Consider the following 57,532-nt stretch of genomic DNA (forward strand, 5'->3'; position numbering starts at 1 on the left):
TATAGAGGGAATCTTTCGACAGCGTATATGTTTGAAAATAAAGATTATCGTACACAGGAACTTACAGATATAAAAAAAGCGATTGACGTATCTACAGAAGCATTAGAACAGTATGAAAAAGGTTCTGAAATATATAATCGTATAGTTCAAGATTTAAATAATTTTAAACAAAGAGAAACTTATCATGAAATAAGAACACAGAGTTTTGAGCAAAAAAATTGGAAGAAGTATTATGAAGCAGATGCAAAACTGATAGATCTTGAGATTGAGTTTAACGAAATGTTTGAAAATACAGATTATGAATTAATTAATGTAATGAAAACAGATAAGAAATATGCTCAGTACATGGCTCAAAATCAATCATATTTTGAAACACGGTTTGATTCCATACATGGTGTATCTTTTTTAATCAACATGATAAATGCATATTTTCCATTGATTTTTGCTGTTTTGATTATATTTCTTGCATCGAATGTATACTGTTCTTCTTATATAGATCATATAAATATACATAATGTATTGCCGCTAGGTAGGCTTAAAAAGCAAGGCTCAAAGCTTTTCGCTGGAGTAGTTTTAGGATTGGGTTTATTTATATTCTTTGCAGCTTTAATAATTATCTATTGTACTGTGATAGAAGGTTTTGGAAGTATACACTCTCCAGTTTTAACTTATACAATAAAAGGCGAAAATAATTTTGTTTCTTTTATGACACTCCTTCCGCAATTAATAATATTAGGAACGTTGGCTATCCTGTTTATCATAAATTTAGTTTCTATTATCTCCTCTTTTACAAAAAGGAATATCGTATGCTTGATCATATCACTAGCAGTTGTTTTAGGTGGTATGTGGGTTTCGACAAATATCGCTCCATTTCGTAATATTGCATATCTGTTACCAACAACATATATTAGCTCGTTAAAAGTCATTACTGGAGAAATGATGTTTGACATTGGAATAACAAATGTGAATTTTTTGAATGGTGTGATCGTTCTATGTGTGAGTAATGCATTTTTGTTTGCGACTTATTATTTTTTATCAGATTTTTCTAGGAAGAGAAAAAAAGTTTTTACTTCATCTTCTTATGTTGTAGATGATACATATCGCAATGGTAAAAATTTAAATGGCACGTTTGGCTATATTAAATTCATAAGTAAGCGTGTATTTTATAGAAAGTCTAATATTATTTTGGTTTTATTGACGATTGGTATTTCATCTATATTCCTTATAATGAATTTAGGAAATCAATCACTGCTTAAAAAGAATATGGAACAACAAATCGTGACAAACAATGGATCCATAGAAACCAATGAGGTACAATTATCTAAATATCCAAAGGATAGTGAGGAATATGTAATTTATAAACAACAAATAGAAGAACTACAAAGTGAAAATGAAGAATATAAAGAGCTGCTAATAAATATTGAAAACAATGATTGGACAGAGGTCTATAATACTTATCCCAAAATATTAGAAAAATATAAAGAAGTCAGTGCTCAAAGTAATGCGGAAGATATAGCTCAAAATCAGCAAAAACAGATTACCTTTTTCAAGTATTTAAAAGAACATGATTTAAAATATGAAAATCCAGAATTCCCGATCTATGGTTTAAGTTTTATCACATCACTTGCAAAGATTATTTTACCTGTAATCATCACTGCTTGTTGTATATATCTTTTAGCTCAGTTTTATACACTGGAGTATGTTAAGGGATTGGATATTGGCATACTATACCCGTTTAATAAAAGAAAAACATTTATTACAAAAATCATTTTGGGAATCGTGTTTTCTGTAGCCATGTATTCTGTGATCTTGCTATCTATATTTTTAATAGCAACTTTATTTACGGGTAATGCAGGGCTGCAACAGCCTTTGATGATGCAAAATGCAAAAGGCGTTTGGTATGCAGTTAGCATGATTTCAATGTTTAAAGGATGGTTTATAATCGGCATTTTGTTTATTGTCAATTTAAGTATCTTTATGTACATATTATCCTACTTTATTCGTGAGGATATGTTTGTGCTTATCGTAGCATTGTTAATGGTTTTAGGACTTGCATACCTGCCAACATTTGTAGGCGGTTTAACACAGTATTCACATTTATTGCCGACAACATATATGAATAGTGCCAGTGTAGCAGATGGAAGCCTTGCTCAGCAATTTTCTAATTTAAATATTGCAGTATCTAGTGGTATGCAGATTCTATCGGTTTCTATTATTATTCAAGTTATCGGTTGTGTAATCTTAAATAATTCACATAAAATAAGATTTAAGAAATAGTTTTATCATCTCAAGTGAGATGTGTTTTATGGGAAATGACAGCTTTTGAAATAATAGAAGTAATTGCTGGGAAAAGAACATTATGTATGAAGTGAAACTTGTTGTTATTTCTCAGCTCCATTTTATATAAGGTGGAAATATTTCCACCTTGCAACCCTTGACAATATGTGCTATGATTAACATATATTGATTATAGAAAATCAACATATGATTTGGTTAAGGGAAAAATTTAGATTATAAGTGCAAGTCACTATTTAGATTTCTGGACGGGCGTCTGAAAAGGGTCACCCGCACCAAATAAAAGTGCCAGGACGGATGTTATCGTAAAAAAGCCGATAAATTAAGGCTTATTCGATGATTTGTCCGTCTTTTTTATTTACCGCATCACCGCGGATGTCATCTATATTTTCTGAAAAATGAGCTATTTTTGGATATGTATCTACAAAGAATAGTGCCAACTTGGATATCACTATGAAAAAAAGCGAAGCAGGATTTGATGACATCCATCTTTCATTGTAGATAAGCACAGAGTGTGCTATGATATTTTTATCAGGATGATGAGTGAAAAGGACGGGATATATCTGTCCTTCCTTATCTAAAAGGCTAAAAACAGCATATACATAGCTAATTTCACAAGAGATATATCATGGGTTAATTATCTATTACATACACGCATTGGTAAAGGCCTTGGAAAAGATATGCTGAAATTGCTTTAAACAGGATATTTTCTCTTTCAGACGCCTATCGAATCCTACTGATATTGATAAGGAGAATCATGCTTCTGAAAAACACTGCTATCCTGCAGCTTTACCTTACAGGACCGGTTTAAGAGCCGGTACATATTGTCGAAACAGGAATTCATTGAGACGTAGTTAGCAAACCGGTTGCGATATGGATTCTTCTCAGGCAGTGATGCTGCAGCAGTTATTGGTATACTATGCGATAAGGAGGATGCTTATGAAGCTCACAGATTTTTCTGATACATTTCACGTCCGCAGACTCTGTCCAGAGGATGTGAAAAACATATATGCGCTATGCAAGGCAAATAAAACCTATTACAAATACTTCAAAACAGCGCCAACACATGAAAATATCATGGAGGACTTATCCCGCACTCCACCGGGAAAGACTGCAGACGATAAATACTTCCTCGGCTTTTTTCAAAAGGATCAGACACTTATTGCGATTCTGGATTTGATCTTCGATTATCCGAAACCACAAGTTGCATATATCGGTCTGTTTATGTTGGATGTTTCAGAGCAGGGAAAAGGAACAGGCTCCAATATCATGAAGGGAGTTTTTAAACAGCTTGCGAATCAGGGAATCACCTGTGTGCGTCTTGGCTGTATACACGGGAATGTGGAAGCTGCTTCCTTTTGGAAACACAATGGATTTTATACATTTAAAGAACAATTACAGGCTGTTGATGATCAGGTTGATTTAATGGAAAAGGCGCTGTAAAAACAAAATATAAACCCGATAAAATCAATTCTCTAAACATCGGGTTTTCTTATGCGATTCCGGTTATACTTTGAATGAAAGGAGGATGGTGATGGAGCTGATTACAGGAATCAACAGGGTCATGGCTTATACGGAGCAACATTTGAGGGAGGATTTGGATTGCGCTAAGCTTGCCCAGCTTAGCGGGTGCTCCTATGCGGATTTTCAAAGAGTATTCTCATTACTGAATCATATGAGTTATCTGGAATATGTCAAAGCGAGAAGGCTATCGCAGGCTGCTGTGGAAATTATTCATAGCAGGAAACGCATACTGGATATTGCATTGGAATACGGCTATGAAAGCGCAGATGTATTTGCGGCAGCTTTTCGCAGAGCCTTCGGCTGTTCACCGAGCCAGGCCAGAAAACAGAATCTGCAGCTTCCGCTGTTTCTGCCGAGATCCTTTGCTATCACTGTGCACGGAAATACAGAAATGAAATATGAAATAAAAAGGAAAGCCGGTATGCATCTGTCCGGTCATTCCGTGATTTCTACACAAAATGAAAATCGTTCAATAAAATTTTGGTCGGATGTAAAGGCAGATGGCACATTGCAGCGTATGATGCAGGAAGCAGCTACGGCAGTTTCCTACGGCCTGTGCTTCGGATATGATAAGTACGGCAATAACCGCTATATGATTGCGGTGGAAGGTATGCTGTCAGAAGAGTATGAGGCCTTTGCGCTTCCCGCGGCAGATTGGATGATATTTCAGAACACCGGACCAATAGCTGAGGGCTTGCCTGCATTGTGGAAAACTATTTATGCAGAAGTGCTGCCAGCGAGCGGCTATGACCGAAATGAAAGCATGCCGACCGTGGAGCTGTATGGAGAAGGATCATGTGAGGCAAAGGATTATCACATGGAAATATGGATTCCGATTATTCGGCGGTGATGCTGTACAGGCATACTTATAAATTCATGAACCTGTTATACTTTCATGTTAGTAAAGGATTCACCAAGCTGTAAAAGAAACGCAGCCGGTGGATGTAAAAACATAAGCATACAAAAGGAGTGCTAATGATCGTTGCCGTGCAATGGTTGTGAATACCCCTTTTTTGTGTGTACAGGATAATGCGATGTGCTGGTGCGTTAAGGTAAAAAAAGAAGATTTCACCTTGTCGTTAAACACGAAAGGGATTGATCTTCTAATCTCAATGGATATTTTCCGGCTTACCTTATGCGTCCTTCAACGTATTGAAGGAAGGCAGAACATGGGCTCTTTGTTTTGCCAATACTAAAATGATTGTGGAATTCGCTGAAACACCATTATATGCTGCTGAATTTATAGGCTGTCAGCTTTCACTCAGAGCATTGATATATTTCTGGAATGCTGTCTGATACTGGCTCAGCTTGTCTGTTTTTAAATCCAGATCGGATTTCGCCTTAATTTCATTGCTTTGAACGATTTTATCGGATTCCTTGATGCCCTTATACAGCTTTTCCCATGCAAATTTCACATCATCGTACTTCTTATCCTTTAATCCGTTCACAAAGGTGTTGTATTCCTCAAGCTTTGCAACAGCTTCGTTATACTGCTTTAATGTCAGTTCGATGTCCAGCTCCTCTCCTGTCGCAGAAGTACCGCTGGAAGTGTAATACCCGATATCACATAAACCGACATTCCAGATATTTGTAACATACCAGTCATTGATTTCACGCAGCTTGGCACTCACTTCCTTTGTAGATAATTCTGTTGAGCTTTCATCATTGCTTTTTGGTGCTTCCCCGCTCTTATCATCATTTCCTCCACCGCATCCGGTAAGCATAAGCATTCCTGCAAGTAAGACAAATAACAGCTTTTTCATAGAAAACGCCTCCTTTTGTTTATCATATCATGTTTTATCCGGTTTGGTGCAGGAAATCGTATGGTTTTGTATGTAAATATTACCAGTGAAATAAAAAAATCCGACAGCTTTTTACTGTCAGATACCTAGGCAGGCCGTCATCAGATACTGATTTGTGAGAATGAAGTTAAAAGTCAGGTATTCTGATGACGGTATCGTTATTATAAACGAATTTTGCATAAAATGCAATCATTTATTTATAATGTAGTAACTAAAAAGATTCTAAAATACTGTGTAAATATTACATATAGCATAATATAAGTTTAAATTTAGATGTTATGGTAACACTTATACTATAATGAACATATAAGTGGTGATAGTATGCAAAATGACGTGATGACTGATAAATTTATAGATTATGTGAATGACAGAATTGAGGATCTGGATATGACGAAGTCTTCTCTCGCAAGAAGTGTCGGGCTGGATAAAAACTCTGTAACAAAATATCTGAAAAAGGAACGGACGATGCCTCTGCATGTCGCTTTGAAAATAGCGAATTATCTGAATATGGATATCAGCAGAATCTGCGGTATTCAGACTGAGCAGGTGCTGATGCCGATAGAGCTGAATCTGATGCGGGAGCTGCGCAGTATCCGGGATGAAACATCACAGGTGCGTCTGACGCTTGATTTCATAAGTATTACCAAATCCTTCAACTCCTCTCATCGTTAGCACCGAAAGAACAAGACACCGGTTTGATGGTGTCTTTTCTGCTGTCTTGGCTTTTTTGAAGCAATCAGCTATAATGTTCATAATCAGGAGGTAGCCTATGAGAATCAATGAGAAGCGTTTATGGAATCATATACAGACACTGGGGCAGATTGGAAAAGCAGAAGATGGAAGTGTAACACGGCTTTCGTTCACAAAAGAGGATGAGGCGGCAGCTTTTCAGCTGACGGAATGGATGCGGGAAGCCGGTCTTCATGTAACGATTGATGCCTGTGGTAATATCATAGGTACGCTGAAGGGAGCTGAACCAAACCTGCCTCCTGTTGTTTGCGGCTCCCATTTCGATACGGTAAAGGAAGGCGGAATATTCGATGGCTGTCTGGGAGTGCTGACAGGTATTGAAGTATTGCAGACCATACGGGAAGCAGGAATACAGCCGCAGCGTTCCATCATGGTCATTGGCTTTCGGGATGAAGAAGGAAACCGTTTCGGATATGGCATGATTGGCAGCCGCTCGATTTGCGGGAAAGTGGAAAAAGACGGACTGCTGTCTGTGGATCATAAGGGAATTACACTTGCACAGGCAATGACACAGGCAGGCTATCATCCTGCGTGTTATGCGACCTGCCAGCTGTCATCGCTGGAAGCATTTTATGAGGTACATATTGAGCAGGCTGATGTTCTGGCAGCACAGAATCTCTCCGTGGGAATTGTTGAGGGGATTGCCGGGCTGGTGAGATATACGGTCACAATATATGGCAGAAGTGCACATGCGGGGGCAACACCGATGCATCGTCGTCATGATCCGGTAACCGCCATGTCCCGCTGGATTCTGCACATGACGAAGCTTGCGCAGCAGCAGCCGCATACGGTGGCTACAATCGGGGAAATTCATACCTACCCCGGCGCCTGCAATATCATTTGTGATCGTGTAAGCTTTTCTCTGGATCTGCGCTCTCTGGATGATGCTGTCATACAGCAAATACTGGATGTAATGCAGGAGTTTGAAGAAATGCTCGAACAGGAACAGGGAGTACGGATTGAACGCCGCCTGGAACAGCAGCTGCCGGCGGCGATATGTGATGAAGGCCTGAAGCAGGAGCTGGAGGTCTGCTGTAAAACACTGCAGCTGCCGATTCTGCGACTTGCCAGCGGCGCCGGTCATGACTGTATGAACTTTCAGGGCATTTGTCCCACAGCGATGATCTTTGTACGCTCTCAGCATGAAGGAGCCTCCCACTGTAAAGAGGAATACAGTACACAAAAGGACTGTGCAGACGGGTGTCAGCTTTTGCTGGAGGCATTCCGGAAGTATTTGTAAGCATTCAGGAAACAATTACCTATGCATAGACGTTTACAGTTTTGCTTCCTCTTTGGTATAATGAACACTGTTGTGCTCACCATATAATGTCGGGATATGGCTGACAGTCTCTACATCTCACCGTAAATGAGATACTATGGTGCTTCTTCTTTCATGGATATCATGGAATATGGTGAGGACATGGTTAAGGAGGAAAATATGAGCAAAATCGCAGATTTTTTCAAATTTAGGGAACGCAATACCAGCTATAAAAAAGAGCTTATCGCCGGTATCACCACGTTTATGACAATGGCATATGTTCTGGTTGTACAGCCCGGGGCAATCGTCGGCTATGGGGATGCCGCATTTATCATCGATGCCAACGGCGTCATGATTACGAAGGAGGCGATTGTTGTCACCTGTGCTATTATCAGTGGGCTGATTACGCTGCTGATGGCATTGTATGCAAACCTTCCGTTTGCACTGGCAACCGGTATGGGAAGCAACTTCATGTTCGGGGCACTGATTCAGAGCCGGCAGCTGTCCTTTGGCGGTGCTATGGCAATGACTCTGATTTCAGGTGTTATTTTTCTGTTGCTGACAATCTTCGGTATCCGTGACTTGATTGTTAAGGCGATACCAAAGAACATTAAAATATCGATCGGTACCGCAATCGGCTTCTTTATCGCCTATCTGGGATTCAAAAATACAGGGATTGCAGCCTTTACGGAAAGCGGAATGGGCATGGGGAATTTTACCGATCCTGCTGTTATGTTGGCCGTTCTGGGGCTTGTTATCATCGCTATTCTGACAGCGTATAAGGTAAACGGTGCTATTCTGATCGGTATCGTTATCGCTACGCTTCTGGGTATACCGGCAGGGGTTACCACAGTGCCGTCTACCTTTGCCAAGGTTCCTGATTTCACAGGGCTGGGCAATGTCATGTTTAATCTTGATTTTAAATCCGTATTCAGCTTCTCATCCGTCATTTTGATCTTTACGGCGTTCTGCGGAGATTTCTTTTCTACGCTGGGGACAATTCTCGGTGTCAGTGCAAAAGCCGGCATGCTGGATGAAAACGGGGATTTACCGAATATCCAGCAGCCGTTTCTGGTAGATGCCATCGGTACCTGTGTCGGTGCGCTTACCGGTAATACGGTCATCACCACCTTTGTGGAATCCAGTGCTGGTGTGGAAGCAGGCGGACGTACCGGATTTACAAGTGTTGTAGTATCCGTTATCTTTATGATTATGGTATTTCTCTCCCCGCTGGTGCTGATGATTCCCAATGCGGCAACCGGACCGGCTCTGATTTTCGTGGGCTTTTTAATGATCAGCGGCTTTAAGGATATTGATTTCGCAGATTTCACAGAATCCTTCGGCCCCTTTGTCATGATTATGTTTACTGTGTTTACAGGCTCTATCGCCAGCGGTATTTCTGCCGGTATTCTGGCATTCGTACTCATCAAAACAGCAACCGGTAAATTCAGAGAAGTACATCCGATTATGTATGTTATGGCGATACCACTGATTTGTTATTTTATATACGGGTAAAGCAAAAGATGCATGAGAGTGCATCTTTTTGAGAAAGGAAGTGTTGTATATGAAGCTGCAGCCAAAGGATAAGAAACAGCTGCTCAAGGCGGCTCTTGGTGAAATTCCAAGCGATTTGCTGATCAAACATGTTCAGCTGGTCAACGTGATTACCGGAGAAATCTATCCGGCCAATGTATTTGTTTATGATGGTATGATTGCACATGTGGAATATAAGAATCTGGATGCGGATCTGGACAAGGCAGCGACCGTTGTGGATGGACAGGGACACTATCTGATTCCCGGCTTTCTGGATGCGCATGAGCATATCGAAAGCTCCATGATGACGCCGCGTAATTTCGCAAAGGCAGTTCTTCCTCACGGGACAACGACCGTGATTACCGACCCGCATGAAATTGCCAATGTATGGGGCATGGAGGGCGTGCGTTATATGCATGACAGCGGAGAAGATCTCCCCATGCGTCAGCTGATCGATATTCCAAGCTGTGTGCCTGCCGTACCCGGTCTGGAGAATGCGGGAGCGGATTTTCTGGCAGAACAGATTGAAGAGCTTTGCGGCTTAAAGCGTGTCATCGGACTTGCGGAGGTTATGGATTTCCTTGCCGTTATCCATGGTGAGGACCGTATGATGGATATTCTGAAGGTTGCGGAGGATCGCGGACTGTATATGCAGGGACATGCACCGTATGTCAGCGGGCGGATGCTGTCTGCCTATCTGTGCGGTGGTCCGAATACCTGTCATGAAACACGGGCATCGGATGAGGGCTTGGAAAAGCTGCGCAGTGCAATGTATGTGGATGCCAGAGACAGCTCCATCACAAAGAATGTAAAGGATATCTGGGAGGGTGTTAAGCAGGTGAAATTCTTCGATCACCTGTGCTTCTGTACGGATGATCGCGAAGCGGATGATATTCTGAACAACGGACATATGAATGATGTAGTCCGCAATGCCATTCGATGCGGTATGGATCCGGTAACAGCTATTAAGAGTGCTACCTATAATACGGCACGTGAAATCAAAATCGAAAACCTGGGAGCGATTGCACCTGGCTTTGTGGCAGATATGCTGCTGGTGGAAAGCCTGGAGGAATTGAAGCCGAGTCATGTATTTTACAATGGTGAGCTGGTAGCGGAAAATGGAAAGCTGCTGGCAGACATTAAGGATGAAAGCTATGCTATTGAGCATCGCAATTCCATGCATGTGAAGAAGTTAAGCGTTGAGGATTTCCGTATCCAGGCTCCTGTGGAAAACGGGACGGTTAAGGTGAATCTGATGGAGTATAAGGATCTGCTGTTGTCCAGCACACTGGTAAGCTGTGAGGAGCTTCCTGTGGAAAACGGTTATCTGAAGCTGAATGATGATGATTTGAAGTTTGTAGCTGTCGTAAACCGTCATGAGGGGCACGATACAGTTGCACTTAGTGTTGTGCGCGGCTTTGGTACGACAACCGGAGCTCTTGCTTCAACGGTTTCTCATGATTCACACAATCTGACGATTGTATACGATACTGCAGAGAACGCGTTGCTTGCCGCAAATGAGCTGATTGCCTGTGGAGGCGGCATGTGTGCGGTAAAGGACGGAGCTGTGCTTCATACCTTGCAGCTTCCGCTGGCAGGACTGATTTCGCTGAAGCCTGCAGAGGAGCTGGCAGTTGACAATGCACTGATGAAGGATGCGAATCGTGCGCTCGGTCTTGTGGATATGGAAAACCCGCTGCTGAGAATCGTAACCCTTGCTTTACCGGTTATCCCGGAGGCGAAAATGTCCGATCTTGGACTGATTGACGTTTTAAAGAAGGAGATTGTACCGCTGTTTGCATAAAAACAAGGCGAGTTAAATGCGCTTAGTTTGTAATAACAACAACAGTGACAGCTGTTCATCACTTAAGGAGCAGGCTATGGGCGCTCTGCTTCTTACTTGGAAGCAGCGAGACCAGAACACTTTGAGAGATTGGGAATCAGGCTTATCAGCTTCGTGCGATGAGTCTGATTCCTTTGTTTATAACTGATAACAGCGGATAAAGCTCTGTTTTATAAAATCTGCTTCCTGTATTAAGACACGGGTATAAAACGGTAGTTAAAAATGGTATTTAATTTCAGTAATGCAGAAATGATTTATGGTACAATGAAGCTGTAATCGTCGTGCGTATGGCATGGGGAGGAGACTGTTATGGAGATAAGCAGAGAGGATCACCGTATATTTATAGAGGAACAGGGACAGCTGCCTGCAGAGTTTACATTCCCCTTTGTGGACAAGCAGGTCGTGGATATCAATCATACATTTGCCGATGTATCCCTGCGCGGACAGGGGATAAGAGGCGCACTGATGAAGGAGGCGGCAGCTGTGATAAGGAAGAAGTGCTGGAAATGTATGGCATTTAGTCCCTATGCACTTGCCTGGATGAAAAAGCATGAGAAGGAACAGGATATTTGGATGAAGGAGGAACCACGATGAAGCTGGCCTGTATATATATCAATGCACTGCATTTTCGTGATACGGTAAGCTTCTACGAGCAGCTGCTTCAGCAAAAAGGGAAGGAAGTTACTGCACAGCGATGGGTGGAGTTTTCCTGCGGGCATACGCTTGCCGTGCTGCATGCGGAATATGATGCGCAATGCGTACAAAAAGAACAGGATGTGGACGAACACTATAATAATGCATATGTCGAAGACTGCATACAGACGGTGAACCAAGGGAATGATATAATGGTTCAGAATTATGTTTGTGAGGATTTGCAGTCAGAATATACGCGTTTGAAAAATCTGCAGATCGGTCCGCTCTCTCCCTTATATTATGTTTCAATCTCGATGCCTTACTGGTATTTCAATATCACAGACCCCGAAGGAAATGTCTTGGAAATAACCGGGCCGTATGCTTCAGGCAAAGAATCGGTATAGTCAATCCCTTCCGGACACATACTAAGAATGGAGTGTGATGAACATGGAACAGAAGAAAAAATCCTGCTGTGACAGCGAAGATCTGCTGCATGGTGAGGAAGCAAAGAAAACAGCCGGCAACAATCAATGGACGAACAATAACCTGAAGTATTATCCGGATGAAAGAGATCGTCAGGACGGTCCCGGCGGAAATTGAGAAAAAGGAAAGACTGAGCCTTCTATATCGGAAGATTCAGTCTTTTTCTTATCACGTTAGGACATCGTGTAAAGGAAAAAAGAAAAGCAGCTTAACAATCAAAGAAAGCTGCCTGGATTACCTATGGCTGTTACATGGTGAGTAAAGTGCAAATGACTCTGCCAGTGTTAAAGCCCCGGCTGTAGCTTTTTTTTATTTTCTTTTTAAAGCAAGCTTATAAAATAGTTTATGTAAGAAATATTATCATTTCTGATATGATATACAGCAGCATGAACATGTCTTGCGGCTGTTATTATCAGACATCGGATAAAATTTGCTGGATGGTGATTTCTTTTAATTTCTTTCGATATTCCAATTCCGCACCATGCAGATAATGCATGATTTTTTCTTCCTTTTCCTTTACCTGCTTTCTGGAATCAAACACCCGATCGACAAGGCTTGTACTCACAGCAAATTGCTCCTGCCCCTCGATGGCATTAAACAGGTCCAGAAAGGTGATGCGGGAGGGGGTTTTCAATAATACAAAGCCGCCGTTTTTACTGGCGATTGAAGAAACGATCTTCGCTTTGACCAGCTGCCGCATGATTTTTTTTAAATAGGAATCTGATACGTTCAGCTTTTTACTGAGCTCGCTGCTTTTTACCGGCCGGCTGCTTGTACTTATCAGCAGCACGATACAGATTGCCTGCTCCAGACTGCCGCGTATTCTCATACTCTCACCTTCTATCATGTATAGTATAGCTGTTTTTTCTTTGTCTTTGCAAGCCTTTTCCTTAAATCAAGCCGTCTTTTTCGTGTGAATTTTTCATAACAATTCTAAACTTTCTGTAAAGAGCGTTGACACAAGCATATAATGTACTATAATTCCAGTATTCCGTGGATATGGTATATCTATGGATAGAAAAGAAAGAAGAGGATATTATGAAGGAAGAATGGAAAAATATAGCAGGCAGTACATGGATCAAGGTTGTACTGGCAGCGATTATTGTGATTCCCATGCTGTATTCAGGTATTTTTCTGGGTTCTATGTGGGATCCTTACGGAAATGCGGATAAAATACCGGTTGCAGTAGTAAATGAAGACAATAAGGTTACCTATAACGGTTCCAGCCTTCATATCGGGGAGGATCTGGTTGCGAATCTGAAAAAGGCAAAGGAAATGGATTTCTGCTTTGTCGATGCCGAAAAAGCCAGCCAGGGCTTAAAGGATGGCTCTTATTATATGATTATAACGATACCTGAAAATTTTTCATCAAATGCAACAACGCTCATGGATAAACATCCGAAAAAAATGGAGCTCAGGTATACAACGAATCCCGGTACCAATTATATTGCCTCGAAAATGGACGAGACAGCGATTGCAAAAATACGGGAACAGATTTCCGCTACTGTGACAAAAACCTATGCCGATACATTATTCTCCAACGTTCAGGTGTTGAGCAGCGGCTTGAAAACAGCGGGAAAGGGCAGTCAGAAAATTCAGAACGGATTATCCGACAGTATTGCGGGGAATCAGACCATCACGGATAGTCTGAACACTCTTGCCTCCAGTACACTGACCTTTCAAGACGGAAGTGAAACACTGAAGCAGGGACTGCAGGCTTATACCGATGGAGTGGCACAGCTGCAACAGGGAAGCAGGCAGCTGCGAAGCGGTATCCGCACGATGAATGGAAAAAGCGTACAGCTTGTTAACGGCGCATCCTCGCTGCACACAGGAAGCGGTGAGCTGCAGCAGGGGGTAGAGGCGTATACAACCGGTGTAGCTGCCCTGCAACAGGGAAGTGAGCAGTTAATGCAAAGCTCTGTAGTTTTAAATCAGGGGGTGAATGCTCTGGCGCAGGGAACCTCCGATTTGCATAAGGGCAGCTCTCGTGTTCTGTCTGGTATGCAGGAGCTATCCACTGCAATAAAATCAAGTACCGACAGTCATGCTGATCTACTTGCTTATTTGCACGAAAAAAATACCGGCAGTGCAGATAGTCTGAAGCAGGTTACACAAGGGGCGGCGGCATTGGAGGCTCAGCTGCAGACAATCATAAACAAGAATACAGATGCGAGTCAGAGATTGAATGCAGCCGCACAGAAATTGAAGGATTTGCATGCTTATGAGGATACTGTGAATCAGCTAACAGAAGCGGCAGCGGATATGAATGATTTAAATCAGCAATATGCTGTGCTCAAGACAGGGCTCTCTAAGCTTTCCAAAGGAAGTGAGGAGATGACAGCTCTTCTCAGCGGAAACGATCAGGCATTGACGCAGCTGCAGCAGGGTCTTTCCACTGTACAGCGTTCACTGGATGCACAGGGCTCCACCGCGGAAGCCATGGGTCTGATACAGGGTATGCAGCAGCTTCAAAGCGGCCTTGCAGATGCTGATAAAGCCTTATCTGGTGAACAGGGACTGGCTTCGGGGATTCATGCTTATACAAAGGGCGTAGATACGATTAGAAACGGTCTTTCCACCTTATCACAGAAATCTACGGCTTTAACAGCCGGTGCAGCTCAATTACAAACAGGTACGACACAGCTGAACTCTGCAATTCCTGCTTTACAGGGCGGAATCACACAGCTGCTAACGGGTAGTGATTCTCTATATCAGGGAGCCTCAGCATTAAACAGCAGCAGTCCGACATTATTAAACGGCTCTGCTCAGCTGCAGGGCGGCGCTTCTCAAATCAGCAGTGGTGCTCAGCAGCTTGCGCAGGGCTCCAATACACTGGGAGGCGGACTGTTACAGCTGAAGGACGGTTCCCATACGCTGACAAGCTCGCTGCATAAGGGAGCTGAAGAAAGCTCGGTATCAGCAACACAGAATACAAAGGAAATGCTGGCACAGCCGGTGGTCACAACTCATCAGGAATTGAGCAATGTGGAAAACAATGGTACAGCGATGGCGCCCTATATGATGTCTGTCGGGCTGTATGTTGCCTGCATGGCCTTTACTCTTATGTATCCGCTGTTGAAAAACACAGGTAAAACGACGTCCGGTTTGCGTATGTGGGCTTGCAAGGCTTCTGTTATGTATACGGTCTCCACATTGATGGCAGTCATTATGATCAGTGTGCTGATGCTGGTTAACGGCCTATCTCCCTATCAGACGCTGCTTACCTTTGCCATGGCGGCACTGGTTTCCGCAGGCTTCATGTCCATGATCGTTTTCTTTAACATCACCTGTGGAAAAATCGGAAGCTTTATTGTTCTGATATTCATGGTATTGCAGCTGGGGGGAGCGGCAGGTACCTATCCGATTGAAACATCCTCTGGATTTTATAATGCGATTCATCCGTTTATGCCATTCAGCTACAGTGTGCATGCATTCCGCAATACGTTGGCAATCGGCGGATCCATTACACCGGATATTCTTGTCTTTGCAGGTATGCTTGTAGTCTTCTCTGTTCTTTCCATTCTGTTTTATCGCTGGAAAACAAGTGTCAGTGAAGAACATTTTGAAAAGACATTGCTGGCGCAGTTTCATTAGTGCTTATGTAAACCAGCATACTTTGAACATATTATAAGCAATCTGAAAAGGACTTATCGAAGCGATGCAAACGTTCTGATTACTTTGCGGCCGATAGGTCTTTTTTCATCTGCTTCCATGCATAGAGAAATGAATTTTTCATCTTCTATATGCTTGTCCTATGCCTGTTATCAGTATTTTCATATTATGCAGTGAGGTGAAAGCCTCAGGTTAGGAGGAACTTATATGAAGTATGCGAATGGTGCGTGCTGTCCATGGATTCCCAGGGAGCGCGTAGCTGATAATGAATACTGCTATGATGATGTGGACTTTATGGAGCAGCAGCCTAAACATCAACGGCAGCAGGCACAGATGCCTGGTATGGCATATGTACCGATGCAGGTATGGAAAAAACCGTATGAAAGAGAGATTGGGTTTCAAAGAGGAACGATTTTTCATGCTCTTGATAAACCCTTTCTCGGTGATGAGGGGGCGTGCTGATGATGAATAGAAAGCAACTGCTGAGAAAGCTTCAAATGCTGGATTTTGCGATTCAGGAAACAGCACTGTTTTTAAACTCACACCCTGATGACAGACAGGCAATGCAGTATTATCAGTCTGCTGTGAAGGAACGCGAGAAGGCTGTAAAGGAGTATGAACATCTTTGCGGACCATTGACAAATCGGCAGAATCACTCGGATAGCTGGGAGTATAGCAAAGGGCCCTGGCCATGGGAAAGGGAGGATTGATGTATGTGGACATATGAAAAGAAGCTGCAGTTTCCTGTGAATATCAGAAAACCGGATCCTGCTTTCGCAAAAATCGTAATTTCGCAGATTGGCGGTCCGGATGGAGAACTGGCTGCCTCAATGCGTTATCTGAATCAGCGCTATGCCATGCCGTATGACAGTGTACGTGCGATGTTAACGGATATCGGAACAGAAGAGCTTGCTCATCTGGAAATGGTATCCGCAATCCTGTATCAGCTGACCAGAAATCTCAGTGTCGAGGAAATAAAAGCAGGTGGATTTGATGCATATTATGTTGACCATACAACCGGCATATGGACACAGGCAGCCAGCGGAGCACCATTTACTGCTGCATATTACCAATCCAAAGGCGATCCGCTTACTGATTTGTTTGAGGACATGGCTGCGGATGGTGCAACTGTGTAAGAACAACAATGAGTATTTAAGAGATGTCCTTGATAGTCTGGCATACTGGACACCAGATTATCAAGAACTTAGAAATTCCAGTGTATTTCGATAGGTACTTCCTTAGTTACAGGGTCTTTCTTTCCAACTAATATATAGTCAATCAATGTTTCAACGATTTCCCTGTCTAAGTGTTCAAGATTGGTGTATTGCTCGATTAACTGGCGTTTGTTATCACCAGCCTGTATTTTTCTTTCAATAACGTCAAGCTGTTTTTGCGTATCAATAACCAGTTTTTCAAGCCTTTCTTTTTGAGTAGAGAAGTCTTTGGATAAATCCAAATAATCTTGCTCTGACAAGATACCCTTAACTTTGTCTAAATACAATTCTCGGATACCTTTGGTGTATTCTGCAATCTTGCTTTGATATGCAGCAATTTCCTCTTTCAGAGCGTTTTGTTTGCCTTTTACATCACTGTTAAAGGTTACGTTTTGTTCCAGTTCATCCTTATCCAGATATGCGGCAGACAGCTTGTTGATTTCAGCAATCACCGCCTGTTCCAATTTAGGTACAGAGATAAAAGAACCTATACAAGCGTCCTTAGAAACATGGCGGCTGGAACATCCTAAATAACGTCGCCCATCAGCCTGTTTGTTAGAACGCATTACATAACCGCAGTTCATGCAGCGAGCTTTTTTAGCGAATAACCCGATTGTACCTACTGTAAATGGTTTTGCCTTTTGAGCTATCAACGCTTGCACCTTATCCCACAATTCACGGTCAATAATCGGTTCGTGCGTACCCTCGACAATATACCACTCACTTTTAGGGCGTGGCTTATTTTGTTTCGTCTTGTAAGATACGCTCCCATATTTTCCCTGTACCATATTGCCAATATAAATTTCATTTACCAGCATATCGGAAATAGCATAATATTTCCAGAGGGTACTGTTCTTGCCTTTGGGTGTTCGCCAGCGTAAACCATGAAGCCGCTTGTATTCCGTTGGATTGGGGATACCTCGGTCATTCAGCATACGGGCAATGGCTGTTTTGCCATAGCCTTTTGAAAACAGTGTAAAAACTTCTCTGACGACCTGTGCAGCTTCTTCATCAATAATCAAATGCCCTTTTACGTCAGGGTCTTTTTTGTAACCGTAGAGTGCGAACGCTCCAATATGGTGACCGTTTTTTCTTCGGTCTGTCAGCACACTCTTGATATTCTCCGACATATCCTCTAAGTACCATTCATTCACCAGACCGTTAATCTGTCTTGATTTCTTATTCCCTTTGTTGGCGGTATCAGCATTATCTACAATACTGATGAAACGGATACCCCAGATAGGAAATAGACCGTGAATATATTTTTCCACCAATTCAAGCTCTCTGGTAAATCTGGATTGAGTCTTACATAAGATAATATCAAATTTGCGGTCTTTTGCGTCATTCAATAACTTGTTAAACTCTGGTCGTCGTCGATCAGAACCAGTGTAATCATCATCACTGTATATGTTATAGACTTCCCAACCTTGTTCTAAAGAATATTGAAGCAGCATAGACTTTTGATTTTGAATACTGTTACTGTCGTCTGTTTCTGATTGTTTGTTTCTATCTTCTTCTGATAAGCGGCAATATATAGCAACCCTTGACTTATTCATCATGTTTTGTTCTCCTTTTCAGAGAAGACAAAACAAACTATCACTGCTAATGTTATTATAACACTTGGCAGGATAGTTTGTCTATCATCTTGCAGGAGTAGGCTGCCCCTTACTTTTTTCAAATTGATTTATCAGCTCTATCCATTTCAGAGTAAACATTTTTTGCAAAGCCGCCGTATCACTATTCTTAAAAACATTCTTGCAAACTACTTTTGCGTCATTCGCCATAAAACCACCTCACTACACTATATTTACAAAGTATGCAAAAATGCTTGTACATTATGAAAGATTTTGTCTATCTGTATATAATAAGTAATCAGACGGCTTCGGAAGCTCCACTGGACTTTCACCATTCCCATTCTGATGGGTGAACCGTGTCATACGGGTGTATCATTATTCTGATATACGGGTCATGGCAGCAACCTTTCCAACAGTTGCTTGCGGATCACTGGCGTGGTCGCTCGCCGGTATCCCTCCTTTCAGTGGTCGTGGCGTTCCAGTCCGCAGGCTCGCCGCATATCAAACGTATCTGATTACTTTATTCAGTTTTCAAAGAACGGTAAAGAGTGGAAATGAGGTGGTAGACACTCTCTGTTACACTTATTTCACTTTGACTTCAAATCCCAAAATTGCTTCAATCAGCGCAGCTCTTATTCTGCCTTTCAGTTCCATATCGACCACGATATACATATTTCCGTGTTCGTCATAAAACGGGCGCAAACTGGCTTTTGATATGTAAGCGTCATAGTGGTTTAAAATCTTTCCGATTGCTACCTCGTCACCGTCAGCAGCCGAGCTGATCGTGGAAAATAGCGGGCACTTCTTTGTAGACTTCATCATGTTTTATCCCTCCTCATACATATCTCTGATTAGCTTTAATGTGTGCAGCCTGTTTCTACAAACGGAAAATCGTTCCATTTCCATGACCTCTGCAATTTCAGCGTCGGTCATCTCAAGAAAGTAGGACATAAGCAGAATGTTACGTCGTCTTTCATTTAATTCTTTGATTGCTTCACATAGCTGTTCATCATAGATAAGGATTTCATTGCCGAATACGTCAAAGGCTGTAAATTCAACCGAGTATTCGTCGCAAGTGCCGATATGGTTTAATTCCATTTCCGGCAGCTCACAGAATGGAGTTTCACGCTTTGCACGTCTGCCAAGCTCACGGTTGTAGTCCTTTACGGTTGTACCTACAACCTTGCGAGCCAGACAATCAAATTGAAGTCTGATAGCGTTCTCGAAAGAAGATGGCTTCATAATCTCACCTCCTTTCCAGCTAAAGTTGCTAAAGCGAAAAGGCTTCTACCTCTTTTCGCACTAACACTCGCCGCAAGAGGTGGGATTTGATACCTAACCGCAAAAACTTTTTGAAAAAGTTTTGTGCAGCAAAAAAGCACAAGGGCAATACTGACGTACTGATCTTGTGCTATCTGAATTGTTCCTGCTGTATGACGTGAAAAACCATATACAGGAGTATAGAATACCGCAGAAATTAAATGGATTTTTTTAACGCTCTACCAATGATCGAATGTTGTCGAATATGCAGGCGTTCCATGCGGCTGCCTCCTAAAGCCGCTAAAACAAAACCATCCAGTAGTCTGTCCACCGTTAGGAAAAAATAAAACGGCGGCTGTATAAACCGTCGTTTTATCGAAATGGGCGTATAAAAGCGTTACTGCTGACAACGGTTTTTTTTATTACCGCCAAGCAGCATATAAATTTGTTGTTTTCCTATACAATAGGAACTAATAAACCTTACAATACGTTTTACTGTACCTGTCGCAAATTCTTTAGGAACAGTAAAATGTAGTGAGGTGATTAACTATGCGTAAAACAGAAGATAAATACGATTTCAGAGCCTTTGGACTTGCCATTAAAGCGGCAAGGATGAAACAAGGTCTGACCCGTGAACAGGTGGGAGCAAAAATTGAGATTGACCCACGCTATCTGACGAACATTGAGAATAAAGGGCAGCACCCAAGTTTACAGGTGTTTTACGACCTTGTAACTTTACTCAATGTGTCCGTTGATGAAATTTTCCTGCCGTCCAGCGACAAAGTGAAAAGCACTCGCCGCAGACAGTTGGAGCAGCAGCTTGATACTTTCGACGACAAAGATATGGTTATCATGGAAAGTGTCGCTTCTGGTATCATCGAATCAAAGGAAATGGGGGAAGATTAGTTCCTCCATTTTTGTTTCGCACAGATCATATGGAGTATGGGGTAAGTAATAAAAACAAGCCAATAATTAGAGAATAGAAACTCTCAAATTATTGGCTCTGTGTCTAAGCATCTGGCTCTTTAATTACAGTTATAGCAAAATTCTTTACTGAAATTAAACTTATTTGTTTGCATTTGGGGCAATATAAAGGGTAGTTGATTAAAACTGTATCTGTCCTAACCTGACTTCGTGTTTTGCCCTTACAAATAGGGCATAGTATCCATTTTGTTTTTATCATACTTTTATTAGAGTTTCTTTAAGCTGTAATACATTTTTTTCAATCTGATTAATGACACTTTTGAATATTTCATCGTCCTGTCCAGTCGGGTCAATCAATCCCCAATTATCATCAAATGCTTTGCCAATATAAGGGCAACCGACATCACACCCCATAGATATTGCAATATCTGGTGTGGGAATATCCTCAATCAATTTTGAGTATTGGTCTTTCTCCATATCAATACCATAAATCTGTTTCATAAGCTGAACAGCATTTTGATTGATCTGTGCCTTTATTTCAGTACCAGCAGAATAGCTTTCAAAAACATCCGAAGCAAGATGTTTAGCTAAGGCTTCTGCTATTTGACTTCGGCATGAATTATGAACACAGATAAATGCAACTTTTCTTTTATTCATTTAAAAACCAGCCTTTCGTGTTATTTGCAATTTTCACTAAGAGCAACATGACAGGAACTTCTGTTAAAACGCCCACTGTTGTTGCCAATGCAGCAGGTGAAGTCGTTCCGAATAGAGCAATCGCCACTGCAACGGAAAGCTCAAAAAAGTTTGACGCACCTATCATACCAGCAGGGGCAGCGATATTATAGGGCAGTTTAAATATATGACACGCTATATATGCGATTGCAAAAATTAAAAATGTTTGTAAAATTAATGGCACCGCAATTAAAACTATGTGCAATGGATTTTCTAAAAACACTTTACCTTGAAATGAAAATATCATCACAAGTGTTAGCAAAAGCCCTATACTGGTTACATTATCAAATTTGTGTATAAAAATATTTTCAAAGTAATTTCTATCTTTATTCTTTATTACATAATATCGGGTAGCCATTCCGGCTATTAGCGGTATAACTACAAATAATACTACCGATAATATGAGCGTATCCCAAGGTACTGAAACATTGGATACACCAAGCAAAAATTTTACTATTGGTACAAAAGCCACAAGAATAATTAAATCATTTGTCGCTACCTGTACTACGGTATATGCAGGATTTCCTTTCGTAAGTGAACTCCATACAAATACCATAGCTGTACAAGGTGCTGCCCCCAGCAAGACCGCTCCTGCAAGGTATTCTGTTGCAAGTTCTGGCGTGATTAAAGATTTAAAAACCACAAAAAAGAACAAACTGGCAATACCATACATCGTAAAAGGCTTGATTAACCAATTCGTAATCCAAGTGATAAATAGACCTTTAGGATTTTTGCTAACATTTCTAATGCTTTTAAAGTCAACTTTCATCATCATTGGATAAATCATTAGCCATATTAACAATGCCATTGGTATAGAAACTTTTGCATATTCAAACTTATTCAAAACGGCAGGAATGCTCGGAATATATTTACTAATAAGTACCCCTGTAATCATGCATATAATTACCCATACAGATAAATATTTCTGAAAAACATTGATACTCTTTTCTTTAGACACAGCAACATTCCTCCTTAGAAGCCTAATCTATGCAATAAGTTTTCAACTTCAACAGGTTTTAATACTTTTCCCATAGAAACAACATTTTCATTAACTACTAAAGCTGGCATACTCATAACACCATATTCCATTATTCTCTGCATATCGGTCACGTATTCCACTTCCACAGAAACTCCCATTGTCTTTATAGCTTCTTTTGCACTTTCTAGCAGAGCATGGCAACTCTTACATCCAGAGCCAAGTACCTTAATACAACAGATACCGTCGTTTGCTGCACCACAGCAAGAGTCAGTGATTTCCTTTGCTTCACTTGTACAACAACTACCATTACAAGCGCAAGCTGGCGTTCTTGTTTCTTCCTCTTTCTTTTTTCCACGATTAAACAATGACATAATAAAATCCTCCTTTAAATTTTTATATTATTATATAAGTAGGTATTGAAAAACATTGAAAAAGTACCCTACAATAATAATTCCAAGCGTACAAATTGCTACAAATATACCTAATAATTTTGGTTTTACCGCTTTTTTTAACATAACCATTGATGGCAAAGAAAGTGTTGTAACACCCATCATAAAAGATAAAACCACACCAAGCATTGCTCCTTTTGCTAGTAATGCTTCGGCAATAGGAATTGTGCCAAATATGTCAGCATACATAGGAACACCTGCAATAGTAGCAATAATAACTCCAAAGGGATTTCCTGTTCCTAACGCTTTCACAATCAAGTGTTCTGGTATCCAGTTATGAATGAAAGCACCGATACCAACGCCTACTAATACATAAGGTGCAACCTTTCTTGCAGTCGAAACTACTTGTTCCCAAGCATACCCCATTCTGTCTTTAAATTGTAATTCTTCTTGCGGTACATCAACTGAACTACCTTTACGAATAAATTCTTCAACTTGATCTTCAAGGTGCATTTTTTCAATCAATGTACCACCGACAACTGCAATTACAAGACCTAATATCACATAAACAATGGCAACTTTCCATCCGAATATACTCATTAATAAAACAAGAGAGCCTAAGTCAACCATTGGTGATGAAATCAAAAAAGAAAAGGTTACTCCAAGTGGTAAACCAGCACTTGTAAATCCAATAAACAGTGGAATGGACGAACACGAGCAAAAGGGCGTTACCGTTCCAAGCAAAGCAGCAAGTATATTCGCCCATATCCCATGAAATTTCCCAAGAATTTTCTTAGTTCGTTCTGGTGGAAAATAACTCTGAATATAAGAGATTATTAAAATCAAGACTCCAAGTAATACCATAATTTTAATGGTATCATACAAGAAGAATTGTACGCTGCCGCCTATACGACTCGTAGTATCTAAACCAATCGTATTTAGCAGAACTCCTATAAGTCTATTTAACCAACCCATTCCAAGGATTTCATTCTGAAAAAAATCCCATCCTAATTCTAGTGTTTGCATAATCAAAATCCCTTTCTGATATATAGTCATATTTAAATCTATCTATATATTGCTGTTTTATTATGTCGTGTTGAGAAGTGTTAATTTTACTTTCCACAACACGACAATTCGTTATCTTGAATTTCTATTTTGGTAAGAGCTTGTAAACAGTTCATTGCGTAAGCTGCACCCTCTGGAGAGATAGAATAATGTGTCCATTTCCCTTCTTTACGCCCTTTAACAACACCAGAGTCGCAGAGAATTTTCATATGGTGCGATAGTGTAGGTTGTGTTACGTTGATTTCTTCTAATAACATACAAGCACACTTTTCACCTGTTTTAAGTAACTGCAAAATTTTTATACGGTTTTCATCACAAAAAGCCTTAAAAATAATAGCAGTTTTTTTTGCGTCTAAATCCATTTTATCACCTCCCATAGACAATCATCTATATGATTATTATATGCAACACATAGATGATTGTCAATATGTTTTTTTGATAATGGCGGCAATGAATTTCACCACCCAACAATTTTGTTACTTTACAATCTTCCAGTTACCGTCCATTTTTACCAGTATCAAGTCAAACTGTGAAATCTGTGCCGCCTTTGTCCTCTGGTCGAGATACTTCACCGATACCGACACCTTGACCTTATCCCCATCCATTGTAAACAGCGAATTGATTAGCTCGGAGTACAGATAATCAGTGTTTACAGGTTTCAGCGCATTGCCAGCCACATAGTAGGAAAGCTCCTTATCCGTAGCCGCCGGATACAGCTTGAAGAATGTTTCCAAGAACTCGGTCACTTCCTCTGTGGTGGTAGCGTCCACCGTTCCGTCACTTTCCGCTGCCTTTGGCTCGTAGCCGGATTTTGCTGGTATCCGGCTGATAGTCGGGTTCTTTGTGATTACCATGTTCCCGTCGCCATCTACATGAACCACCACCGTGTAAGAAGCAGCATTACGGCTGGTCTGGTCGCCCTCTATGATGGTCTGATCGACCGAATAGAGGACGGTATACTCGTCTGTGCCAGCCTGCTCCAAGTTCCAGATTTTCACCTCATTCACCATAGAACTGGTGGGAATATCGCTTCTCACCGTGTCCACGTTCAAGTCCTGCAAGCTCTTTGTTAGATACTGACTGATGGCTTTTGTCCTTGCTTCAATGGCTTCTTTGTTATTCCCCCATGAATAGTAGGCTTTGGCAAAGTCCTTGACAAAGTTTTCAATCTTGTTGGTATCCACGATACGCTGCTCTATGACCTCCTTTTCATGGACGGTGTGCATATCAATGGCAGTGAAATTCTTATAAACCCCGAAGCTGACACTGGCAATCAGCACCAGCCACAGGGCAATCACGGATTTCTTGTGCGTGCCTGCTTTTAGAACACGCACTTTTTTCGTCTTGTTAGGTTTTGTTTCTTTCTCTTTTTTCTTAAATCTCATAGTTACCATTTCCTTTCTGTCTTAGTTGGATTTCACACGTCCGGCACCAATGATGTGTTGCTGCCAGTACGAAGTGTTTAGGTCTGCATAGCCAATCGGGTTTCCGGCGTGATACATACGGTTATTTCCTGCATATATGCCGACGTGGGTGACATATGTACCAGCATTGTAGGTACTATGGAAGAATACCAAATCACCAGCTTTCGCCTGTGACAGTGGGATATGCTGTGTTACGTCGTACTGGTCTTGTGCCACCCTCGGCAGGCTGATACCAGCCTTTCCATAGCACCACTGCACCAGACCGCTGCAATCAAAGCTGGTGTTCGGGTTATCTCCCCCAAACACGTACGTCCAGCCTTGATATTTGAGAGCTTCATTGAAGATTGCCTGTACCGTAGCGTTGCTGAAATTAGGTACTGCCAGATATTGCGCCACCAGACGGACGTAAAACATATTTCCGTACTTGTACCGCCAGCCGCCATTTTCCTTGATGGAGATTTCATTCTTATAGGTCACTTTGACGCCGCCGGATTTCTCCCTTGCGAAGCTGACCGCCAGCTCAAAGGTATACTTTTTTCCGTGGCTTGCCACATAATCAACAAAACCGCCGCCATAGTTGTAGCTCTGGACGACGGTGTTTATATCACAGCCTTTTGCTTTTGCTGAAGCAAGCAGAGAAGCAAAATACTTACAGCCCTGTTCAATGGACTGCTCTGTTCCTAAAGAGTTGGGCGGCAGACCTAAAGACTCGCTGGACTGCATAACGTCCACCGCTGTGCCGCCGGACTCCACCTGCATGATAGCAAGCAGGTAATTCACATAGTCTGAAATGCCGTATTGCTTCGCATACTTTTCCACGGTCGGCTGGTGTTTCAAGACCTCTGCTGACAGGTTCATGCCCGAATAGTCAAAACCAGAACCACCGCCGCTTTCCTCGTCGTCTGCTGTGACAATAAACAGAAACAACAGCAGGCTGATAATCACCGTGAAAATCCCACCAAGCAGTGCTAAATGCCGCAGCTTCATTTTTTCCGTCCTTTCTTCGTTGTGTGGGTGGAGGATTTCTTCACGGTGTTGCGCTGGATGTTACGGCTCGTTTTCTGTGAACTGGTTTGCCGAATGGTCTTAGTTCCGGCAAAAGCTGGCTCTTTTACCGCCTGTGGCTTTGCAGGCTCTTTGACTGTCTGGGAACGTGCCCCAGACTCCCGTATCACTTGCGTGCGCTGTTCCTGTGGTTTTACCGCTGACTCTCTGCCTTTCGTGGTTGTTGGCTTCTCATAGCTTTCTCTGGATACTGCCGCCGGACGTTCCTTACTGGTCGGCTCTGTCTTAGGAGCTGCACCTTTCGCAGCGGTAGCCTGTGGTGTTGTTGCACTGGATACAGGCATTGTGGCTGGTCGCTCATGGACAGGGGCAGTACCTTTCGCCGCTGATCCGGTCGGCTTTGCTCTTTCCATTGCCATGCGTTTTTCTGCTATGGTCTGCCTGTGGCTGTCCTGTTTTGCCGCCCGTCCTTGTTGCCGGGTGGTTTTTTCTTCCACCATGCCACGCTTGAAGTCGGACACGTTTTCCTTTGCCCGTTCTTTCACGGAATGGACGGCGTAGCCAGCCTGTATTGGCATATCCTTGACCTGTTCTTTGACGGACTGTACCTTGTCCTTGACTCTCTGCTTTGTATCCAGCACCGCACCCATCTTAGAGCCAGCACGCTTGCCAAAGGTAGCGGTACTGCCGGATTGTCCGGTATCGTGGTTGGGGCGGCTGCCTGTGGCGTGGTTCTGCCTGTCTGCTGATTTCCTTGTATCGGGTTGACGGCTGCCAGAAGCCACCGCAGCACCCACCGCACCGCCAGCCATGCCAGCGGCTAACGTCCTGCCGACACGACGCTCCATGCGTCTTGCCCCTCTGTTTAATAGCATATAAGGTCGCCGGAGGATACGCCTGCCGACCTGCTGTGCGTCGCCGGACTGCAAGCTGAACATTCCCATCAAATCACCCAGTTTGAAATAGATACCTGCAAAGGTGACGATCTGCAAAAAGGCAATCATAAAGAACGGATAGCCTGCCGAGATAGAGTAGAACATGGTACTCACGCTAAAAGCGGCGGTGATAATGAGGGTAATGCCTGCCCTCATCATGATGGTGTTGAACAGCTTTGTGATGGCTTTCTTTGCCATGCCCTCGTAAGAGGGTATCATGGATAAAATAAAGCTCACGGGCAGGAACATGGCGTAGATAATGAACAGCACTTGTGAGAAAATCATCATGCCCGTAAGCAGGAATACAAAGACGGAAATACCGATATTGAACAGGAATAGAAAGACCACCGTTCCCAAGCGGCTCATGGTCTTTGTGACGCTCATGTTCGGATTGTCCTTGTCCTCGATTTCCGCAATCACCGTATCCTCTCTGGTGTCGGTGTCCGGACTGGCAGAGAGCAGGCTCTCCACACGGTCTGCACCCAAGTCCTCCATATCGGAGTTGCCGTACTGCAATAACAGCCACGGCTGCTGCACCTGTATGGAAAACAAGCTATCCCGTATCAAGTCCACACTGTCTTTCCCTTGACTGTCGGAGTTGGGGAGGGTGATTTTCGTACCCAGTGACAGTGCCGCACTGCTGATGTCCGAGGAAAAGTCATTGATTTTTGTAATGTAATTGGGAGCGTAGGCGATAAAGGACGCTGACAGGACGAATACAACAAGAAAGTTCACGACCGCATGGACAGCCTTTGTGGTTTCCCTTTTGATAAGACCTGTGTATGCCACATAGATACCCACCAGCAGCACAAGGATAAGCAGGAAACCCACGTAGAACCCCTGTGCAGCGAAGCCGCCTGCATTTACCCCTGCAAGGGTCTGGATGTTTGTTCCGATTGCGTTTGCGGTATCGGAGATAAAGTCCAGCTTATAGGCTTCCTGCACCACGTACCCTGTGGCATTGGAGATATACATACTCACCGTCCAGACAAAGTTGGTGATAGCGTACAAGCCGTACTGGATACTCTTGCCGATACCGTCCAGCCAGTTCCAAGGCAGCCAATCCCATGAGCTGTCCACGTAGAAGTCAAGCTGGTAGTTTTCCAGCGGATACTTAGAATACTGGTTGGCAGCGTTCACCGTGTCGTCCACCAATCCGGCAGCATAAGCCACCGTACCTGTGATAGATAAAAAAGCGAGGATACCCACAATGACTAAGAGGACGATACCTGTATAGCGCAGGATTTTATGTTTACGCATAGGCTTCACCTCGTTTCTTCTGTCTGAATTGGCGGTCTGGTATCAAAGGCGTGGAACAGGTCGGCAAAGACAGGATGTATCTGGATCACGCCCACCCGACCGTAGAGGTCTTGAAACAGGCATTGCCCGTTCTCCAAATCACGCAACCGCTTTTGGTTGTTCTCGTCGTCCTTATCCACCCCGAAAAATTCAAGGGTGTTCTTGATCTCGCTGATGTCCGTGGAGCGAAACGCAAATTTCAGACCGATATTGTTTTTCATCTTCTCGTCGTCCACATCGCCGGAGTTCTGTGTCACGAAATAAACGGCGGCGTTCATGGAACGACCTGCACGTATCAGCTTGTTGGACAGCGCCTTTCCCTGTGCCACCTGCAAGAACGTCCACGCTTCATCTAAATCCACCATCTTAAAAATGCTCCGGTCAGAGTGGATATAGTCGAGGGCAAAGGTACTGATTACAATAAGCATAGCCACGGAGAGCAGCTCCATTGTGGTGTATTCTTCAAATCTGGTGTCACGGTCTGGCAGTACCAAATCAGCCACCTGTATGATGTTGAGCTGTTTATCTAAGCTGATGGACTGTTCCACCGTACCGTCGGAAAAGAGCAGGTGGGAAAAGTCGTAGTCCACCATGCTCTCGATATGCTCCGCTATGTTGTTGGCAACAGGCGTGTCCTCTTTCCGCAGCTCGTCAATGACGCACAAAAGACCACGCCTTTTGCCCTGTGTGACAGAGCGGATTGCCTTTCTAAGTACGGGGAACTTGTCACCATCACGGCTACTGATACCTGTTAAAAAGGTCAGGATGTCGATTGCAAGGCTTTCAGCGTCTTTTAAGTTCTTCATAATCACGTAAGGGTCAAGTAGTCCTTTATTTTTCGCTTCACTGGTAAGGTTCACGATATTGATTTCCTGTGCAATCTCCGGCAGCGTTTCTTTCCAGTTTCCACGCTCGGATTTTGGGTCTACAATGACCGCACTGCCGCCGAACAGCACCGCATAGTAAACAATGAGGTTGTTGCAAAAGGACTTACCGCCCCCTAGTGAGCCAAGGAACGCCGCAGCAAGGGCGTTTGTCACAGAGCCTTTGACTCCCTGTGCCGCAAGGCTCGGTTTCAGATAGACGTTCCTGCCCGTGTCAAGGTTGTAGCCAATATAGATACCGTCGCTTTCCCCTAACTGCTGTGTCGCACCAAATCCAAGACCTGCCAGAAAATCGCTTGTCACGTACTGGATATAGTCATTGATATACCTCTTACTGGCTGGAAGAAATTCCCCATGCAGACCAAGCATATCCCCGAACGGGCGCACCAGCTTCACATTGAGGTCGTCGTAAAAGTCCTTGACTTCATCACAGCGGCGTTTCAGCTCGTCCAGGCTGTCAGCCGCCACACGCACCACGTAGGACAGCTTATACATGGACTCTTTAGATTGGTCTAAGGTGGTTTCCAGCTCATTTACAGAGTCCAGAGCGTCCACCACGTTGTTGCTGGTTTCGTTGTTGGACTCCCAAGCGTGGTTGTCCAAGTCTTTCAGCTCTTTCTTCTTGTTCCTTACCGTCGTCAATGCTTTTTTGTTGGTGACGATTTCCACATTCATAGACGTGGACACGGGGAACGTGAATTGTTGCTGCTGGTAGTAAAATATCTCACTGGATGGAAAATCCAGCTCCCCGACGATATTGTTAATCGTGAAGTAGGCAGCATAAGTCGTCTGTTCCTCACTGTCCAGCTTTAAGTACCGCTGGTTCTCCGTAATCTGGCAGCGTGTCGGACGGATAAGGTCAAACCGTTTTACCAGTGTTTCTTTTTTCAGCTTCTTTACCGGGAAGTCGTAGGCATAGTCCTCATAGGCAACACCTGTTTTCCCGTAGATATGCTCGATTAGGTAGCCAAAGTCGTGCTTTTCTAATCGCCGGATTTTGAACCGGCGGGAGATTTTGCTCTCCAAGAGTTTTTCCATCTTTTGGAAACGGGCAATTTCATCATTGCTCATGGATACAAAATCCCCCATGAGCTGGTGGTTGACCTCGTACAGAAAATCAGCAAAAGTCATAGCAGCGGACTTTCCGGCGTGCTTCAAGCTGATTTCTTCCTCGTTCACCAGCAGCTTAAAGCCAAGAAAAAAGCGGTAGTCAATCTGATTTTCCCCAATCATTTCAACCAACGCTTCGGTCTGTTCGTCTATCTTTGCACAAGCCACCTCACGGAGCCGGCCTGTGACCTCTTTTTTGGAGCGTTCCTGTGTCTGCCGGATACTGGACTCGGTGCTGATCTGCAAGGCGTGTATCTTTCCATCACGGTTCTGTGCGATAAGCTGCCGGAAGTTGTCATGTACCATGTACTTTTCCTCCGGCGACAGGAACGAATAATTGTAGGGTATCAGCTCATAGTAGGCAAAGCACTCCCCGTCATGGTTGAACACCAGATTGTTTTCGATATATTTAATGGGGAACATACACATCACTCCTAACTGCCGTTATGGCGGTATTCAATAATTCCGTTTTCAGCTTCACCGCTTTTCCGGCATAGGTCACTTTCGGGTGCAGCAGGTAACTGATACTGGATTTTAGGAAACCGTAGGGCTTCTTTCCGTCAAAGGTTTTCTGGCTCATGAACCACGTCACCGCCACAGGGATACCAAAGTATTTGAGGAACGCCCCGTCAATCATGTTTAGGGGCGGCAGCTCCGCAAATACGATCACCGCAAACAGGGATACCACGAACCAAGCCATCTGTGTGAATGTGATGGGGAACGGGAGCTGAAAGTCATTGATAGCGTAAATGACCTTTTCCACGCTCCAAATGCTGGTATAGCTTCTTATTTTCTTCAATGTTTTGTACCATTCCTTTCTTCTAAAATGGAAACAGCAGCCTGCATTTCACAGACTGCTGCTATTAAAATAAGCTGCCAGAATCACACGTTTGTGCAGGTCTGCCAGCTTGTTAATACGGGCACTCAAAGACTCCGTATCTGGTTTCTATGAAGCACCCCTCCAAGTCAATGTCACGGGCAAAGGCTTCATAGTCTATGTAGTTACGCAATCGGTCGGGTATCTCGCCCAGAACGCCGCACTCGTCAATCAAGTGGTAGGCAACGTCCACCATGTTGTCGCAAGGGTACTGGATGATGTCGTCCTTGTGGTCGTAGAGTTCCTCCACGCTGCAAAAATGGCAGAGCAGGTCGTCAATCACCTCATCCAGCGGATAGTCCAGTTCTTCCACCATAGCGCACAGGCGGTTGACTTCCTCAATGGGCGTGTACTCGTCGATTTCAAAGGGCAGCTCATAGTCATGGATGGCGTATTCTTCGTATCGGTCATTCAAGCCAATCCGTTCTGCCATCTCGTCGTAGTCCACAGGCGGCGTGAACCAGTCGCCTATAAGCTCCCCCTCGTTGTACTTGCCAAGGTTGGCAATATAGATACGCATTTCCTCCAAAGGCAGCCACCGCCTTACCGATAGCGGAATACGCCGCTGGTCGTAAAGAGGTATTCGTCGCTTTGTTCCAGCTCATGACCGTAGGAAATGAAGTCTATGTGCTTCATAAGTTCCGGCGGCAGCTCCCCGAAGCGGCGTTCCTCCATGACAAGGTATTCTGCAAGAGAAGCGGAGTCCGGCACATCATAGTGGCGTATCTCGTCCTTGTGGTCGAAAAAGTCGCTGATGTTGTGAAACCACTTTGCCTGTATCTCGCTTAATTCATTGCCAAGGGGCGTGCCCTCGATTTCCTGCACCATGCGGCACAGGGCGTTGATTTCCCAAAGGGGCATATCAGGACTTAGGGAAAAGGGCAGCTCGTAGTCCTCAATTTCAAAATCTTCCTCTTTTTCCACGCCTAACTTTTCCTTGATTTCCTCAAAGGTTACAGGGCAGGGAAACCATGCACCTGTATACTCGTCCTCGTCGTCGCTATAAGGCTTTGTGGTGTTGAGGATATATAATCTCATTTCAAACATTGTTATGAATCACATCCTTTTATTGGGTAGGTTTGCGACAGGCGCAAACCCTTGATTTTAAGCTCCGATAATCTTGTTGAACAGGTTTAAGAGTACGTCTTTCACACCAGCGGCATTAAATACCAGACCGACAGCGATTAAGGCAATCACCAGAAAGCCAATCAGCTTGCTAAATTCTCTCTTAAAGCCTAAGTAAATGCCAATCACCACGATTGCCATTAGCACAAGGCTCTGAGCGTTACTCAAAAACCAGTTGTAAAGGTTCTGTCCAAAGTTCATTTTTCATTGCTCCTTTCCATTTTTTCTAAGTGGGTGTCCGCTTCTTTCCCGACTTGCAGGATACACATAAGCACCACGCCCATTCCCATGCCTGCCGATACCAGCAGCAGGTCAAACAATATGTGCCACATTTTTTATACCTCCTTGTCCTTGACAGTCATATCTTCCACGGTGACAGAGAGCTGCTGCAAGACCTTTTCCAATCGGTCGGAGAGCTTCGCATTTTTCACCATGTCTTTAATGATTGTCGTGTTATTCTGTTTATCCAGTTTTTCCGCTACCTGTAAGGTAGGGGCGACCTGCCTTGCCAGCCAGTTTAAGGTACGCTGGAAATTGTACGGTTCGGGTTCGGTCGTCAGTTTCAGCCGCCCACGCCCCTCACCGAGAAACCACGCCCAGCGGTCATTTGTCTGCCATTCGCTCCGTCGCTTTGTTTCGTCCTTATCGGCAAACCGCACATAGCGGTTGATGATGGAAAACGCAGTGCGTTCAGCGTCATAGTAGGTCAGCAGGTCACGCACCGCATAGTAAGCTCGCTCATTCTTCAAGCGGATTTCAAAGCGGTTCTTGACAGGCGTTTCCTCAACAGGGATGTCGTATTTCACGTACTGCTCGTAAGCTTTTTCATACACACAGAAGTAGACTTCTGATTTCAGCGAACCGATATAGAGCGTGTGCCCCATGCCGGACTTGTTTTCCTCGTGGCTCTGCACCAGCTCGCCGGAGCGGTAGGACTTGAAACTTCGGAATACGGAAATACATTCCTCATTCCTACATTTAGCGGTCAGCTCTGGAATGTCCAGTATCCCAACCATATCATTGATTGCAAGGTCTATCCGCTTGAACACGCCGCCCTCGCAGAGAGCGTCCGTGAAGAAGTCGTACCAGTTCCTATGCTGTGCCAGCAGGAAGTTTTCAAACTGGCGGCAGCCTTTTCCTTTCAGTTCCAGCAGCACCCCCTTTTCCTGTTCGGGGGAAACCAAGACGAATATATCCCCCATGTAGTAATGCTCTGGATAGGAGTAGAAGCCAAAGTCCTCATGTATCATAAAATCCAGCTTTAATTTAAGGATGGTTTCAACCACAAACCTCACGTCTGTGGTGGGAAAGCGTATCCGCACATAATCAAACAGCATGGTAAGCGGTGTTTCTGGATTGTACCGTTCCAGAGCTTGCAGCAGGTTTTCTTTAATTTCCTCGCTGGGAGCAGCACCGCCGGACTCTATCTTCCCAAGATACTGCCTTGTAATTCCAGCCGCCACCGCCAGCTTATTTTGTGAAACGCCATATGCCAGCCGTTTTTCTTTTAAATCCGTATTCCATTCTGTATCATTCAGTAAAAATCCCTCCATTCTGGAAAAAGTGTCAACTAGAAGCGTTCCAGTTGACATCCTCTGAAAGTAGAAAAAATCCTTGATTTACAAGGACTTTCCCAACTTCTTTGACTGTTTCCTATTGTATTTGTGCCCCCCTGTTAGATACCGGGGGCGAATGGTTGTGGCGGCAAGCCGCCCCAACACGGCTAGGACGAACCAGCGGCTTTCGCTTCGCACGCCGCCTGTCCGTCCTGCCTTTGGTCGTTTTTATTCAATCACCAATTCAAACTCCTGTGGATTGTCCACAATGTTATAGTCGGTCAGAGTACCCCCTTTTACTGTGTAACTAAGTCTGAATACGGGTTCACCTCGTTTTACGTCATGTTCAGATAAGTACACCGAAGCGTGCAGCTCATTGGGGATACCATAATCATAGCTGAACAGTATGTTGCCGAAGTTGTTTTTCCTGCATTTTCTGACGATCTCCCTTGCACAATCCATTTTGTCGGGGATATACAGCCTGTTCACCACGATAATAAGGTGTTCTTCCTTATAAGCTCCTGCCGTAAAGGAACGGCTGTTGTAAACTGACATTTCCCGTCCATTCTGTAAATAATCTGCCGCTATGACTGCCACAATAGATACAGCGGCAAGAACGATTGATTTCTTCCTGCCCATCCAGAATACTCCTTTACCCTGTATATACATACAGTGTACTGTAATACATCTTATTTTTCAATACAGTTGTATATATAATTTAACCAAAAGGACGGGTGTAAAAGAATGATGGTATACATTGATTTAGAGCGGCTCTTGAAAGAGAAGAATATCAGCAAGAACAAGGTATGTGAAGCCTGTAAGCTCCAACGCACACAGCTCAATAATTACTGCAAGGGCAAAGTCACCAGAGTAGACCTTGCGATACTTGCCAGATTGTGTGAATTTCTTGACTGCACGCCAAACGACATATTGAAGTTACGTTAAAGCTATGGGGATGTTCCCGTAGCTTCTTTTTTCACCTCCTTTCCTGCCAGCTCCCCAATCACCATTAAAAAGTCATGCCCTTTTGGTACGAGGGGAGTGTAAAACTCTGATATGACGCTTGTTCCCGTATCCACGTAGCCACGCCCTTTGATCTGCTTTAAGAAAAAGTTTTTGTCCACCTCACCGAACATCATAGAATACCCAAGCTCTGACATCCTGCCAAGTGCCACACGGAAATTGAACTGGTCACGGATACCGTCGCCAAGGTATTTTGCGTCGGGTCGCTGGCAGGCGAGAATAAGAAAATAGCCTGCCTGCCGCCCAAGCATGACAATCTGTTTCAGTTTATTCAAGACCAAAGCGTTTTCCTTTGTCGTCAGCATTTCCATAAACGCCACATACTCGTCAAAAATGAGGAAGTGGGGCGGCAGACCTAAATAGGCATAGTTTTCCCCCGTCTTGTAACCGTCCATGAGCTTCATGGTTTCGCTTCGTTCCATCATGCCATCATAGAACCTATCAATACATTCCGTAATTTCTTCCTTGCGGTAATAGACTTCGGGCATGACAGCGGACAGGTCGGCAAGGTCGGCGTTCTTCGGGTCAAGCACATACAGTTTGGCGTTGGTACGCAGGAGTGCTTCTATGATGGTAAGGATAAAATAGGTCTTACCGCCGCCAGTGCCGCCAGCAATGAGCATATGGGGGAGCTTGTCATATTCCCAATAGACATTTTTCATGAGCCGCAGGCTGCCACCTGCCGCCTGTACCTCGTCTATGGTAATACGGTTGGCAATGGTGTCATAGAGCAGCACATATTCCACAAAGCTGTCTTTCAGTTCTTTGGAAACCAGCTCACAGTACAAGCCTGTTTCCAGCTTCTTTTCCAAGTGCAGGAGCTGGTCTTGATATTTACCCAGCGTGATTTCTGCCAGTATGTGAATGAGTCCATTATCTAGGCGGTAGTACACTTTGGGAAAGTGGGTGATTTTCTCCTTTGACCTGCTGGCTGGCAGGTCTTTGAAAAATCCGCCATCCTGTGACTGCTCGGACTCATACCAACCATTTTCCAATATCATCCGTGACAGCTTTTGACGGTGACAGAGCTGTTTTATCCTGTCCGGCTGGTAGCGGGCGTACAGGAACGCAGACAAGCCGCACACCAGCACCGCTACTATGAGAGATACTATCATGTAGGGCGTGACCGTGAGCTTAATGCTGCCATTCTGAAAGAGCGAAACCGTGTTCCAGTCCGTATGCAGCAGCGTGTTGATATTCAAAAGCAGCACGACCGCAAGGAACAGGCACGCCAGCCGACCGCCCAATGAGCGCACCACCAGCGACCTGTCACTGGCTCGGATACGGTTGCCTTTTCTTTGAAAATTCTTCATGGCTTAGTCCTTTCTGTTATTTTTTGCCTTGTGGCTGCTGGTTATGGTTCTGTGGGCTGGCTACTGGCTGACCGCCTTTATTCTTCAATACAATGTCGTCGGCTTTGATGTACCAGTCAACATCTGCCCCTTGAAACGTGGCGGTTGCCACCGTGTCTGCCACAGGATTGATGATCTCCACCTCGGCGTTGTAGTCAAATTCTTTCAAAGGTACAGAAGCCGGGATACTCACCTGTATCATGCGCCCCTGTCCTCTGGACTTCAAATCATACGTGCGCTCCTTTATTTCCTCGGACGCTGTTCCATCTTCATTCTGGATGTGTACCTCACGTCTAAGGGCAGAGAATTTCAGCACACCAAATGTCTTTTCTTTATCAATGATAATTCCGTTTGCTAATCTCATAATCTCATGACCTCCTTATGCTTTCACCATGTCGTCAGCGGACAGGATATAGTTGGTAAATCCACGGGTGCCGATTTTGTAGCCGTCAGCCGTGATTTTCGGGTTAATAAGTTTTACCTTTTCCTCTACCTCAAAATTTTTCTCTCCGGCAGAAGCAGGCAGGATAACAACAATGTCGTCAGCTCTCTGTACGTCAGAGTACAGATTGAAACTTCGGGAAATGACCGTCATGCGCCCGTTTACCCGACGCTGCTCGGTCTTGCCCTCTCCGGCATATTCCAAGTTTCCGAATGTCTTTTCCATGTTAGGGATTACGTGTTTTAATTCCATATGTGTTTACCTCTTTTCTTTTTATGTGCGTAGCTTTAAGGAAAGAGCATGGGGGAGCTACAATCCCCCATACCCCCTAGTGGACTGTTTTTTTCTATCAATCAAAAAGACGATTGACAGAAAAGAAACAGTGTAAAGGTTTTGTCCGGCAGTCTGAACCGTCACAGCAGGCGGCGAGCGTGTATGCAGCTTCATAGGCAGTCACCTCACACTTTATTTATCACCGTCATGCTTTATGGAACGGCGTTTCTTATAAGCTGCAAAGGCAAGACCAGCCGCAGAGAGTCCAAGCAGGACAGCAAAGGCAGCCACATTGGTGTTGTCACCCGTTTTTGGGGAGTCCGTCACCTTATGGCTCGGCGTGTCTGGTGTTTCCGGTTTCTTTGGTTCTTCGGGCGCAGGTGTTTCCGGCACTTCCTTGATTGTGACCGTCTGCCCCTTGTCTGTGATGTCCTTATGTTCTGTGACTTTTACAGGCTCGCCGGGATTGGTGATGTCGTAGAGTTCCTCAAAGGTCACAAGCTGCCTGCCGCCCAACTTTGAAGCGTCGAACGTAAAGGAAATTTCCACCTCCATTTTGGTGTCGGCAGCGGTGAATGTGTAGTCATTTTCCACACGTTTCCCGTCAATGAGAAGCTCGGCATTTTCATCCTTTATCATCTGCCAGCCTTTGAGCTGATATTTTGTACCCACTTCCAGACCATCCAGCGTGACCGTATCCACGATTGTGACCTCTTTGCCAGCTTCTATGACTTTTTCACCGTCTTTGCTGGCGGCAGTGGTATGGATTTTGATTATGCGCTCCGTGATAAGAACCGTCTGCCCCTCGTCCTCAATGTCCTTATGCTCCGTAACCTTTACAGGCTTGTCGGGATTGGTTACGTCGTAGAGTTCCTCAAACGTCACCAAGTTCTTGCCGCCAAGGGCAGAAGCGTTGAATGTAAAGGTGACCTCCACTTTCATTTCTTCTTTGTCGGCAGTAAATGTATAATCACTCTCCACACGCTTGCCATCCATGAGAAGCTCGGTGTTTTCATCCTTTACCATCTGCCAGCCTTTGAGCTGGTATTTTGTACCCACTTCCAGACCGTCCAGCGTGACCGTATCCACGATTGTGACCTCTTTGCCAGCAACGATTACTTTCTCGCCCGTGGCTTTGTCCGCAGCAGTGGTATGGATTTTAATAACACGCTCTTTGATGGATACCGTCTGCCCGTCGTCCTCAATGTCCTTGTGTTCAGCCACTTTGACAGGCTCGTTCTTGTTAGATAAGTCGTACAATTCTTCAAAAGTAACCAAGTCTTTACCGCCAAGCGCAGAAGCATTGAACGTATATTCCACCTTGACTTTCATTTCCTCGCTATCAGCGGTGAATGTGTATTCACTCTCCACACGCTCACCATCAACAAGAAGCTCGGTGTTTTCGTCCTTTACCATCTGCCAGCCTTTGAGCTGGTACTTTGTGCCTTTTTTCAGACCGTCCAGCGTGACCGTATCCACAATCGTGACCTCTTTTCCGGCAATGATTGATTTCTCACCCGTGGCTTTATCCGCAGCGGTGGTATGGATAGAGATTTCTTTTTCGTAGTCGTCCGTGAGCGTTCCCAAGTCAATGACTACCTTATCTCTGGAAACCACAATCTCAAAAGCCGGAATGAGCTTAAACCCCTTATTACTGTCGCAGCGCAATTCCTCAATCTTGTAGGTATCGTACAGCAGCGCACCTTTGGAGTCGTCCGGTTCAGACGTACCGAACCAGATACCGTCCTCCCTGGTCTTGCCCCTGTTGGTATTCTGCTTATGGGATACCCAGTCAGAAGCGGTAGAGAACTGTCCGTTTTTATCAGTCACGACAACGTGGCTCTCACCTGTGGTCTTGCTGGTAATGCGGAACGGAACGTCAGCAAGACGCTTGTGTGTACCGTCGCTGATTTTCACACCCTCAATGTCGCCACGCTTGATCTGGTTGTAGATGGATTGTTCCGCACCAGTCAAATCCACGATTTTGCCATTTTCCTTAATGGTAAATTCACGGGAAACCGCACCTGTCGTCAAGTAGCCTGCCGGACTCTTGCTTTCATCAATGCGGTATGTTCCGTAAGGCAGTGTATCCGCAGCCGTAGAAGCAATACCGTCAATGCCTGTAAGGATGGTTTTCACAACCTCGCCTTTGTTGTAGAGCTTGCCATCCACCAGCACAGCGTTCTCATTTAGGCTGGTGATGGTGAACTCCGTATCTTTTAATGTTGCACCGCCCTGTGGCTTCGTGTCCTTTGTTTCAAAGTCACGCTTCTGGACTTTTACGCCGCCACGGATAACCTTGTCGGATACGGAATACTGGTTGCTGCCTGTAAGTACCGCCAGCTCCCCATCTTCGGTGATCTGTGCCAGATACATTCCCTTAATCTGTTCCTCACTGCCACCTGCCTGCATATACGCACCCTCTAATAAGTAGCCTGTCGGACTCTTACTTTCAGATACGGTCAGTGTTCCAAGCGGCAGGCATGGTACGCCATCCTGTAAGTAGAAGCTGTCGCCGGATACCTTATAACTATCTGTCAGCTTTGTGATGTAATGGGTCGCTCCGTCACTGCCTTTTTCAGCTACGGTCTTTGTCGTCCATGAACGGGTCGGCTTTGCTGGCAGGTTGTCTTTGTTGTAGTACCCATCATAATAATTCCAGATAAACTCTGCACCCTCCAAAGAAGCTGCCCCTTGTGCCGCTCCCTTTGATGTTTCCATGTCTATCTTAAAAAGCTCAATCAATGTGGTTGTGACTTTGGGTGTATCGCTGACTTTCAAGGTGGATGTTTCGCCAGCTTTGACGGTCAAGGGATATACCGTCTTGTCTAATTGGAAACCTGCCGCCGGAACGGACTGCTCTTTGATATAGACGTTACCAGCCTTTACCTCCACCGCTTCGGTGTTCCCGTCCTTATCTGTCGTAAGGGTGGCAAGCTGTTCCTTGCAGCCTTTATCAGCAAAGACACCATACGTCGCACCAGCGAGGGAATAGCTGTTGTTTCCGTTGGTAATGGTGGGATTGGAGGACACCTTTTGAAGTGCCGCATTTCCCACATCCAGCTTCGCCCAGAACTGTCCTAATTCCTGCCCGTCGCCGGAATAGATATAGCCGCCGCAGTCGTAGCGTCCTTTGTTGGCTTTTACAAATGCCTTTGCGCCAGCGTATACCTCGTCTTGTACCTCTTTGGATACCTCGTCATAGGCAGCTCGTACATTGTCGCAGTTCCATCCTAAATGTACGCTCAAACGCTGCCAGACAACGCATTGCTCCAATAGATAGACCTGTTTGTAATTCAGCTCCTTGTGGCTGGCTGCATACTGTTTGACGTATTCCAGTGAGAGGGCAACGTCAGCAATCTGGTCGGCACTCATACGGGAACTTGCGTCCGAACGAGTTTTGTAGCCGGACTGAAAATCTGTGTTGATGTCAATACAGTAGGCGGTTTCTCCCTCCACCTGCATAATGCCCTCATGGAATGTAGAACCGATACTGCCATCATTCATGACTTTTTCTACATAGCCTGCCTTTTCCTGTGCGTCTGTCCAGTATTGCTTCTCCGCAGCCTGTACCTGTGAAGCTGGTAAGGTGGCGAATACCGCAGCCAGACTTAGTACGCCAGCAAGCAGACGGTTCATAATCTTTTTCATATCGTTGTAAATCCTCCTTTCGTGATTTTGGTTAAAAAAATAGACGCTCATTTCTGAACGTCCGGTCTATCGAAACTATGGAATTTTTTGCAGGATAGTTTGCTTTATCTTCTATATAATATACTTTTTGTCCTTATGCAATCGCAGCTAGGGAAAGCCTGTACCACGAAAAACAACGTGTTTATAAGGCTTTTCGCCTATGTTGTTCTTATGAGGTTGCAGCAGAACAGAAAGCACGGACAACCTATGAAAATCTGATACGGGCTGCCAGTGACCCCGATGTCATTGCCCCCCTGCGTTTTTTAAGAGAACGTGAAATCGTACACTTCCAGAGGTTTGGAGAAGCACTTGCCTATGTTCAGAGTCAGCTGGATACGGAAAACTATTATCAGTGCAACCCTGCCTTTGACTGATACCAGCGGATGGTCTTCCATCCGTTACATACGATAAAGCCTTTACCTGCCCGATTTCTTTAAACATAGGAACACAGCATGATAAAAAAGATATCGTCATATAAACGATATCAAAGCTTTGGTATATTTTCATGCTAACATAAGATATAAGTAAGAACTAATCCAGTATCGCGTTTCCCAATATGGTATCAAATTCACGGATGTTACACTTTTTATCCACATTGATTTTGAAATGTCCGGCTTTTGTCCACAGCTCCAGCTCGGCATCGATATCAAACAATTTCCCTGCATTCTCTGTAGACCACATGTCAATAGAACGATAAGGAATGGAATAAATCTCGATTTTCTTTCCGGTAAGACCCTGTCTGTCAAAAATAATGATTCTTTTGTTCGTCAGTGCTGACATATCTCGATTTGTCTTATAGCACTGCAGAATCTCTTCGCCAGGTACCAGAACAGACAGCATCTCCTGTGCCGGCTCCGCTTTTTCAATGAATGACCATATTCTTCTAAATTCCTCTGCCATAGTTTTTTCCTCCTAGTATTTCTCATTTTGCATGATCCGCTTATGCAATCGCTCTATTTAGCATTGTATGATGACATGCTGTACGACAGAACATCTTTCTGATCGGCATACATGCTTTATCCTAACTGCTACAGGCAATCGATTTCCTGCCTTCTGCTGTACACATGCTCTATGCTGTTTTTCTTTATGATCTCTGCACTTTGATTATAACATGTTTCGTTTTCATATTATATATAAAACATGAAATATACAAAATAAATCTTGCAGAATAACATATCGTAATCAAAATATAGAAATATATGGAAATTTTAACAGCATCCTTATGACGGCGTGCGTATATATGGTCTTTTGATTTCTATTCATTCTGATGAACAGCCTCTGCTTTGCATATCCTTTGCTTATATTTTACAAAGATTTTTGCCCTCCTTCCAAGGAATGTGTACGTATCCAATGCAATATAAAACAGCTGTCAGATACATGGCCATCCGGAATAGCAGATTTATCTATCATAGAACCCGGTTAAAACTGTGCTGAATATATGGTTACATCCACATGGTACCTTTGGCATTCACGCATCATCTGAATTCATATATGCGATTTCATCAACAGCCGTTAAAGCAGCCAAAGACAGGAAAAATCGGATTCTATAAAAGTGGTATGGCTAAATTGAGACAGACATTCTCGTATTCTTAAAATCCCTGTTTACAAATTCCTTTTGTATAGTATAATACAAAGGGCGGGGTGATGATATGCAATATAAAATCGGAAAGATTGCAAAAATCATGGGGGTGACACCGGAGGCGATTCGGCACTATGAACGACTGGGGCTGATTGTACCCTTCAAAGATCCGGAAACGAATTATCGCTATTATACAAGTGAACAGATTGATCAGCTGCTATATATTCAGCGGTTTTCTCATATGGGAATTTCGCTATCCAATATACGTGAAAATATTCTTCGCGGCAATGTACAGACGCATCGTGAAATGGTACAGCAGAAGCGCAATGATTATGTGCAGGAGATACAGCGGCTGCAGCAGAAGCTGATGAACCTGGACCACTATATCAGCATATTGAAAATGACGGCCTATTGTCTGTACAACTGCATTTATATCCAAAGACCGGGTATCTTCTTTATCTCACAGGAGGACTGTTTGAACATCAAGGAGGATGCGCAGGATTCCATCCAATTTAATCTGTTTCAGAAAAATGCGGATTTGTTTTTCCAATGTGCCCTTATCTCAAAGGAAGAAGACGATGACCGTAAAGGGATCAGCGGATTTGGCATTTATGAAGATTGCGCTGCTGAAATTGGAGTGAGTGAGGAATTCGGCTTCTCATATCTACCGGGGTGTGCTGTGGTAATCTATGCGTTTGAGCATAATGACAAGCGTTCAGCTTTAACCCGTGAGCGCATCCGCACCTTTTTTCAAAGAGAACACCTCATTCAGAAAGGTCCTGTCTTCCAGCGGCTTGTATATCGAACCTTTGAAGACCATAAGGATGCGAATCTTGTTGAAATGCTCATGATTCCTTATATTTATCAATAGAAGGAGTCTTTTTTCTATTATCAGATTCTTACGATTCTTTCGGTTTTCTTGACTTTCTTCTTCCGTGTCGGGGATAATACTAGCATAAGATAGGAAGTGAAACCATATGTCTGGTAAAAATATTAAAAAGCTGCGCATGGAATATGAAATCAGCGTGCAGCGGCTTGCTGCATATATGCGTATAGAGCAGGAGGAGTTACTCGATTGGGAGGCAGGCATCCGTGTTCCGGATGAGGAACAGCTGGAGCGACTTGCCCAGCTTTTTCAGGTTGACAGCAGCGAGCTGATTGATGCGAAGGAGCGATCAGTCATGAAAAAGCAGAGGGAGTCAAAGCCTTCTGATCAAAAGAATAAGAAACAGAAGGCGAAAAAAGGCAAAACCAGAAAAAAGACCAAGCGGAAAACAAAGCATAGAACCGATCATAAAACAAAGAAGCAAACCGTTGTCAAAAAACGAAGGACATGGCCGCTGGCTCTGGTCCTGTTGTTGCTTGTGGCTGGTCTGGCGGCTGGAGGCGGATTCCTTTACTGGAAATACGGAAATGAGCTCTTTTCACAGAAGCAGGAATACCGTATGGAGGATATGGCCGGTACCTTTACGGACGAAAATGCTCATAACGGTGCTGCATCTGCAATTGTACTCAGGAGCGATGGTTCCTTTGTTTTCACACAAAACAGCTGTGAGGGAATGCAGGATGTGAGTGGAACGTGGAGCATTTCGGATCACAGCATCAAAGCAACCAGTACACAGGGGACCTATACCTTTGCAATTCGAAGCAGCAATCAGCTGAAGTATGAGGGACAAACGATTAACTGTGGTCCGTATAATAAGGACATCTTTACCCGTGGCGGTGCCAACGTGCAGACTCCGCAACAGGAAGAAAAGCCGCAGAAGCAGGAGGACATCGCTGGAACGTATAGTGGAAATCACAGTACACTTGTTATATCCGATGTAACAGATACCACCTTTTCCTATACTCTGACGAGTCTGAATCCGGAGAATGCGCAGCAGGTTGCCACTATTTCCGGCACTGCGCAGCGAAACGGTGATACAGCATCATTCAGCTTTTCGGATGACGGATACGGAACACAGGGAAATGGAAGCTTTACCTTTCAGGATGCACAGGTGGTATTTTCCATACAGAAAACACAGACAGATCCACAGGCTGTGTGGGGAATCTTCGAGGAGGGGACGCTGTTTCGCTAGACAATTTCATGACTTTGTCCGAATTGCAAAAAGGGGCTGTTTACAGAAGGGTCTGTATGCTTTACAATACAGGTAGAGATAACCATGAAAAATAAATGCAGAAAGGAATCGCGATTTACGGATGTCTGCATCGTATGAAGTCACAGGCTGGCTGAATAAACGTACAATTCCTATACAGCACAGCTGTATAGGAGTTTTTTTCAATGGAGGCGGTACTATGGAAGCTTATCAGAGAACAGTGGAAGAAGCATTACAGGAACAGCACAGCAGCATGCATGGATTGAGTGAAGCACAGGCACAGGAACGAAGCAGCGTATTTGGTCTGAATAAATTACAGGAAGAAAAAAAAGCATCCCTTTTGAAACGGCTGGCCAGGCAGCTTTCCGATCCGATGATCATCGTACTGCTTGGGGCTGCGCTCATTTCCGGAATCACCTCCGCATATGCACATGAATCCTATGCGGATACCTTTATCATCCTGTTTGTCGTCATGGTAAATGCGATGCTCGGCTTGTATCAGGAGGGAAAAGCGGAGGCGGCGATAGAAGCTTTAAAGCACATGAATGCGCCTGCCTGCAAGGTCGTGCGAAATGGTGAGATACGGGTTACTGCAAGTGAAGACCTTGTTCCCGGGGATGTAATCGTACTGGAGGCTGGAGATGCTGTACCGGCAGATGGCAGGATTCTGGAATGTGCCAGCCTGAAGGTGGAGGAGTCTGCCCTGAGTGGTGAATCCCTTCCGGTGGAAAAGCAAACAGAGGCTTTGCAGGAAGACAATCCACCGCTGGGTGATCGCAGAAATATGGTCTATATGGGAAGCAGTGTGGTATATGGCAGAGGACGTGCAGTGATCACTGCAACCGGTATGCATACAGAAATGGGAAAGATTGCAGATGCGATTCTGGTAAGCAGAGAGGAAGCAACACCTCTGCAGCAGAAGCTGAACCGGCTTTCCAAACTGCTGAGTCTTCTGGTTTTGGCAATCTGTGCTTTTATGTTTCTGTTTGAGCTGTTACGTAATGGTGATTTGCGTGCGGAATCTTTATTGGATACCTTCATGCTGGCTGTTTCCCTTGCTGTTGCGGCTATTCCGGAGGGCCTTGCCGCGGTAGTAACGGTGCAGCTTGCAATCGGTGTGACGCGCATGGCAAAGCGCAATGCAGTCATACGACAGCTGACCGCTGTGGAAACACTGGGCTGTACACAGGTGATCTGTTCGGATAAAACCGGTACCCTGACACAGAACCGTATGCAGGTGGTGGAGCATTTCGGTGATGATGAGCGTCTGCTTGCACTGGCAATGAGCCTGTGCAATGATACGCAGGTACATGCGGATGGAACCATGCAGGGAGAGCCTACAGAGGTTGCGCTGAGCGCATATGGGGAAACGCTGTTTCATATCAATGAGGAAATGCAGAAGTATCCGCGTATTCATGAATTTCCGTTTGATTCCCAGCGCAAGATGATGACCACGATGCACAGGCAGTCTGACGGTGTTGTTCTGCAATTCACCAAAGGAGCGACGGATGTTGTTTTACAGCGCTGTACGGGCATTTGGCGCAATCAGAAAATAGAACCGATGCGGGAAGATGATCGCGAAGAGCTGAACCGGATGAATAAACGCATGGCAGATCGTGCTTTGCGTGTACTATGTGCTGCCTGCAAATGGAATGAGCATATCGAAACAGATATGGAAACAGCAGAGTCCAATCTGGTATTTCTCGGTCTGTGCGGCATGATGGATCCGGTACGTGAGGAGGTAAAGCCGGCGATCGCCCAGTGCCGTAAGGCTGGCATCCGTCCGGTCATGATTACCGGTGATCACATTGATACTGCGGTGGCAATTGCGAAATCGCTTACTATCATAACGGATACCTCACAGGCGATGAGTGGCAGTACACTGGATACGCTGTCACAGGAGGAGCTGACTGCCCGCATTGATCAGACATTTGTATATGCCCGTGTAAAGCCGGAGCATAAGGTACGTATTGTGGATGCATGGAAATCCAGGGGATATGTTGTTGCGATGAGCGGAGATGGTGTTAACGATGCTCCCGCCATCAAGCGTGCAAATATCGGTGTCGGTATGGGAATCACAGGAACTGATGTTACAAAGAATGTGGCAGATATGGTGCTTGCGGATGATAATTTTGCGACGATCGTGTCGGCAGTTCAGGAAGGGCGTAGGATTTATGATAATATCCGTAAGGCCATTCAGTTTCTGCTATCCAGCAATATTAGTGAGGTGCTTTCCATATTCCTTGCCACGATGATGGGATTTACAATATTAAAGCCTGTGCATATTCTATGGGTCAATCTGCTGACGGATACCTTTCCTGCTCTCGCGCTGGGCATGGAGGAGGGGGATGAGGATCTGATGCGGCGGCCTCCGCGTCCTAGCAGTGAAGGGCTGTTTGCCAACGGCCTGCACATGCAAATCATATTTCAGGGCTGTGCTATTACACTGATTACCCTTTTTTCCTATATTGTCGGTCATTTTATGGAAGCCGGTGTCTGGGAAATCACACAGAGTGCAGACGGTATGACCATGGCATTTCTGACCATGTCGATGACAGAAATGTTTCACGCATTCAATATGCGTTCCCTGAAGCAGTCCGTTGTGCATATGAAAAAACAGAACCTGTATCTCATCGGTTCTGTCGTGTGTGCACTTTTCCTGACGATTGCGGTCATCTATATTCCTGTTTTATCCGAGCTGTTTGCGTTTGAACATATTTCCGTTGCGGAATTTGCTGTTGCGCTGCTCATGTCTGTCTCCATCATTCCAATCGTGGAAATTGAAAAATGGATACACAGAGCTTTACAGCGAAAGCACGGATAAGCCGGAATTCAAGAAAAGCGTCCTGTGCAAAAGGTGTTTATCAATCATTCAGCAGCTTTGTAGCTCAGTATTACATGCATAAGCATTGAGGTAAAGCGTTACAGCCTGATGAGGAATGGGAATTCATAGGGATTCCTTCAGCTATCGCATAAATTTTACATGATTTGATAAAGGCATAGAAAAGAAGGTATTCGCATTAGAACAGTGGATGGAAACAGTTCCACTGCATATTGCGGATACCTTTTATCAATTCCAGTGATTGTTTACGCGATTTGTTTCCATTCCTCCTCCAATATGGACATCAGGATATCATCGGCATATACACCGTTATCCCAAATGGCATCCCGCAGAATGCCCTCCACGCGGAACCCTGCTTTCTCATAGGCTTTTTTGGCCCGTATATTGAATGAGAACACATCCAGTGAAAGTCTGTGCAGCTTTCGCTCGCAAAAGGCGAAATCTCTTGTTGTTTGAATCGCCCAGCTGCCGATTCCCTTTCCGCAGTTTTTGCTTTTAAAAATACAGATTCTGAAATTTGCAGAACGTGCCTGCTCATCAATTTCATTGATTACGCTCTCACCGATCAGGCTGCCCTGCGGATCAAATATCAGAAAATCATATCGTGTGGAATCGTTGAGACAATTCACAAAATATGCATCCACTTCCTCTTTGCTGTAGTGCATTTTACTGCCGGTCATACGTGCAACCTCGCTGTCACATTCTGTGAATCCGGCTAAATAATATGCGTCTTTATCCTCAATCCGCGATGAGCGCATGGTATACCCCTTAAATTCCCAAATCGATGCTGTCTGCATTTCCATGTCTCCTCATCTTGATTCCTGCTTCCTTCTGCATGGCGGTAATGATTGCCATTTTATAAATCTCTTCTGTTGTTGCGCTGCGTGAAAGATCATTCATCGGCAGCCGTACACCCTGCAGAATCGGACCAAGTGCTTCAAATCCACCCAGATTGGCGACCAGCTTATATCCGATGTTGCCTGCATTCAAGTCCGGAAAGATCAAAACATTGGCATTACCTCCGACTGTGGAATCCACTGCCTTCAGCTCAGCTACCCGTCTGGACAATGCACAATCCACCTGCAGCTCGCCATCCACATCATAATCCAGCGGCATGCGCTGTAATCGCTGTGCGGCTTCACGTACAGTATCAACATCTGTTCCGCTCCCGCTTCCATGTGTGGAATAGGAAAGCAGGGCTACCTTTGGCTCCAGCTGAAAGGTCTTTGCACTCTCCGCTGCCTGCAATGCGATTTCCACCAGCTCATCCGTGTTGGGATTTCGGTTTAAAGAGCAATCTGCGAAAATATAATGCTCATCCCTTCTGCTCATAAGAAAACAGCTGGAGACGATGGTATGCGGCATGCGTGTTTTAATCAGCTGCATAATCGGACGTAGGGTATCGGCAGTAGAATTGGCAGAACCACCGAGCAGTCCGTCGGCATATCCCAGCTCAACATACATCGTACAGAAATACGTATCCTTTTTCAGCCATTCCCGGCATGTTTGTTCATCTGTTTTTCCCTTACGCAGCTCCAGCATGCGGCGAATCATGTCCTCACGCTGTGTAAACCGCTTTGGATCTACAATCTGAATTCCGGTGAGAGAAAGACCATATGCCTCTGCCTGCTCATATAGCTGCCGGGTATCTCCATACAACAGCGGAGTGAGAATCTGTTCGTTATAAAGCCGTATCGCTGCCTCCATCATTCGTCTGTCTCTGCCCTCTGTAAACAATATTCGAACGGAGCTGTCCTTTACACATAGCGGGATATTCATAAATAACACTCCTCTCTTTTTATTATAACATCTCTTCTGTCTTTCGTCGAAAAGATCACGGTATAAACCACAGGAAAATGTCCAGACTAAATAGCAAGGAGGATGTATATGAAAGTCATAAATTATATCGTTTTGATTATCAGTATTATCGGCTGTGTCAACTGGGGTCTGATTGGACTCTTTGATTTCAACCTGGTAGATATGCTGTTTGGTACCGGATCGATTCTTTCCAGAGCTGTTTATATTCTGGTAGGTATCTGTGGTATTTATCAGCTTTCCTTCTTCTCCAGTCTGAACAACGAGAGATAGGAAAGAATACGGCTTTCTGCAGTCTGCAGAAGGCTTTTTCTTTTTGCGCTGTGATTCATTGATAAAGCTGCAAATAGATGCTGTGCTATGAGCAGTGTAATGCTTCTGATTTATGAGAATTTGGCTGGTGCCTGCGGCCCTTTTGTCTTTTCTCTTATGGAAATACAGCGTTTACAGGATGGCAGGATTTGATGCCGTATGCTATACTTAATACAGAAATATATGGTTTCAGGAAGGAGTGTTGTCCTGTGAGAAAAGGCATCCTTGGACAAAAGATTGCATAGACCCATGTGAATTCCAATCAGATAAGCAATGCATAATTCGCATGGGAGGACATGAATATGAAAGAAAATAAATATGACGACGATGTATTTTTCAATAAATATAAGGAAATGAACCGTTCTGTTCAGGGACTGGAGGGAGCCGGTGAATGGTCACAGCTGAAACAACTGCTTCCGGATTTTGAAGGAAAACGCGTTCTTGATCTTGGATGCGGCTATGGCTGGCACTGTATATATGCTGCACAGCAGAAAGCTGCATCCGTGCATGGTGTGGATATTTCAAAAAAAATGCTGGCAGTTGCAGAAGAAAAAAGCAGAGATTACGCTATCACCTATCAATGCAGCGCAATGGAGGATCTGCAATTCCCCAAGGCATCCTTTGATGTGGTTATCAGCTCTCTGGCATTTCATTATGTAAAGGATTTTAAACAGCTTGCAGCCGCTATTTCCACATGGCTGACACCGAAAGGAAGCTTTGTCTTCTCGGTTGAGCATCCGGTTTTCACAGCCTATGGTACGCAGGACTGGTATTATGCTGAGAATGGGGAAATCCTGCATTTTCCTGTGGATAATTATTATTACGAAGGAAAGCGGGAGGCGAACTTTCTGGGGGAAAGAGTGGTTAAATACCATCGTACGCTAACCACCTATCTCGATACACTGCTGTGCAATGGCTTTGAGCTTCAGCACATCATAGAGCCGCAGCCTCCGGAGCATATGCTGGATATTGAAGGCATGCGGGATGAAATGCGCAGACCGATGATGCTGCTCATAGCTGCGATCAAGCGTTAATCGTAATATGGAGACAATTATTTTATAAAAGAAAAAGCCGATATACACAGCTGAATTCTTCCCTAATAAGGGAAGCTGCTAAACCTGAGAAAATCGAGTAAAGAAATAAGGGAAAACCTGAAAAAATGAGGAAAGTAATAAAGCTTCAGCATCATGTTATTTTCAGGGCGTTTGCAAAAAGAGAATTCAAACTTATCTATGAAAGATAATAGCGCTGAATTCTCCTTTTTTGATTTTCCCCATGAGTAAGAACCGCATTGGAATTTACTTCTTCTATTTTATTTGTGTATTGCATGTCGTAATACGAGTTAGATACAACAGCGTCATACCGTGCTTTATTACATTGTGCTGCATCTTAATAATTGTATTACAGAAAGCACGCAAATATAGCATTCCGTCGTCTGTAATTCTGGGGTCGTTCGCGTTAACACAGCGTCTGTTCCTGTGTCTGCGGCAGTGCGGCAGGTGCGTGCAGGGGATTTTTCATAAACAGGGCGATTCCGCAAAGAATCAGCTGTGCTGCAGGGTAGGCCATCCAGATTCCGTTCAGCTGAAACAGGAAGGATAAAGCAAACAAACTTAAGGGTAATAGTAAGCAGGGCTCCATGTAGACCAGAAAAGTGGAATTTCGTGTTTTTTCTGTCGCATAAAAAATGGCTGATGTAACTCTGGTAATACCGAGAAAGGGAAAAGACAGCGTAGTGATCAAAATAGCAGTCTTCGCTCCTTCAAAGATGGCATCGCTGATTCCAAACAGAGCGGTCAGCGGATTCAGGAAGAGGACTACCGCTATGCAGAGAATCAGAGAAACCGCAATCGTTACAAAAAAGGCTTTTCGATACAGAATATGAATCTTATCCTCCTTTTTGGCACCGTAATAAAAGCTGATCAAAGGCTGTACACCGTCGCCGATTCCCTGAAGCAGCAGCTGTGCACTGCACAGTACATAGGAAACCACCGAATAAATGGTAACCGCTGCATCACCGCCATAACGCAGACACATCCAGTTGGTTAATACGATAACAAGAGAAGGTGCCATTGTCTGTCCGAAGGGGGAAAGTCCGATGCGGACGATGGATTGCACAAGCGGTACGTCCGGCACAATATCCTTTCGGGAATAGCTTTTAAGTTCTCTGGCATACATATAGAGCAGCGTAAGGACAGCGACGACACCCTGTGCAGTGATGGTTGCCCAAGCCGCACCTGCCAGTCCCATATGAAAACGGAAGACAAATAAATAATCGAGGATGATATTCGTCATCAGTCCGCTGCTCATGATTGCCGTTGCCAGAAAGGTTTTCCCGTAATTGCGCAGCAGTGGATTCAATCCGTTGCCAAGAACAGGGAGCAGTCCCCCCATAAGTACAACTATGATATAGGAGCGGGCCTGTGCATACATGGCTCCCTTCGCTCCCAGCATACGCAGCAGCATCGGGTGCAGTGCAAGCAGTCCTACAGACAAAATGATTCCACAGACAAGCAGCAGTGCCAGTGTCGATCCCATGGCATGGCGTGCCTTGTCCTCTTTTCCATCACCACGGCTGCGGGACATGACAACAGATCCTCCAATCCCCAGTCCGATTGCTGTAGCATTTAATATTACCTGTATCGGATAAGCGAGGTTGATAGCCCCCAGAGCAGTATCCCCCACTGCATTCCCTACAAACAACCCATCCACAATCGCATAGAAGCCGCTTAACAGCATTGTGAACATGGAAGGAAGCACATAGTTCCAGAACTGCTTGTGTATATAATCTTTTTTCATTTTGACTTCACCTCCGTGCGGATGTAAGTATAAACCCTGAAGCAGCTCCAAGGTCAAGAAAAAATAATAAAAAATGAGGATTTACTCCTCACATATGGGAATATACAGCTCTGCATAATAATTCTGATCATCCTGATAGCTGGTAAGCGGTATCTCCCGCAGATACAGGGTATCCTGCAGGGTTAGCTTCTGCTTTGCGGCAAAGGTGAGCAGCGGTGCAATATCCTCAGGGTGAATCTGACTGTGAAGCATGTGAATCACAAGGAACACACAGGGCTGCTTATGCGCCTTTATCAGCTGTGCCTGCGGATAGTCCATGTGCAGTTCCTCCATGATATCCTGTTCCAGTGCAATGATGGTTTTTCTCGGCTGTATGTCACAGTTGTCGATATGATAGGTTTTAAACAGGGAGCAGAAGACAAACTGATCCTGTGTCAGATGGGCAATCTGCTGAGTGAAAAAATCACTTGTTTTTTCACTTTCAAACAGAATCACAGAAGCCGGAAAGGCTTTGATACTGCAGATGTTCTGATTGGATTCCACTCTTTGATACGTCTCGGATATGCAGGTGAGCTTTTTCAGAAGCTGCTGCTCATACCGTATTTTTTCTTCCGTTTCCTGTTTCTTTTTCAACAGCAGCTCATACATATTTTCCCTGCTTCTGCTGGTGCAGATGGATTGAATATCCTGTAAGGATATATCCAGATGCCGGTAATATATGATATCCAGCAGCTCCAGAATATTGTCCAGATCATATTCCCGATATTGATTGTCCGGATTCACAGAAGGGTGTACCAGACCCTTTTTTTCATAAAAGCGTATTGTGTCACTGCTTAATCCAAGTAGCTTTGCTATCTGTGAAATTTTATAGGTTTCCATAACTTCTCCAATTCTACCGAGTGCTATGCATGATATCCCATGCAGCTTCCTGCAGATTTCCATACAGGTCTTTATGTGACATATGTACCAGCTTCAATTCCTCCAGCAGCTGTTTCTTCCTTTTGATATAAAAAATCATCTGTTTTCCCTGCTGGTGCAGCAGCTTATTACGCAGGACACTCTGCAGCTCCTCGTCATCACTGGCATAGTTTCCACATAGGAAGAACAAGCCGTTTTGGCGCTGTATGCGAATGTTATCCATGGCTGCCTGCACAAGCAAAACCTGTCGTAGGTCACGCTGCTTTATATAGGGCTGAAAGGCCGGTAATTCCCGCTGAATTTCATGCAGGAGCATTGCGGCACTCACGCTTCCGGAAAATGCTTCTGCGTCTTCATCACGTAATGCTTTTCGGACATCCTCTTTCAAAAAGCCCAGACTGGAAAGCATACAGATCTTATCACTGTCCGGAAACAACGGGGCTTCCCTGCTCTCAAATACGAGAACCTGTCCGGTATCCCTTGTGGCATCCTCACAGGCGAAAAACAGTGCCACAAGAGGATTGGTTGTCAGGTCGAGCAAACGGGTGCACACCTGATAGTGCTGCATTTTCACCAGCTTTTCAAAATGGCTTCTGCTGTTATAAAAATCCATCGGATATTCAATCAGCGTCTGCTTATAGATGGCATCCTCCCGCACCGCCATGTCAGGACTGCGAAACAGGGAGGGAGTCATCTTATAATTCATATTCTGATGTCCGCGGAAATAGAAGGAAACATGCGCCCTACGATACTGTAGGATGATTTCCATATATTGCGGAAGGGAGGTGATTTCTACTAGCTGCACAGCATCCTTCTCATATAGAATAGCATCCTTAACCGCTATGTCTTTTTCATACCCTGCCTGTCTCAACAGCTCCAGCAGCAGCAGATGGCGTTTCTCCATCACCGCCGCGTGCTTTAAGGTGTAGTGCAGCAGTGTCTGATCGGATATCTCGGTAAGATATTGCAGCTGTGAAGCAGGGGTGTCCGCAACCAGAACATCTGCGCGGGTGATGCTTCTGCTGATATAGCGGTAGTCATAATATCCGTTGCTGCGCAGTGAGTATAGAATAACATTATGAAATGCAGTGCGAAAGCGAGGAAGCTTATAGAGCGTTGCTGCTTGCTTTTGAAGAACTTCTGTCATGGTATCATCTCCGTTTTGTTACCTTTATTATACGTAAGGTTTGGGGAAAATGAAAGAAGTATGCGTGGTTTTGCATAGGATGATGGATTACTTCAATGAGGCTTCCTCTATGACCACCTGCAATTGACCTACTGGCAGGGCAGCTTTCTCTGTACGAAGGTACGTGTATGAAATGGAAAGGCACAGAATCATCCACTGGATTCCATGCCTTTATACGTTGCTTTGTCTGCTGTTATAAGAGAACTTCACAATGAGAGGCTGTATTCTCTTTCTGCTTGGACAGCTGTTTTTTAATGTTCTGTATGCGGCATCTGCCAGGCTTCATGATCGGTATGCAGCAGCTTCTCCGCAAGCTCTGAAAGCGGCTTTCCTAGATATTCATCATACAAAGCATGAATGGAGGGATTTTCATGCGAATAGCGAAGCTTGGCGTTGCGATCCAGATGATACAGCGTATCGGCACGCTCAGCCGCAAGCTCCTCCCCGTCATGGATCGGCTGTCCGCCTCCGCCGCTGCAGCCGCCCGGACAAGCCATAACCTCGATGAAATCATAGGCTACTTCCTTCCTGCGCATGGCCTCGATGAGTCTGCGGGTATTTCCGAGTCCGCTGACGATAGCACATCGTACCGGGATTCCCTGTATTTCAAATGTGGATTCCTTCCAGCCATCCATACCGCGGACATCCGCAAATGCATCCGCATCTGCATTTTCATCGGTCACAAAATAATAGGCACTGCGCAGGGCAGCTTCCATGACACCGCCGGTAGCTCCGAAAATCACACCGGCTCCACTGGCCGTTCCAAGCGGGTCATCCAGTGGATGATCCTGCAGATAGCCGACATCGATATGCTCGGCATGGATCATACGGACTACCTCACGGGTTGTCAAAACGACATCCACATCACGGTAACCGGAATCATTCATGACCGGAATATCAATTTCATGCTTCTTTGCAACACATGGCATGACAGAAATATTATAAATGCTCGATGGATCAACACCAAGCTTTTCCGCAAACCATGTTTTCGTAACAGCACCAAACATCTGATGCGGTGATTTTGATGTGGATAAATGGGAAACCATATCCGGATACTGCGATTTCAGAAAACGTACCCAACCCGGACAGCAGGAGGTGAACATCGGCATTTCCTGCTCCTTATTATGGTGCAGTCGTTCCAGAAATTCACTGGCCTCCTCCATGATGGTAAGATCCGCTGCAAAATCCGTATCGAAAACATAATCAGCACCCATTCTGCGAAAGGCATCTCCCAGCTTTTCAATCGTTGCCTCTTCCCGACGCAGCCCGAGCGATTCCCCCCACGCGGCACGGACAGCCGGAGCAATCTGCACAATGGTAATTTTATCCGGATCGTTAAATGCCGCAAAGGCACGCTCGCTGTCTTCGCGCACATGCAGGGCATTCACCGGACAATGTGTGATACACTGTCCGCATAAGCTGCATTCCGCCTCTTCAATACTGCGGTTCAGGGATACATTCACTGTTGTACGGGAGCCGGTATTCTGCACATCCCATACCTGCAGGTTCTGTACCTTGTCGCATATCTGAATACAGCGCATGCACTTGATGCATTTGTTGCTTTCCCGAATCAAAGGAAAGCTTTGATTCCATGGGGTATACATCACCTTTTTTTCATATGGAAGGGAAGTGATACCCAGGTCGTTGCTTATCTTCTGTAGTGAACAATTTCCGCTTCGTGAACAGTAGGCGCATTCGCAGTCATGCTGAGAAAGCAGAAGCTCCACATTACATCTGCGTGCATAGCGTACCTTTGGGGAATTGGTATAAATGACCATCCCCTCCTGGACTACGGTGTTGCATGCGGTGACCAGCTTATCCTTACCCTGAAGCTCTACTACGCAGACACGGCATGCGCCAATTTCATTGATATCCCTGAGATAACAAAGATGAGGAATTTCGATATGTGCCTCTTTTGCGGCTTCTAGAATTGTCAGCTGCTCATCGACGGCAATCTGCTGATGATCAATCGTTATCGTTACCATTTTGTCGTTCTTCCTCCTTTGAATACACCGAAGCCGTAATGGTCGCAGCGCAGGCATCGTCCGCATTCCTGCTGTGCCTCCTCACTGCTCATACCATATTCAATCGGCTCAAAATCAGCATTTCGTATGGTGGTCTGTCGCTCCTTCAGCTGTATACGGCCGCATTTTGGACGATCTGCATAATTCGCCGCAGGAATGATCACATCGCATTCAATCGCATGATGATAGCCGAGATACTCATCAATATTGGCAGCCGCGACCTTACCTGCCGCAATGGCACGGATCACGGTAGCCGGACCGGTTACACAGTCTCCCCCGGCAAATATGCCTTCCATGTTTTCCACACCGGAATGATCCAGCGCGTCGATAGCACCATGGCGGATTGGGACACCCTCTTCCGCAAAATGCTGAGATTCTATACCCTGACCGATGGCCACAACGACGATATCACAGGGTATCCGTTTTTCCTCTGTATCCGCCTGCTTCGGTGAAGGACGTCCTTTGCGATAGGAAGAAATCATCTGCGGCTGTACCCATAAAGCCGCGACCTTCTGTTCCTCATCCAGTTCAATGCGCGTTGGTGCCTGTAAAGGCAATAGCTCACAGCCCTCCGCGAGTGCACCCTCAACCTCCTGCGGCAGGGCAGTCATATCCTCCTGTCGTCTGCGATAGGCGATTCCCACATAGGCTGCACCAAGCCGCTTACTGCTTCTGGCAACATCCATGGCAACATTTCCGCCACCGATGACGAGCACGCGTTTTCCCTTGAAGTCCGGCATGATGTCATCACCGATTTTCCGCAGCATCGTAACCGCTGAAATGACATTTTCTCCATCCTCTCCCGGAATACCCACTTTTTTATCTGTCTGTGCACCGATGGCGAGATAAACAGCATCAAATTCCTTATCCAGATCACACATGGCGATATCCTTACCGATATCCACACCGGTATGAATTTCCACACCTGCGGCTTTTATTACTTCGATTTCCTCATCCAGGCGTGCTCTGGGCAGCCGGTAGTTGGGGATTCCATAGCGCAGCATGCCTCCCAGGGATTTTCGTTTTTCATAAACTACTGTCTGATGCCCCATTCGCTGCAGATAATATGCAGCGCTTAAACCACCGGGTC

General features: G+C 44.7%; 55 protein-coding genes, 2 pseudogenes and 1 riboswitch (2 of these 58 running past the window's edge). Of the genes and pseudogenes, 22 read left to right on the forward strand and 35 right to left on the reverse strand.

From position 1 onward, the window contains the following. The 3 genes from ACESPQ_RS02235 to ACESPQ_RS02245 all read left to right on the forward strand — a co-directional run. Window positions 1-2,277, forward strand: the 3' portion of a protein-coding gene (locus tag ACESPQ_RS02235) for a hypothetical protein (protein WP_373143865.1). Its footprint begins 93 nt before the window's first position; 2,277 of the gene's 2,370 nt are visible here — the last part of the coding sequence; its start codon lies off the left edge, out of view; it ends in the stop codon at window positions 2,275-2,277. A 957-nt stretch (window positions 2,278-3,234) separates the two neighbouring features. Beyond that, window positions 3,235-3,738: a GNAT family N-acetyltransferase gene (locus ACESPQ_RS02240; RefSeq protein ID WP_109769760.1), complete on the forward strand. Its 504-nt coding sequence runs from the start codon at window positions 3,235-3,237 to the stop codon at window positions 3,736-3,738. A 91-nt stretch (window positions 3,739-3,829) separates the two neighbouring features. Next, window positions 3,830-4,669, forward strand: coding sequence for an AraC family transcriptional regulator (locus ACESPQ_RS02245; protein ID WP_002605964.1), 840 nt, complete (start codon window positions 3,830-3,832; stop codon window positions 4,667-4,669). A gap of 400 nt (window positions 4,670-5,069) precedes the next feature. Here the strand turns inward: ACESPQ_RS02245 and ACESPQ_RS02250 are convergent, their stop codons facing one another. After that, complete coding sequence (locus tag ACESPQ_RS02250) at window positions 5,070-5,582, reverse strand: hypothetical protein (RefSeq protein WP_002605963.1); 513 nt, start codon at window positions 5,580-5,582, stop codon at window positions 5,070-5,072. Between the two features lie 360 nt (window positions 5,583-5,942). Here ACESPQ_RS02250 and ACESPQ_RS02255 point away from each other — a divergent pair, with 360 nt between their 5' ends. From ACESPQ_RS02255 to ACESPQ_RS02285, 7 genes are all read left to right on the forward strand, one after another. Then, entirely contained in the window at window positions 5,943-6,293 is a 351-nt protein-coding gene (locus ACESPQ_RS02255) for a helix-turn-helix domain-containing protein (RefSeq protein WP_008728285.1), read from the forward strand. 97 nt (window positions 6,294-6,390) lie between these two features. Next, entirely contained in the window at window positions 6,391-7,611 is a 1,221-nt protein-coding gene (locus ACESPQ_RS02260) for a Zn-dependent hydrolase (protein WP_002605961.1), read from the forward strand. 59 nt (window positions 7,612-7,670) lie between these two features. Beyond that, window positions 7,671-7,768: riboswitch (purine riboswitch) on the forward strand. 41 nt (window positions 7,769-7,809) lie between these two features. Beyond that, complete coding sequence (locus ACESPQ_RS02265; protein ID WP_257327513.1) at window positions 7,810-9,144, forward strand: NCS2 family permease; 1,335 nt, start codon at window positions 7,810-7,812, stop codon at window positions 9,142-9,144. Between the two features lie 49 nt (window positions 9,145-9,193). Beyond that, window positions 9,194-10,966, forward strand: a complete 1,773-nt coding sequence (gene ade / locus ACESPQ_RS02270) for an adenine deaminase (RefSeq protein ID WP_373143867.1) — start codon at window positions 9,194-9,196, stop codon at window positions 10,964-10,966. Between the two features lie 348 nt (window positions 10,967-11,314). Then, on the forward strand, window positions 11,315-11,599 hold the full coding sequence (locus tag ACESPQ_RS02275; RefSeq protein WP_002605958.1) for a GNAT family N-acetyltransferase: 285 nt from the start codon (window positions 11,315-11,317) through the stop codon (window positions 11,597-11,599). Continuing rightward, a complete protein-coding gene (locus ACESPQ_RS02280) occupies window positions 11,596-12,042 on the forward strand; it encodes a hypothetical protein (RefSeq protein ID WP_109769759.1) in 447 nt (148 codons plus the stop codon). The genes ACESPQ_RS02275 and ACESPQ_RS02280 overlap by 4 nt, the downstream gene beginning before the upstream one ends. A 43-nt stretch (window positions 12,043-12,085) precedes the next feature. Beyond that, window positions 12,086-12,238, forward strand: coding sequence for a hypothetical protein (locus tag ACESPQ_RS02285; RefSeq protein WP_373143869.1), 153 nt, complete (start codon window positions 12,086-12,088; stop codon window positions 12,236-12,238). 295 nt (window positions 12,239-12,533) lie between these two features. Here ACESPQ_RS02285 and ACESPQ_RS02290 read toward each other — a convergent pair whose 3' ends face one another. Continuing rightward, complete coding sequence (locus ACESPQ_RS02290; RefSeq protein WP_002605955.1) at window positions 12,534-12,950, reverse strand: RrF2 family transcriptional regulator; 417 nt, start codon at window positions 12,948-12,950, stop codon at window positions 12,534-12,536. Between the two features lie 209 nt (window positions 12,951-13,159). Here ACESPQ_RS02290 and ACESPQ_RS02295 point away from each other — a divergent pair, with 209 nt between their 5' ends. The 4 genes and pseudogenes from ACESPQ_RS02295 to ACESPQ_RS02310 form a co-directional block, all read left to right on the forward strand. After that, on the forward strand, window positions 13,160-15,718 hold the full coding sequence (locus tag ACESPQ_RS02295; RefSeq protein WP_373143870.1) for a YhgE/Pip family protein: 2,559 nt from the start codon (window positions 13,160-13,162) through the stop codon (window positions 15,716-15,718). 225 nt (window positions 15,719-15,943) lie between these two features. Next, entirely contained in the window at window positions 15,944-16,198 is a 255-nt protein-coding gene (locus tag ACESPQ_RS02300) for a spore coat associated protein CotJA (protein WP_002605953.1), read from the forward strand. Further along, window positions 16,198-16,446 (forward strand): spore coat protein CotJB, encoded by a 249-nt coding sequence (locus ACESPQ_RS02305; protein ID WP_118002228.1) that lies wholly within the window; start codon window positions 16,198-16,200, stop codon window positions 16,444-16,446. The genes ACESPQ_RS02300 and ACESPQ_RS02305 overlap by 1 nt, the downstream gene beginning before the upstream one ends. A 3-nt stretch (window positions 16,447-16,449) precedes the next feature. Further along, window positions 16,450-16,857, forward strand: a pseudogene (locus ACESPQ_RS02310) (manganese catalase family protein); the annotation flags it as partial. A gap of 83 nt (window positions 16,858-16,940) precedes the next feature. Here the strand turns inward: ACESPQ_RS02310 and ACESPQ_RS02315 are convergent. The 4 genes from ACESPQ_RS02315 to ACESPQ_RS02330 form a co-directional block, all read right to left on the reverse strand. Next, complete coding sequence (locus ACESPQ_RS02315; RefSeq protein ID WP_242410365.1) at window positions 16,941-18,509, reverse strand: recombinase family protein; 1,569 nt, start codon at window positions 18,507-18,509, stop codon at window positions 16,941-16,943. An 81-nt stretch (window positions 18,510-18,590) separates the two neighbouring features. Beyond that, window positions 18,591-18,734, reverse strand: a complete 144-nt coding sequence (locus tag ACESPQ_RS02320) for a hypothetical protein (RefSeq protein ID WP_242410366.1) — start codon at window positions 18,732-18,734, stop codon at window positions 18,591-18,593. Window positions 18,735-19,106: 372 nt separating this feature from the next. After that, on the reverse strand, window positions 19,107-19,346 hold the full coding sequence (locus tag ACESPQ_RS02325; protein ID WP_249314799.1) for a helix-turn-helix domain-containing protein: 240 nt from the start codon (window positions 19,344-19,346) through the stop codon (window positions 19,107-19,109). A 3-nt stretch (window positions 19,347-19,349) separates the two neighbouring features. Further along, window positions 19,350-19,766 (reverse strand): RNA polymerase sigma factor, encoded by a 417-nt coding sequence (locus ACESPQ_RS02330; RefSeq protein ID WP_242410367.1) that lies wholly within the window; start codon window positions 19,764-19,766, stop codon window positions 19,350-19,352. Window positions 19,767-20,333: 567 nt separating this feature from the next. Here ACESPQ_RS02330 and ACESPQ_RS02335 point away from each other — a divergent pair. Next, window positions 20,334-20,690 (forward strand): helix-turn-helix domain-containing protein, encoded by a 357-nt coding sequence (locus ACESPQ_RS02335; RefSeq protein ID WP_242410368.1) that lies wholly within the window; start codon window positions 20,334-20,336, stop codon window positions 20,688-20,690. Window positions 20,691-20,793: 103 nt separating this feature from the next. On the opposite strand, the gene ACESPQ_RS02340 is transcribed toward ACESPQ_RS02335, so the two are convergent. From ACESPQ_RS02340 to ACESPQ_RS02420, 17 genes are all read right to left on the reverse strand, one after another. Beyond that, entirely contained in the window at window positions 20,794-20,967 is a 174-nt protein-coding gene (locus ACESPQ_RS02340) for a cysteine-rich KTR domain-containing protein (RefSeq protein ID WP_242410369.1), read from the reverse strand. Next, window positions 20,964-21,365, reverse strand: coding sequence for an arsenate reductase ArsC (locus ACESPQ_RS02345; protein WP_242410370.1), 402 nt, complete (start codon window positions 21,363-21,365; stop codon window positions 20,964-20,966). The genes ACESPQ_RS02340 and ACESPQ_RS02345 overlap by 4 nt, the downstream gene beginning before the upstream one ends. Continuing rightward, window positions 21,358-22,401 carry an ACR3 family arsenite efflux transporter gene (gene arsB, locus ACESPQ_RS02350; RefSeq protein ID WP_270475837.1) on the reverse strand — a complete coding sequence of 348 codons (1,044 nt, stop codon included), beginning with the start codon at window positions 22,399-22,401 and terminating at the stop codon, window positions 21,358-21,360. Before arsB ends, ACESPQ_RS02345 begins: the two co-directional genes overlap by 8 nt. Window positions 22,402-22,415: 14 nt before the next feature. Further along, complete coding sequence (locus ACESPQ_RS02355; RefSeq protein ID WP_242410371.1) at window positions 22,416-22,793, reverse strand: thioredoxin family protein; 378 nt, start codon at window positions 22,791-22,793, stop codon at window positions 22,416-22,418. Between the two features lie 30 nt (window positions 22,794-22,823). Continuing rightward, window positions 22,824-23,837, reverse strand: coding sequence for a permease (locus tag ACESPQ_RS02360; protein ID WP_242410372.1), 1,014 nt, complete (start codon window positions 23,835-23,837; stop codon window positions 22,824-22,826). Window positions 23,838-23,923: 86 nt separating this feature from the next. Next, the gene (locus tag ACESPQ_RS02365; RefSeq protein WP_242410373.1) at window positions 23,924-24,238 is read right to left on the reverse strand and encodes an ArsR/SmtB family transcription factor; all 315 of its coding nucleotides are present in this window, start codon (window positions 24,236-24,238) and stop codon (window positions 23,924-23,926) included. Window positions 24,239-24,352: 114 nt separating this feature from the next. After that, window positions 24,353-25,261 (reverse strand): conjugal transfer protein, encoded by a 909-nt coding sequence (locus tag ACESPQ_RS02370; RefSeq protein WP_242410374.1) that lies wholly within the window; start codon window positions 25,259-25,261, stop codon window positions 24,353-24,355. Between the two features lie 21 nt (window positions 25,262-25,282). Next, complete coding sequence (locus tag ACESPQ_RS02375) at window positions 25,283-26,287, reverse strand: bifunctional lytic transglycosylase/C40 family peptidase (RefSeq protein ID WP_242410375.1); 1,005 nt, start codon at window positions 26,285-26,287, stop codon at window positions 25,283-25,285. After that, a complete protein-coding gene (locus tag ACESPQ_RS02380) occupies window positions 26,284-28,500 on the reverse strand; it encodes a CD3337/EF1877 family mobilome membrane protein (RefSeq protein ID WP_247230543.1) in 2,217 nt (738 codons plus the stop codon). The genes ACESPQ_RS02375 and ACESPQ_RS02380 overlap by 4 nt, the downstream gene beginning before the upstream one ends. Window positions 28,501-28,505: 5 nt before the next feature. After that, window positions 28,506-30,956 (reverse strand): ATP-binding protein, encoded by a 2,451-nt coding sequence (locus tag ACESPQ_RS02385; RefSeq protein ID WP_242410377.1) that lies wholly within the window; start codon window positions 30,954-30,956, stop codon window positions 28,506-28,508. After that, window positions 30,943-31,332, reverse strand: coding sequence for a conjugal transfer protein (locus ACESPQ_RS02390; protein WP_373143875.1), 390 nt, complete (start codon window positions 31,330-31,332; stop codon window positions 30,943-30,945). The genes ACESPQ_RS02385 and ACESPQ_RS02390 overlap by 14 nt, the downstream gene beginning before the upstream one ends. Window positions 31,333-31,444: 112 nt before the next feature. Further along, entirely contained in the window at window positions 31,445-31,939 is a 495-nt protein-coding gene (locus tag ACESPQ_RS02395) for an antirestriction protein ArdA (RefSeq protein WP_247230545.1), read from the reverse strand. Between the two features lie 14 nt (window positions 31,940-31,953). Next, window positions 31,954-32,457 carry an antirestriction protein ArdA gene (locus tag ACESPQ_RS02400; protein WP_242410379.1) on the reverse strand — a complete coding sequence of 168 codons (504 nt, stop codon included), beginning with the start codon at window positions 32,455-32,457 and terminating at the stop codon, window positions 31,954-31,956. A 57-nt stretch (window positions 32,458-32,514) separates the two neighbouring features. Beyond that, a complete protein-coding gene (locus tag ACESPQ_RS02405) occupies window positions 32,515-32,736 on the reverse strand; it encodes a hypothetical protein (RefSeq protein WP_018597649.1) in 222 nt (73 codons plus the stop codon). Then, window positions 32,733-32,867: a DUF3789 domain-containing protein gene (locus tag ACESPQ_RS02410; protein WP_242410380.1), complete on the reverse strand. Its 135-nt coding sequence runs from the start codon at window positions 32,865-32,867 to the stop codon at window positions 32,733-32,735. Before ACESPQ_RS02410 ends, ACESPQ_RS02405 begins: the two co-directional genes overlap by 4 nt. A 3-nt stretch (window positions 32,868-32,870) precedes the next feature. Next, complete coding sequence (mobT, locus tag ACESPQ_RS02415) at window positions 32,871-34,088, reverse strand: MobT family relaxase (protein ID WP_242410440.1); 1,218 nt, start codon at window positions 34,086-34,088, stop codon at window positions 32,871-32,873. Window positions 34,089-34,319: 231 nt separating this feature from the next. Continuing rightward, on the reverse strand, window positions 34,320-34,730 hold the full coding sequence (locus tag ACESPQ_RS02420; protein WP_242410381.1) for a hypothetical protein: 411 nt from the start codon (window positions 34,728-34,730) through the stop codon (window positions 34,320-34,322). Window positions 34,731-34,835: 105 nt separating this feature from the next. Between ACESPQ_RS02420 and ACESPQ_RS02425 the strand changes: the two genes are divergently transcribed. Beyond that, window positions 34,836-35,036: a helix-turn-helix domain-containing protein gene (locus tag ACESPQ_RS02425; RefSeq protein ID WP_044953538.1), complete on the forward strand. Its 201-nt coding sequence runs from the start codon at window positions 34,836-34,838 to the stop codon at window positions 35,034-35,036. 2 nt (window positions 35,037-35,038) lie between these two features. Here ACESPQ_RS02425 and ACESPQ_RS02430 read toward each other — a convergent pair whose 3' ends face one another. The 4 genes from ACESPQ_RS02430 to ACESPQ_RS02445 form a co-directional block, all read right to left on the reverse strand. Then, window positions 35,039-36,427: an FtsK/SpoIIIE domain-containing protein gene (locus ACESPQ_RS02430; RefSeq protein WP_242410382.1), complete on the reverse strand. Its 1,389-nt coding sequence runs from the start codon at window positions 36,425-36,427 to the stop codon at window positions 35,039-35,041. 16 nt (window positions 36,428-36,443) lie between these two features. Continuing rightward, window positions 36,444-36,830, reverse strand: a complete 387-nt coding sequence (locus ACESPQ_RS02435) for a YdcP family protein (protein ID WP_242410383.1) — start codon at window positions 36,828-36,830, stop codon at window positions 36,444-36,446. Between the two features lie 15 nt (window positions 36,831-36,845). Further along, window positions 36,846-37,160 carry a YdcP family protein gene (locus tag ACESPQ_RS02440; protein WP_044304197.1) on the reverse strand — a complete coding sequence of 105 codons (315 nt, stop codon included), beginning with the start codon at window positions 37,158-37,160 and terminating at the stop codon, window positions 36,846-36,848. A gap of 213 nt (window positions 37,161-37,373) precedes the next feature. Next, window positions 37,374-40,832, reverse strand: coding sequence for a VaFE repeat-containing surface-anchored protein (locus tag ACESPQ_RS02445; RefSeq protein WP_242410384.1), 3,459 nt, complete (start codon window positions 40,830-40,832; stop codon window positions 37,374-37,376). A gap of 212 nt (window positions 40,833-41,044) precedes the next feature. On the opposite strand from ACESPQ_RS02445, the pseudogene ACESPQ_RS02450 reads away from it, so the two are divergent. Further along, window positions 41,045-41,245 (forward strand): annotated as a pseudogene (locus ACESPQ_RS02450) (manganese catalase family protein); the annotation flags it as partial. Window positions 41,246-41,402: 157 nt separating this feature from the next. Here ACESPQ_RS02450 and ACESPQ_RS02455 read toward each other — a convergent pair. Then, complete coding sequence (locus ACESPQ_RS02455; protein ID WP_002605898.1) at window positions 41,403-41,771, reverse strand: PH domain-containing protein; 369 nt, start codon at window positions 41,769-41,771, stop codon at window positions 41,403-41,405. A gap of 749 nt (window positions 41,772-42,520) precedes the next feature. Between ACESPQ_RS02455 and ACESPQ_RS02460 the strand changes: the two genes are divergently transcribed. The 3 genes from ACESPQ_RS02460 (at window position 42,521) to ACESPQ_RS02470 (ending at window position 47,370) form a co-directional block, all read left to right on the forward strand. After that, window positions 42,521-43,321, forward strand: a complete 801-nt coding sequence (locus ACESPQ_RS02460; protein WP_109769755.1) for a MerR family transcriptional regulator — start codon at window positions 42,521-42,523, stop codon at window positions 43,319-43,321. A gap of 106 nt (window positions 43,322-43,427) precedes the next feature. Then, window positions 43,428-44,528 carry a helix-turn-helix domain-containing protein gene (locus ACESPQ_RS02465; protein WP_373143877.1) on the forward strand — a complete coding sequence of 367 codons (1,101 nt, stop codon included), beginning with the start codon at window positions 43,428-43,430 and terminating at the stop codon, window positions 44,526-44,528. A gap of 217 nt (window positions 44,529-44,745) precedes the next feature. Beyond that, the gene (locus ACESPQ_RS02470) at window positions 44,746-47,370 is read left to right on the forward strand and encodes a calcium-translocating P-type ATPase, PMCA-type (protein WP_373143879.1); all 2,625 of its coding nucleotides are present in this window, start codon (window positions 44,746-44,748) and stop codon (window positions 47,368-47,370) included. Between the two features lie 263 nt (window positions 47,371-47,633). Here the strand turns inward: ACESPQ_RS02470 and ACESPQ_RS02475 are convergent, their stop codons facing one another. Further along, entirely contained in the window at window positions 47,634-48,185 is a 552-nt protein-coding gene (locus ACESPQ_RS02475) for a GNAT family N-acetyltransferase (protein WP_002605894.1), read from the reverse strand. Next, window positions 48,157-49,167, reverse strand: coding sequence for a phosphate acetyltransferase (gene pta, locus ACESPQ_RS02480; RefSeq protein ID WP_109769752.1), 1,011 nt, complete (start codon window positions 49,165-49,167; stop codon window positions 48,157-48,159). The genes ACESPQ_RS02475 and pta overlap by 29 nt, the downstream gene beginning before the upstream one ends. Before the next feature lie 108 nt (window positions 49,168-49,275). Here pta and ACESPQ_RS02485 point away from each other — a divergent pair, with 108 nt between their 5' ends. Together ACESPQ_RS02485 and ACESPQ_RS02490 are read left to right on the forward strand one after the other, a co-directional pair. After that, window positions 49,276-49,476: a DUF378 domain-containing protein gene (locus tag ACESPQ_RS02485; RefSeq protein WP_002605892.1), complete on the forward strand. Its 201-nt coding sequence runs from the start codon at window positions 49,276-49,278 to the stop codon at window positions 49,474-49,476. A gap of 341 nt (window positions 49,477-49,817) precedes the next feature. Next, the gene (locus tag ACESPQ_RS02490) at window positions 49,818-50,549 is read left to right on the forward strand and encodes a class I SAM-dependent methyltransferase (protein ID WP_002605891.1); all 732 of its coding nucleotides are present in this window, start codon (window positions 49,818-49,820) and stop codon (window positions 50,547-50,549) included. 424 nt (window positions 50,550-50,973) lie between these two features. Here ACESPQ_RS02490 and ACESPQ_RS02495 read toward each other — a convergent pair whose 3' ends face one another. The 5 genes from ACESPQ_RS02495 to ACESPQ_RS02515 form a co-directional block, all read right to left on the reverse strand. Next, a complete protein-coding gene (locus ACESPQ_RS02495) occupies window positions 50,974-52,314 on the reverse strand; it encodes an MATE family efflux transporter (protein WP_065532510.1) in 1,341 nt (446 codons plus the stop codon). An 81-nt stretch (window positions 52,315-52,395) separates the two neighbouring features. Beyond that, window positions 52,396-53,193, reverse strand: a complete 798-nt coding sequence (locus ACESPQ_RS02500) for a MerR family transcriptional regulator (protein WP_373143881.1) — start codon at window positions 53,191-53,193, stop codon at window positions 52,396-52,398. Window positions 53,194-53,206: 13 nt separating this feature from the next. Further along, window positions 53,207-54,379 (reverse strand): FRG domain-containing protein, encoded by a 1,173-nt coding sequence (locus tag ACESPQ_RS02505; RefSeq protein ID WP_373143885.1) that lies wholly within the window; start codon window positions 54,377-54,379, stop codon window positions 53,207-53,209. Between the two features lie 290 nt (window positions 54,380-54,669). After that, window positions 54,670-56,403 (reverse strand): [FeFe] hydrogenase, group A, encoded by a 1,734-nt coding sequence (locus ACESPQ_RS02510; RefSeq protein WP_109769750.1) that lies wholly within the window; start codon window positions 56,401-56,403, stop codon window positions 54,670-54,672. Beyond that, window positions 56,397-57,532 carry the 3' portion of an NAD(P)-binding protein gene (locus ACESPQ_RS02515; protein WP_002605886.1) on the reverse strand. It continues 697 nt past the right edge of the window, so the window shows 1,136 of its 1,833 coding nt (coding positions 698-1,833); the start codon falls outside the window, past its right edge — the gene reads right to left on this strand; it ends in the stop codon at window positions 56,397-56,399. The genes ACESPQ_RS02510 and ACESPQ_RS02515 overlap by 7 nt, the downstream gene beginning before the upstream one ends.

The sequence above is a fragment of the Clostridium sp. HGF2 genome, assembly GCF_964240115.1.
GTDB classification, from domain to species: Bacteria; Bacillota_I; Bacilli_A; order Erysipelotrichales; family Erysipelotrichaceae; genus Clostridium_AQ; species Clostridium_AQ innocuum.

Excerpts from the sequence above, each read along its gene's own strand:
- ACESPQ_RS02475 (WP_002605894.1), bottom strand. The coding sequence starts at position 48,185 with ATGCAGACAGCATCGATTTGGGAATTTAAGGGGTATACCATGCGCTCA.
- ACESPQ_RS02405 (WP_018597649.1), bottom strand. The coding sequence starts at position 32,736 with ATGAACTTTGGACAGAACCTTTACAACTGGTTTTTGAGTAACGCTCAG.
- ACESPQ_RS02275 (WP_002605958.1), top strand. The coding sequence starts at position 11,315 with ATGGAGATAAGCAGAGAGGATCACCGTATATTTATAGAGGAACAGGGA.
- ACESPQ_RS02340 (WP_242410369.1), bottom strand. The coding sequence starts at position 20,967 with ATGATAAAAACAAAATGGATACTATGCCCTATTTGTAAGGGCAAAACA.
- mobT (WP_242410440.1), bottom strand. The coding sequence starts at position 34,088 with ATGGAGGGATTTTTACTGAATGATACAGAATGGAATACGGATTTAAAA.
- ACESPQ_RS02360 (WP_242410372.1), bottom strand. The coding sequence starts at position 23,837 with ATGCAAACACTAGAATTAGGATGGGATTTTTTTCAGAATGAAATCCTT.
- ACESPQ_RS02455 (WP_002605898.1), bottom strand. The coding sequence starts at position 41,771 with ATGGCAGAGGAATTTAGAAGAATATGGTCATTCATTGAAAAAGCGGAG.
- ACESPQ_RS02240 (WP_109769760.1), top strand. The coding sequence starts at position 3,235 with ATGAAGCTCACAGATTTTTCTGATACATTTCACGTCCGCAGACTCTGT.
- ACESPQ_RS02445 (WP_242410384.1), bottom strand. The coding sequence starts at position 40,832 with ATGAAAAAGATTATGAACCGTCTGCTTGCTGGCGTACTAAGTCTGGCT.
- ACESPQ_RS02425 (WP_044953538.1), top strand. The coding sequence starts at position 34,836 with ATGATGGTATACATTGATTTAGAGCGGCTCTTGAAAGAGAAGAATATC.
- ACESPQ_RS02500 (WP_373143881.1), bottom strand. The coding sequence starts at position 53,193 with ATGGAAACCTATAAAATTTCACAGATAGCAAAGCTACTTGGATTAAGC.
- ACESPQ_RS02380 (WP_247230543.1), bottom strand. The coding sequence starts at position 28,500 with ATGCGTAAACATAAAATCCTGCGCTATACAGGTATCGTCCTCTTAGTC.
- ACESPQ_RS02435 (WP_242410383.1), bottom strand. The coding sequence starts at position 36,830 with ATGAGATTAGCAAACGGAATTATCATTGATAAAGAAAAGACATTTGGT.
- ACESPQ_RS02325 (WP_249314799.1), bottom strand. The coding sequence starts at position 19,346 with ATGATGAAGTCTACAAAGAAGTGCCCGCTATTTTCCACGATCAGCTCG.
- ACESPQ_RS02260 (WP_002605961.1), top strand. The coding sequence starts at position 6,391 with ATGAGAATCAATGAGAAGCGTTTATGGAATCATATACAGACACTGGGG.
- ACESPQ_RS02375 (WP_242410375.1), bottom strand. The coding sequence starts at position 26,287 with ATGAAGCTGCGGCATTTAGCACTGCTTGGTGGGATTTTCACGGTGATT.
- ACESPQ_RS02295 (WP_373143870.1), top strand. The coding sequence starts at position 13,160 with ATGAAGGAAGAATGGAAAAATATAGCAGGCAGTACATGGATCAAGGTT.
- ACESPQ_RS02290 (WP_002605955.1), bottom strand. The coding sequence starts at position 12,950 with ATGAGAATACGCGGCAGTCTGGAGCAGGCAATCTGTATCGTGCTGCTG.
- ACESPQ_RS02420 (WP_242410381.1), bottom strand. The coding sequence starts at position 34,730 with ATGGGCAGGAAGAAATCAATCGTTCTTGCCGCTGTATCTATTGTGGCA.
- ACESPQ_RS02485 (WP_002605892.1), top strand. The coding sequence starts at position 49,276 with ATGAAAGTCATAAATTATATCGTTTTGATTATCAGTATTATCGGCTGT.
- ACESPQ_RS02245 (WP_002605964.1), top strand. The coding sequence starts at position 3,830 with ATGGAGCTGATTACAGGAATCAACAGGGTCATGGCTTATACGGAGCAA.
- ACESPQ_RS02430 (WP_242410382.1), bottom strand. The coding sequence starts at position 36,427 with ATGAAGAATTTTCAAAGAAAAGGCAACCGTATCCGAGCCAGTGACAGG.
- ACESPQ_RS02315 (WP_242410365.1), bottom strand. The coding sequence starts at position 18,509 with ATGATGAATAAGTCAAGGGTTGCTATATATTGCCGCTTATCAGAAGAA.
- ACESPQ_RS02510 (WP_109769750.1), bottom strand. The coding sequence starts at position 56,403 with ATGGTAACGATAACGATTGATCATCAGCAGATTGCCGTCGATGAGCAG.
- ACESPQ_RS02505 (WP_373143885.1), bottom strand. The coding sequence starts at position 54,379 with ATGACAGAAGTTCTTCAAAAGCAAGCAGCAACGCTCTATAAGCTTCCT.
- ACESPQ_RS02495 (WP_065532510.1), bottom strand. The coding sequence starts at position 52,314 with ATGAAAAAAGATTATATACACAAGCAGTTCTGGAACTATGTGCTTCCT.
- ACESPQ_RS02460 (WP_109769755.1), top strand. The coding sequence starts at position 42,521 with ATGCAATATAAAATCGGAAAGATTGCAAAAATCATGGGGGTGACACCG.
- ACESPQ_RS02490 (WP_002605891.1), top strand. The coding sequence starts at position 49,818 with ATGAAAGAAAATAAATATGACGACGATGTATTTTTCAATAAATATAAG.
- ACESPQ_RS02470 (WP_373143879.1), top strand. The coding sequence starts at position 44,746 with ATGGAAGCTTATCAGAGAACAGTGGAAGAAGCATTACAGGAACAGCAC.
- ACESPQ_RS02410 (WP_242410380.1), bottom strand. The coding sequence starts at position 32,867 with ATGTGGCACATATTGTTTGACCTGCTGCTGGTATCGGCAGGCATGGGA.
- ACESPQ_RS02335 (WP_242410368.1), top strand. The coding sequence starts at position 20,334 with ATGCGTAAAACAGAAGATAAATACGATTTCAGAGCCTTTGGACTTGCC.
- ACESPQ_RS02370 (WP_242410374.1), bottom strand. The coding sequence starts at position 25,261 with ATGAGATTTAAGAAAAAAGAGAAAGAAACAAAACCTAACAAGACGAAA.
- ACESPQ_RS02280 (WP_109769759.1), top strand. The coding sequence starts at position 11,596 with ATGAAGCTGGCCTGTATATATATCAATGCACTGCATTTTCGTGATACG.
- ACESPQ_RS02355 (WP_242410371.1), bottom strand. The coding sequence starts at position 22,793 with ATGTCATTGTTTAATCGTGGAAAAAAGAAAGAGGAAGAAACAAGAACG.
- ACESPQ_RS02440 (WP_044304197.1), bottom strand. The coding sequence starts at position 37,160 with ATGGAATTAAAACACGTAATCCCTAACATGGAAAAGACATTCGGAAAC.
- ACESPQ_RS02365 (WP_242410373.1), bottom strand. The coding sequence starts at position 24,238 with ATGGATTTAGACGCAAAAAAAACTGCTATTATTTTTAAGGCTTTTTGT.
- ACESPQ_RS02285 (WP_373143869.1), top strand. The coding sequence starts at position 12,086 with ATGGAACAGAAGAAAAAATCCTGCTGTGACAGCGAAGATCTGCTGCAT.
- ACESPQ_RS02465 (WP_373143877.1), top strand. The coding sequence starts at position 43,428 with ATGTCTGGTAAAAATATTAAAAAGCTGCGCATGGAATATGAAATCAGC.
- ACESPQ_RS02385 (WP_242410377.1), bottom strand. The coding sequence starts at position 30,956 with ATGTTCCCCATTAAATATATCGAAAACAATCTGGTGTTCAACCATGAC.
- ACESPQ_RS02330 (WP_242410367.1), bottom strand. The coding sequence starts at position 19,766 with ATGAAGCCATCTTCTTTCGAGAACGCTATCAGACTTCAATTTGATTGT.
- ade (WP_373143867.1), top strand. The coding sequence starts at position 9,194 with ATGAAGCTGCAGCCAAAGGATAAGAAACAGCTGCTCAAGGCGGCTCTT.
- ACESPQ_RS02305 (WP_118002228.1), top strand. The coding sequence starts at position 16,198 with ATGATGAATAGAAAGCAACTGCTGAGAAAGCTTCAAATGCTGGATTTT.
- ACESPQ_RS02250 (WP_002605963.1), bottom strand. The coding sequence starts at position 5,582 with ATGAAAAAGCTGTTATTTGTCTTACTTGCAGGAATGCTTATGCTTACC.
- pta (WP_109769752.1), bottom strand. The coding sequence starts at position 49,167 with ATGAATATCCCGCTATGTGTAAAGGACAGCTCCGTTCGAATATTGTTT.
- ACESPQ_RS02300 (WP_002605953.1), top strand. The coding sequence starts at position 15,944 with ATGAAGTATGCGAATGGTGCGTGCTGTCCATGGATTCCCAGGGAGCGC.
- ACESPQ_RS02345 (WP_242410370.1), bottom strand. The coding sequence starts at position 21,365 with ATGAATAAAAGAAAAGTTGCATTTATCTGTGTTCATAATTCATGCCGA.
- ACESPQ_RS02255 (WP_008728285.1), top strand. The coding sequence starts at position 5,943 with ATGCAAAATGACGTGATGACTGATAAATTTATAGATTATGTGAATGAC.
- ACESPQ_RS02265 (WP_257327513.1), top strand. The coding sequence starts at position 7,810 with ATGAGCAAAATCGCAGATTTTTTCAAATTTAGGGAACGCAATACCAGC.
- ACESPQ_RS02400 (WP_242410379.1), bottom strand. The coding sequence starts at position 32,457 with ATGTTTGAAATGAGATTATATATCCTCAACACCACAAAGCCTTATAGC.
- ACESPQ_RS02320 (WP_242410366.1), bottom strand. The coding sequence starts at position 18,734 with ATGGCGAATGACGCAAAAGTAGTTTGCAAGAATGTTTTTAAGAATAGT.